Raw genomic sequence first — 57671 nt, 5'->3', positions numbered from 1 at the left:
CTTTTGGCTGCTTGAAAAGTGTCGCATGCGGATTTTTGCAGTCTATACTTTTGTACTGGCTGCCTTTATTCTATCCGACCAGATCTTTTTTCACCGATTTTTTCCGCCGCTTTTTATTCTCCACTAAAAAGAATTTTCGCAATCCAACACATTCTTGGTATCAAAAAACCTCCAAATCCACACATTGTGGAGATGGAGGTCTTTTAACGCTTCTTTATCCATAGCTATCAACCATTGATTTGACGCCGCTGCCAACCGAGGAATGCAAATGCTGCAAAAAGCATGATCACCAGTGATAAAACCCAGATATGCAAATTCTGCCATGCCAGAGACCAATAGGGCATAGTGCTGGATTCGCTGGTTGTTGAATGAGTCCACATAGCAAAAGCTGGTGAAATATTAGCTATTGCTGGACCAACTTCCTTCGCAAGACCTGCCTTAAAGAGAATAACAGTAATCAATGCTGCCAGAACAGCATGCAACAGACGAGCCAAAAAATAAGGTTTCATGCGGATATCCGTTTGTGTCAGAACACTGGCAACCTGGGCATGAACTGCTAAACCGCTCCAAGCAATAATACCACTGATAACGGCTAATTTTTGAATCATAGGGGCCGCCACGGCTGCAGCTTGAGCCGATCCGATATCTAGCTCCAACACACCGGCAAGCATTGGATGTACCAATCCAGTATTCAGTCCGAAGAAATGAAATACATACATCAAAGGCCAGCCAATGAGCGTCATCAATCCAGACAGATGCAAGATTTCAATAAGTACTGCAAAAAAAACAATAAATCCACAAATCATTAGGAGGGTTTGAATGGATTCAGTAACAGAATTGCCCAGCAGTTTCCCAAAAGGCCGACCATCTTCTTCGTGAGCCTCCAACATCGCTTGATAAGCTCTTTTGAGAATAAAGGGACGAGGGCTTGATGGATTCGTTTGCTCTTCAGTATGGACGCTTACAGATGCCTGTTGTTTGTTGAGTCTTTCTTCCTTACGTCCCCAGAATTTAAAGAAAACACCTACCAAAAAGGAAGAAATGTAGTGTGCCAGAGCAATAAGTCCGCCGAGTGCAGGGGATTTGAGCATGCCCACAGCAACTGCCCCAAACATGAAAAGCGGATCGGCCGTATTCGTAAAAGCCAGTAAACGTTCTCCCTCTATACGCGAACACTGACCTGTTTCTCGAAAACGGGCTGTAATGACTGCATCCATGGGATACCCAGCAGCAAGCCCCATGGAAAGTGCAAAAGCACCTACCCCTGGAACACTAAAGAGTGGACGCATCAGAGGTTCTAATAAAACACCAAATCCTCGTACAACACCAAGACCTAGCAATAATTCTGACAAAATAAAAAACGGCAAGAGTGAGGGAAATACCACATCCCAAAATACTTTCAGTCCTGACATACCTGCTTCAAATCCCTGTTTGGGATACACGCACAACGCAATGGTAAAAATGATGGCCATGGCAGCCAAAAGCAATGTCGACCCCCTGCCTCTGCTTACCCTGCTCAAAACAACCAACTCCTTCGATTATGGCGCTCTCTTTGTCCACAGTTATCCGTTAAATCTTATGAGGCAAGTCCGCAAATATGTGAAAGTTACTTTTTTGCCAGCTGATAAGAAGAACCAGTATAATTTCTCAATGGGGCCTCGAGATTCATACTAGCTCGTCAGTTCATTCGATGATCCTAAAAGGAGAAGGTCATACAATGGAACTTGCCGCTGTTGCCAAACGAGTAGACGACTATATTTCTCAATTCAAGGAAGGTTATTTTCAGCCGATGACGTTGGTTGTCAGGTTGACGGAAGAATTGGGGGAACTTGCTCGCGAGATAAACCATGTCTATGGAGAGAAACCCAAAAAATCGAGTGAACCTGAAGGTAGTATTGCTTTAGAGATAGGGGATATATTGTTTGTCTTAACTTGTCTCGCTAATCGACTGAATATCTCGCTGGAAGAGGCTTTTGTCGCCGTCATGGAGAAATTTGAAACTCGCGATGCCAATCGTTGGACGCGCAAAAATGGGAAAGAGGCATAGGGATAGACGTACAAGCGATGTTCATTTCCGTCGGCATATGTTGCTGGTGGAGGGGAGTCGCTGTGAACGGCGAGGACTATTTGCAAGAAGGATACGCCTATCTCTATGAACAAAATTTTTATCGGGCGGAACAATCTTTTCTTCAGGCAATTCTTTGCGATCCTAGTAATCCAGAATATTATTTTCACGCTTCTGTGACTATGCATCGCAATCAGGCCTATCAAAAGGCGTTGCAACTCGCGCAGATAAGCGTGGAATTAGCGCCGGATTGTGAATTGTATGCACAAAATCTGCAAGAAATTGTCGCATCCATTCTTGTACAAAATGCCTATCGGGCGCTTTCAAATGGAAACAAGCTACAAGCGGCAAAAGATTTTGCCGAAGCTTGTCTTCGCGATCCGTTTAATGTAGAAGCATTTCATGGCTATGAGTATTTGCAACATCTTTTACGCAGGGAGTCGTAGAACTAGACTTCCTGTGCTGGACAAGCTAAGAAAAGAAGAAAGGAGTTCTGATGGATGACAAAACCCATTCGTGTAGTGGTTGCGGGCGCTGCAGGAAAAATGGGACAAGCTGCCTTAACCGCTATTCAATCTGATGAGCGATTGCAATTGGTTGGTTGTCTCGTTCGACATACTCCTAAGAATTTGCCAATAGAAAAAGGTCGAGAAGTGGTAGTGGAGAGTCAGGTCCAATCGCTCTTAAAACAGACAGAGCCTGATGTATGGCTCGATTTGACAGACGCTGAAAGTGTCAAAAAGCATGTAGATATCGCTATTAGTGAGGGAGTTTCACCTGTTGTCGGAGCTACAGGTTACAATATGGAACAAGTGGAGGCTTGGGATCAAGCATGTCGCGAAAAAGATATTGGCGGTCTGGCTTGCCCGAATTTTTCAGTGGGAGCTTTGCTGATGATGCGATTTGCCAAAGAAGCCGCTCGCTTTTTCCAACATATCGAGATTGTGGAATACCATCATGCTGGTAAAAAAGACGCACCTTCTGGTACTGCGCGCAGAACAGCAGAAATGATTTCAGACGAAGCCCTTCCATCTGAACGGATTGAACCGCCATTACAAAGTCGTGGCATGATGGTCGCTGGTATACCTATACATAGTGTGCGCTTACCGGGCCTTGTCGCTCATCAGGAAGTACTGTGTGGCGGAGTAGGAGAGTTATTAACTATCCGTCACGACTCCCTGTCCAGGGATAGTTTTATGCCAGGTATTCTCGAGGCTTGTGTGGCTGTAAAAGAATTAAAAGGTATGGTTTATGGATTGGAACATGTACTTTTTTGACAGAGAAGCGTTTGAGAGAGTATGGCTCTACGACATTCACACAGAAAGGAGGCCACAGCCATGCGCATTGGTATCAGTTGTTATGCTACAGTTGGCGGGTCAGGAGCCGTGGCTACAGAACTGGGCAAAGCATTAGCCACCAGAGGCCATGAAGTTCATTTTATCGTATCTGACGTTCCTTTTCGTTTGGGTGAATTTCGTAACAACCTATATATTCACGAAGTAGAAACTGTATCGTACCCGGTTTTGCGGACACCCCCATATGATTTCTCATTGGCTGCCAAGATGGCCGATGTTGTTGCCGAATACCATCTCGATATTTTACACGCTCATTACGCCTTGCCTTTTGCTGTCTGCGCTTTTCTTGCCAAAGAGATGCTTGGAGAGAATAAAGTGCGCACAGTAACCACGCTCCATGGAACAGACGTGACCGTTCTCGCGCAAGATCGCAGTCTCAAAAATGTCATGCGTCTTGGTATTGAGCGCAGCGATGCTGTAACCGCCGTCTCTCACAGTTTAATTGAGGAAACGCGTAGTCTGTTTGGCACGGAAAAGGAAATCGAATGTATATATAATTTTGTCGATCCGGATATCTTCCGTCCGCAAAGTGAACGACAAACGCGCGCCTGTCTCGCCAGACCTGGAGAGCGTGTGCTCATGCACGTTTCTAACTTTCGTAAAATTAAGCGAGTACCGGATGTCATTCTCGTCTTTCAAAAGGTTCTTCAACAAGTCGATAGTCGACTTATTTTAGTTGGTGAAGGGCCAGAACTTACAGCAGCAAGAGATTTGGTTCGTCAACTTGGTCTACAGGAAAAAGTCAACTTTCTGGGCAAACAAGATGAAGTAGCCTCGCTTTTTGCTGCAGCTGACGTATTCCTGTTGCCATCAGAAAAAGAGAGTTTCGGACTGGTTGCTCTGGAGAGTATGGCTTGCGGAGTTCCGGTCGTCGGTTCCATCGCAGGGGGCATTCCTGAAGTGGTGAAACCCAATGAAACTGGATTTTTGTTTCCCATTGGCGATGTCGACGGAATGGCTAATGCTGTCTTGCGCCTCTTTTCAGACGAAAATTTATATCATCGGTTATCCGTTGGTGCCAGAAAAACTGCCGAAACACAGTTCAATGTTGCAGAGCAAGTAGCTCATTATGAACGAATTTACCAACGACTCATTGAGGATGCAAGCCGGTGATTGACGTTCATTCTTTTGTACCGCCATCGATTCTTTCCATTCTTAAACGTATAGAAGATGCTGGATACGAGGCAGTCATTGTTGGCGGTGCTATTCGCGATTATTTATTTGGCCGGAATATCAATGATTGGGACGTGGCAACTTCCGCACGTCCCGAACAAGTGCAGAAAATTTTTTCACATACAATTCCTACCGGATTGCGTCATGGAACCATTACAGTAATTGAAGCAGGTGAAATTTGCGAGGTTACGTCCTATCGGAAAGAAAAGCATTATAACAATGGAAGACATCCTGAACTAGTGGAATATACAAAATCGCTTTATGAAGACTTAAGCCGACGGGATTATACAATAAACTCCATTGCTTTATATCGCAACGGAAGGTTGTTTGACCCGTTCGATGGTAGAATAGACATTCAAAATAAGATCCTTCGTACGGTAGGCAATCCGCAACAACGTTTAGCAGAAGACGCCTTGCGTCATCTGCGAGCTTTTCGTCTAGCGGCTGATTATGACTTGGAAATAGAATCCATGACTTGGCAAGCTATGTGTCAAAACGCCCACATGACCTCGTGCTTATCACGAGAGCGGATGAACCAAGAGTTATTACGCTTTGCCAAATGTGATTGGACCGCCTGGGCTCCTAAGCTTGGTGCTGGACTCTGGTTACGTCATCCACTTTATCCAGGTTTGTCTATACTAGCAGATGGCATGATAGCAACAAGAGAGCATGATGAGCACAATTGGCTGCAAGTATTACAGTCTTTTACTGCAAAAGAATGTCAAGAAATTGCGATTGGACTTTGGCTCCTACGTGCTTATTCTGCAACGAAAACCAAACCAAGTTTGGAATCATTGCAAAATTTGCAAAGAAGCCTTGGAAAATCTAAACATTGGTTGACAAGTTGGATGGAACGATTGGAGTTATTGAAAGAACTGCTTCCGCTCTCCGTTGATCTCTTTATTCCTTTATTGGCTAAAAAACTGATCATCAAAGAAAAAAGCCATAAGGATGCCCATATGTTGCTAGCCCTTCTGGCTATGCAAAAAGACTTGCCGGTTCATCCATTATTCAAAAAATATCAAACCCATCTAAAGACGCTTCCCATAGAGCATATTCGAGATTTGGCTGTTCGAGGCAGCGACATAGCCTTACATCTAGCTCTATCAGGCCCACTTATTGGACAAGCTTTATTTATGGCTCAAAATGCTGTCATAGAAGGCCGTGTTGACAATAAAAAACCGATAATTCTTGATTGGCTTAAAAAGCAGATGGAGGAAAACAGTGACTTGGAGAAGTGATACTGAGAATATCCGCCTACATTTAGCCGAACTGTTTATTGAGCATCTAGGAGAACCCCTTTCTGGAGAACAACTCTCGCGAGAGATCGGTATCTCACGTACCGCTATATGGAAACACATGGAATATTTAACGGAAATAGGATTTCAATTTGATGCTGCTCCAAGACGTGGGTATACATTGAAAGAAATACCTGACTGTCCTTTGCAGCCTGTCGTCGTTCGCTATTTAAAAAATTCTACGACCTTAGGCCGTCAAGTGACGCACAGAAGCCGAGTCCATTCCACCAACACAATCGCTTCAGAATTACTAAGCCAAGGAGCTCCCCATGGTACTGCAGTTACTGCTGACGAACAAAGCGGTGGCCGGGGGAGAAGAGGAAGGTCCTGGATTTCTCCATTTGGCGGCCTCTGGATGTCACTTCTTTTAACGCGACCTTTGCCACTGCATAGAGCAGGCGAAATTACACTATTAGCAGGAGTTGCTACTGCGAGAGCGCTTGAACATACTTTTGGTTTACCGGCACGTATCAAATGGCCCAATGACATTCTGCTCCATCAGAAAAAAATTTGCGGTATCTTGGCTGAAATTCGAGCTGACGGAGAAAATGTGCATTCGGTTATTCTTGGTATAGGCATGAACGTCAATCTCACTGAAAATGATATTTTGCCAGAACTGAGAAACAAAGCATCATCCTTACAGATGGAAACTGGTCAACGTTTTTCACGGGCTGAAGTGATGGGGGCCATTCTGAACGAATTCAATCCAATGTATACTGAACTGGTGGAAAATGGAGGTGGTTTTGCCAAAGTTCAAGAAGAATGGTTAAGCCTTTGTGCACATCTGGGAGATTGGATTGAAGTGCAGCTGGGTACAGAACGCAAGCGCGGATTGTGTCTATCGATAGACAGAAATGGTGTTCTGTTGATGAAAATGGACAACGGTCAAGAAATTCGAGTTCCATCTGGAGAAATTGTTGCTTCAGAAACCATTTGTTACTAAGTCACAACCTCTGATGAGCCTTTTTGCCGCTCCCTATGCTATCTTACTGCATGGATTGCCTGCACTTGCCGGGCATAGGGAGAACGCTGTCGCACCATCCTGTGTTTAAACAAGAACGACGGAGGTGAGGAGCGTGTCACATCCAAGTTCTTCTTCAAAAAAGCTCTTTAGGACAGGCAAACAGCAAGTATACAGTAAACGCTTGTCTGAATTCGCGCAAACTCAATCCATATCCATTCAACATCCACAATTAACTAATCCTACTCATGATTTACTGCAAAAAGCTTGCGCTTATTATGAGTTACAACTCTATACATCGGCCAAGGAAATTTTTCAAAAAATCACGAACATCTATCCTCACCCTGACATCTATTGTCTATTGACATCTTGCTGTATTTATCTAAATGATTTGGACGAAGCGCAAATCTATTTAGAAGAAATAATTTCCTTTTCCAACCCAAAATATCGAGCTTCCATTTGGCAATTATCAGCAGAATTAGCTCTTCAACAAAATCATTACTTAGCTGCGATTGTGGCTTTGCGACAATATCTTAAATATAAACCTATGGATGGGGGAGTCTGGAAAGTATTAGGGCTCTGTTTGCTAACGGAAAAAAAATATCGCGAAGCACTGTTTGTGTTTTTCCGCTATGCTAGGCTCACGCCACCTGATGCTGATACACTATTACTCCTTGCCTATACTTTTTGCAAATGCGGCAATGATATACGAGCAATGGAAATTGTGCGTGCAGCACTTAAGCAATTTCCATACCATGAATATTTAGCTTTATTAGGGAGTTTTTTAGCATTCCGATTACAGCGTCCTTTAGAAGGTTTAAAATATTGCCATAGAGTGCTCTATCTTCAGCCAGAGCATCCAATCGCTCACATGCACGTTTATTTGCACAAATGGTACAATACTCAACATAGCGTCCATTAAGGAGGACAAACTTTTGGATTTGGTTGTCCTAGATATAGAAACAACTGGTTTTCGCCCGGATAAAGATGAAATTATTGAATTAGCTGGCGTACGCTTCCGAGAAGGTATTGCAGTTGATGAATTTTCTACACTGGTCAAACCGAATCAAGGTGTACCGCACCAAATTTCCGAATTGACCGGGATCGATAAAAGTATGTTAATAGACGCGCCTTCTGTGGAAAAAGCATTGCCAGATTTTTTGGATTTTATAGGCCAATCTCCAGTGGCAGGACACAATGTACGTTTTGATATTCAATTTTTAGAAGCAAATGCCAGAAGAATAGGCATATCTTCTCCCAAATTAGAGAACTCTCTAGATTCCTTGGCTATAGCTCGCATTATTTTACCTAAAAATAGTGAATACAGTTTGGCAGCTCTCGTCAAGCAGTTAGATATTACTCATGAAGAGCAACATCGGGCACTTGCAGATGCTAAGGCTACGGGTGAACTCTTGATAAAGCTTCAAGAAATAGCTTCCAGAAAATGGCCTACAAATTTGCTGTCGGAAATTTGCCAATTGGCTTCTTTTATTTCTCCTACTGTAGGTGCATATTTTGAAGAAATTCGGACTTTGGCTGAAAATGAGAAAAGTTTTCAAGCCATTCGCCCCTTAGATCAGATTCAGGGTCTTAGTTTTGCAGTAGTCACTGAAGATCACACAATCCAAGGTTCTAATTCGTTATTAGAGAACAATGAATTAACATTACCGGAAAAATCGGCCCATCTTCTTTCTTCAGAAGGACCCCTGCCACAGATGTTCTCACAATTTGCGGCTCGAGAAGCTCAAATGGACATGGCACGAATGGTGGCTGATGCCCTGGATAATGGTCAACATCTTATGATAGAAGCTGGAACAGGTACAGGGAAGTCGCTTGCTTATCTGGTTCCCTCTGCGTTATATGCCAAAAGCTCAGAAAAAAAAGTGGTTATTTCTACTCATACACTTGCTCTACAAGATCAGATTGAACATAGAGATTTTCCAATTCTGAAAAAAATGTTCCCTTTTCCAGTACACCTTGCAGTTTTAAAAGGACGCACCAATTATGCTTGTTTGCGTAAAATTCGCCAAGAATCAGCTTCGCTTATGATGACCTCCGATTCTTATGAGATTCAGTCATTCATGATGTTTATGAGCTGGTTGGTGGAGACAGAGAGAGGATTAAAAGATGAACTCAGTGTAGCAGCTGCAAGTTCTGGAACCTGGCAACGCATTCAAAGTGAGAGTGATTCATGTATTGGCAAACGGTGTGCTTTTTTTAAACGTTGCTACTATTTCCAAGCTAAGCAAAGCGCCCAGCAGGCAGACTTGGTGGTTACCAACCATTCACTGGTCTTCTCTGATTTAAAATCCGATCATCGCGTACTGCCAAGTTTCGATTATTTAATTATGGATGAAGCGCACCACGTGCGAGATGTGGCAACCAAACATCTAGGATCTGAGGTTCACTGGCTTCAATTTTTAGGTTTGAGTTATCGCTTGTCCAGAGAAGGCGTCCGCCACTCTTTACTTCAAGATTTACGACGTAAATATACCGATTCACCGCAAGCTGAAAGAATCATTCCATCAATTGAAAGAGCAGAAGAACACATTTTATCGTTGCGTCAAGTTATGGAAAGGATATTTTTACTATTTTCAAATTTGATTCCAAACGAAAGTAAGGAACTTCGTCTCTCAGATAAAATTTATCGGGCTCCAGAATGGGAAGAATTTCTTTCTTTACAAAAACAATTAGAAAATAGAATGGTGTCTTTGCAGGAAGAAAAAAATAGCTGGCAAAAGTGGGGGGAAGAAGACGAAGATACGGATCGCGGTGGCCGGATGCTGGACGCTCTAGGCTATCTTGAACAGCTCATGGCACAATGCGCTCTTCTTTTTAAATTACCTCTTCTCACTGAAACTGAAGTCTGCTGGCTAGAAAAGAATGGAACACGTGAAAAACCACTTCTTTCCTTACATTTTGCTCCTCTCGATGTATCGGATATTTTATGTCGAGAACTTTTTCAGAAGAAAGATTCCATTGTCCTGACATCAGCCACATTGACCGTCAATCAGTCGTTTGATTATGCGAAACGGCAACTGGGACTAGAAAAAGAAGAGGATTTGCTCACAGCGACACTGCCCTCTCCGTTTGATCTTGGTCAACAAGCGCGTCTTTGTGTTCCACGTAATATACCGGAGATGTCTAAACTTTCGCCGGAGGAAACTGCTCATTGGCTAGGTCAGGCATTAAGCCGTCTGGCAATGGCAAGCGGAGGGCGCATGCTTGCACTTTTTACGAGTCATGCTTTACTAAAAGCGACGGCTGCTCGTATGCGGAGTTCTTTAAAAGCGGCCAACATCAATATTTTGGCACAGGGAGTACACGGCAATCGCACTCAAGTACTGCGCGCTTTTAAAACACATCCAAGATCTGTTCTCTTAGGAGCGCAGTCTTTCTGGGAAGGGATCGATTTGCCAGGAGATGAGTTGACAACGGTGGCTATGATCCGATTGCCCTTTGCGCCGCCTAGTCATCCAATAACAGAAATGCGTCATGAGCAATTGAAGCAAGAAGGGATTAATCCCTTTTTAGAAGACAGCTTGCCGGAAGCCATTGTTCGTTTTCGCCAGGGATTCGGACGCTTAATTCGTACAAAGGACGATCGCGGTGTCGTTGTCATTTATGACAAACGTATCTTGACTGCACGCTATGGATCTTCATTTTTGCACGCTTTGCCGGGAGTTCACCCGCTCATTTCTGACGAGGAAACGATTTATCAAGAAGTACAACGTTTTTTACAACCAACTTCTGATGAAGAAACAGGTTGAATGTTCTCTCATTCCAAGTATGCGTCATATCAGGAAATTGGAGTTGAAAATGGATGCGTCCAACAGCAGACTATGCCGTGATCGGCGGAACAGGTGTTTATACAGCAGGACAGCTTGAACACTTACAAGTTTATGAAGAGATGACTGAATACGGACATGCTCAAGCTATGATTGGAGAAATCAGAGGCAAACGTGTCGCTTTCTTGCCGCGTCATGGCTTAAAGCATCAAACTCCTCCGCATCTTGTCAACTATCGGGCAAATATTAGGTTATTGCAATTGCTGGGAGTCCAAAAAGCGGTGGCCACGGCGGCTGTAGGCTCACTTCGTAAAACCCTTCGGCCAGGTCAACTCGTTTTGCTAACAGATTTTCTTGATTTTACACGCACGCGTCCAGCTACTTTTTATGAAGAGGGGCGGGTTGTACATATCGATATGAGCGATCCATACTGTCAAACAGTACGTTCTTCTCTCGATGTAACAGCCAAACAGGAGAATCTAGATGTAATACCTTCTTCCACTTATGTTTGTACAGAAGGACCCCGTTTTGAAACTCCTGCTGAAATTCGCTACTTTGCACAAATTGGCGGAGATGTTGTAGGAATGACCAGTGTACCTGAAGTGGTTTTGGCAAAAGAAGCTGGAATTTGCTATGCATCGATTGGTATTGTCACCAATTTTGCGGCAGGAATTTCTACACAACCACTGACCCATGAAGAAGTGGTCACAACCATGTCAGAAAATATCGAACGAGTTCGCAAACTTATGGAACGTTGGATAGAGGAGGATAATCTTCAACACCGTCCTTGCTCTTGTGCTCAAACTGTGCAAAGCATGAGTCATCTTTAATAAAAATAATCTCGGAAAATTTCCCCGGTGCCAAGAACAAATTTACAAAAGGAGACATAATTGAATGTCACTACGAGCTATTGAATGGGACGAGCATAAAGAAACATTGAAATTGCTCGATCAACGAGTTCTTCCGCATCAGTCGAATTGGATAGAATGTTTGAACGAAGAAGACGTTGCAGCAGCGATTGCCGCCATGGTTGTACGCGGAGCTCCAGCCATTGGACTGACTGCAGCGTACGGCATCCTTTTGGCTGCCATTCAGGCTGTCAAAAATCACGAAGCTTTATGGCCCCGACTCAAACGAGCTGAAAAAATGCTCATTGCAGCACGTCCCACAGCTGTTCATCTGCAGTTCACGCTGGAGGAAATGCTCAAAGGTGCTGAACAACTGGAGGATAGCGATAAAACGATAAGTTATTTACTCTCTAAAGTCAGGAAAATAGAACAGGAAGATTCACTCAGTAACCGAAATATCGGTGCTCATGGAGCCAATTGGTTACAGAAAAGAAGAGGAAAACAACCACTGGTTTTGTTGACTCATTGTAATACAGGCGCATTGGCAACTGCAGATTTTGGAACTGCGCTCGGCATTATCCGTACTCTGCAGGAACGAGGAAGCATATCGAACGTATTTGTAGACGAAACTCGTCCCTATCTTCAGGGTGCTCGTTTGACTGCCTATGAATTGGAAGCTGAAAACATACCCTATACGCTGATTACCGATAGTATGGCAGCTGCAGCAATGCGTTTGAAAAAAGTTGATGCAGTTATTGTTGGAGCTGACCGAATTGCCAGCAACGGTGATACAGCGAATAAAATTGGAACATACAGTCTGGCCGTTCTGGCCAAAGCTCACCAGATTCCTTTTTGCGTGGCAGCGCCACTCGCCACATTTGATTGGTCACTTCCTTCTGGTGAAAAAATTCCGATTGAGGAACGACCTGCTGAGGAAATGGTAATTTGGAATAAAACACCAATTGCTCCTCAGAATGCTCGCGTATGGAATCCAGCTTTTGATGTAACGCCTTTTGAATGGATCTCAGCAATTTTTACAGAAGAAGGAGTCATTGAATCTATAGCAGACTTGGAGCGCTTACATCAACGAAACACTCCTTCCATTACCATGTAATTTCAGGAGGACGCTATGACGAAAACCATTTTAGAAGTCGGAGCACTCGTAAAAAATGCACAGGAATGGATCTCTGGTCCTGCATACCTTGTTTTTGACGGTCAACAAATTGAGGAGATCGGTGAAGGAACCTACAAGAAACCTTTATTAGGCGCTCGTAAAATTGTACGTCCCCATTCATTGGCTATACCTGGGCTCATCAATACGCATGGACACGCTGCCATGACACTACTGCGTGGCGCAGGCGATGATATGCCTTTAATGGACTGGCTCAATCAACGTATATTCCCTTTGGAAGAACAATTAACAGAGCGGGCAATCTATATTGGAACGCTGCTCGCCTGTTATGAAATGCTTAAGTCAGGTACCACGACCTTTACAGATATGTACATGATGATGCATCATGCTGCCGAGGCAGTGGCCAATTCGGGAATGCGCGCAATGCTTTCATGGGGAACTGTCGGATTCACGGATGAAAATCGTAAACGTGGAATTGAAAATACTCGCAGTTTGGCAAAAGCCTGGCACAACGCTGAAAATGGCAGACTGCAAATTTCTGTGGGACCTCACGCACCTTATACATGCCCAGCTGACTACTTGCGAGAACTGGCTAAATTGGCTGAAGAATTGCAATTGCCCATGCAGATTCACCTTAGTGAGAGCCAAACAGAAGTTGAACAGGCACTCCAAACATGGGGAAAGACGCCGATTGCTCAAGTGCGCGACTGCGGTCTATTTTCTGTACCAGTACTTGCGGCACACTGCGTACATCTAACAGATGAAGACATAAGCATATTGGCAGAGAATTCTGTTTGTGTAGCGCACAATCCTCAAAGCAACTTAAAGTTGGCTTCTGGCATTGCACCATTGCCAAAAATGCTCGATGCTGGAATTACTGTGGGCTTAGGTACCGATGGGGCAGCAAGTAACAATAATCTCGATATGTTTGAAGAAATGCGTTTGGCCGCTACTTTGCATAAAGGCATCTCCTATGAAGCAACCACCATTCCTGCCGCAACAGCGTTTGCTATGGCTACGGAATATGGAGCACGCTGTCTGTTTCAAGAAAACAAACTCGGAATACTGGAAGTGGGGAGAGCGGCAGATATTACCTTGCTCAATCTCGATAGTCCTCATTTGACTCCCATTTATGATTTGATTTCCAATCTGGTCTATGCTTGCGGGGCAGACGATGTCACCGATGTTTTTGTGGCAGGTGAGCATGTATTGGCCGATGGAAAACCGACGCGTTTTGATATAGAATCTGTTCTTCATGAAGCTCGCCAAATTGCTTCTAATCTGTCACGCAAGTGAAACGATGTCAAAACACTGTCCGTTCGATTGAAATAGAGAAGATAGGACATTAGTATTAAATTTAAATCATGCTAAAGCGGCAAGCGGACATACGAGCCACTAGACAAGTTTTAAACACCGTGTAGTCCTGAGAGAGTGAGGAGACACCATGCGCATTCTTGTTACGAATGATGACGGTATTCAAGCTGAAGGCATACAGATATTGGCTGAGCTTGCTGCAGAATTAGGAGAAGTGGTTGTGGTAGCGCCAGACAGTCAACGCAGTGCAGCTAGCCACTCCATAACAATTCGAAACAGGCTGTATCTCCAGGAGCACCATTTGCATCATTCTCAAATAACCGCCTTCTCTCTCTCCGGTACTCCAGTTGACTGTGTAAAATGGGCTGTAACTGAGATGGGATCGTTTCAACTTGCACTTTCTGGAATTAATGAAGGAGCCAATTTGGCGACAGATGTCCTGTATTCCGGAACAGTAGCAGCAGCTGGTGAAGCTGCTCTACAAGGTATTCCTTCCGTTGCATTGTCGCTTTGTGGACCGCCTTTTACATTTTCTTCAGTGGTCGATCCGGTTCGAAAACTCCTTAAACAAGTCGTTCATTTGACTTTTCCGTCGGATACTTTTCTCAACGTCAATATTCCACCTCATATCCTGCTAGACAACGATGCACCTGCTTGGCAAGTTACAGAACTAGGCGCACGTACCTTTCGCGATCAATTTTTCAAAAAAACAGATGAGCAAGGGCGCGTCTATTACCGATATGCTGGTGAAGCTGTAGAGGAACCCGAAGGAGAACGTAAAGACGTTCTGACAGTGCAAAACGGTTTAATTTCAGTAACGCCTTTGCGCTATAGATTCAGCGAATTATCATGGATGCATGATTTAATTCAGCAATTGGAAGAGTCAGACATAACTGAACTTCCGTTTAATAGAAAGGAAGTCCGTAAGACTTATGGAAAATAAAATGCCCATCATTGCAACACATGAATGTACAGCGGTAGATGATTTATATTTACTGGTAGATTTTTTGAATCGCAATCTCAAGAACAAAGACGTGATATTTGGGTTGTCAAAGTCAACTGCCAATGAAGGAAAAATGTTAATTACTCTGTATAAGGCTTCTGAGGAGTCATGAAAAGAAAAGTTTTTTTTATCAGTCTGAGCGTTTTTTTTCTTCTTTTATTGCTCGCCGCAGCTTTGACAACCTATTTTGAGCAAACTTTGCAAAGTCACTGGTCGGAAGAAACGCAAGCGGCAGAATACGTTTTGAATCACTCACCGATTGAAAAAATAGAAACATCGACAATGTTTACCGCATCAGGCTTGGAAAATGTATTTACTGGCAAGGATATTTTTGGCCAATCTTGGATTGTTTTTTATTTTCCAGACCAACAAAAACTACATGCTGTACTCGCTAAAAATATCATTAATACGACACAGATTGAGACCATTTGCCGCAAATTCTCTTTACAGCCTTCACAACTGAGTTTAGGCTGGTTGAATCAAGAGCATGCAGCAAACATGAATACCAATCCTGGACCTGTTTGGGAAGTTTACGGGAAAAAACAAGGTGAAAATACTTATTATTACTTTAATGCTGCAAACGGTGACCTGATTTGCCAATATGTGCTCCAACACCATACTTTATAGCGTGCTATACTAAATGCAGATGAATCATTGGAGGGAGCGTGATGAATTGTCACGAGTTCGCATTGTCCCCGTTCTGGTCATCGCAATTGTCACGCTTGGGATTTTGTTTGGAGCCTGGCAAGGATATCAACAATACCGTTTGATTGCTCCTCTACAGGCGGAATTAAGTAAGATACCTGGAGTAGAGTCGGTTACCATTAACCGCTCACCATCAGATACAGTCGTTATTCAATTAGGTCCCGTTCAAACGCTGGTCAATCATGATTTGCAGTCCACATACAATGAAATCCAGAATGATGTTATTGGAACGCTGGGCAGTGGGGAATCCATTATTCTCAAGGATAAAAGCGACCAAACGCTTACACTGGATTATGAGTCTTTGCAACCTATCATATTTGAAGGACTCAACCACGGAACTTACACGCAAATGATTGCCAATGTTGAAAAAGCAGCGGCCAAAGAAGGTATACAGGCACGTGTCACAATGGATTACCATAATATTTATATCCAACTGCAACAGGGAAGCCACTACTTGTACGACTTCCATGCGTATCGGCTTGGTCAAGGGGGGGCTGTGCAGTGATGAAAGAATGGCTGATAGGCATTGGTTTAGCCGTCGTCATTTTTGCAGGATTATTTCTTAACGTCAACGTTCTGCCCATTCTCTTTTTAGCTGGGCTAGCTTTCGTAGCCTGGTTCATGATGGAGAGACGTACAGCTGTTGCTGGCGCTGGTAGAGAGACTCCTGTCAAACATCAAGTATCGTTTGATCAAATTGGCGGTCAAGAGAACGCAAAACGGGAACTTCGAGAAGCGCTGGATTTCCTTAAATATCGAGAGCGTATTAAAACTTTAGGCATTCGACCTTTGAAAGGCATTTTGCTGACAGGACCACCGGGTACAGGTAAAACTCTGATGGCTAAAGCAGCGGCAACTTATACGGATTCGGTATTTTTAGCAGCTTCAGGCAGCGAGTTTGTAGAAATGTACGTGGGCGTTGGAGCGCAGAGAATCAGAGAATTATTTCGAAAAGCTCGTCAATTAGCCAAAAAGGAAAACAAAGACAGTGCGATTATCTTTATAGATGAAATTGACGTTGTAGGTGGTCGAAGAGGACAGCATAGCCACCAAGAATATGACCAGACTTTAAACCAATTGCTCACGGAAATGGATGGTATGAGTACAACTCAATCTCCACTGGTCTTGGTCATAGCTGCTACCAACCGAGTGGATATCCTGGATCCGGCATTGCTTCGTCCGGGACGTTTCGATCGTCAAATTAAAGTGGATTTGCCCGATAAAGAAGGACGTTTGCATATTTTGCAAATTCTTACGGCAGGAAAACCACTTTCAGAGAATCTTAATCTCGAACACATTGCCAGAGAAACATTTGGTTTTTCTGGCGCTCAATTAGAATCTTTAGTCAATGAGGCGGCCATTGCTGCGTTGCGTGCCGGTTCGAATCAAATTACTCAAGAAATGTTTCGTGATTCAGTGGATAAAGTACTAATGGGCGAGCGTACGGGCCGGAGACCCACGGATGATGAACTGCAACGGGTAGCCGTGCATGAACTTGGTCACGCTATTGTCAGCGAATTAATGCGGCCAGGTACAGTTTCACATATTACCATCGCTCCACGTGGCAATGCTCTTGGTTTTGTTCGCCAGATTCCAGAAGCGGATCGTTATCTGTATACTCTTGAACAATTGCAAGAACAAATTAATGTTGCGCTAGGTGGATGTTTGGCGGAAGAACATCACTACGGTAACCGCAGTACAGGTGCCCAAAATGATTTTGTGCAGGCATCCTCGCTGGCCAGAACCATTGTTACTTGTGGTTTATCCCGAATTGGCATTGTCGACGAGGAACATCTTCCAGAAAATGTTTTAGATACAGAAGTTCGCCATATTTTGGCTGAACAAGAACGTATCACAAGAGAAATTTTGCGACCTTATCGCGAAGATATTGCACAGTTTGCCTTTGATATTGTGCGCGAAGAAAGCGTTGATGGTTCTGTGTTCCGAGATTGGCTGAGCAGTATTCAGGATAAAAAAGAACAAGGTGAGATGAAATCTTCGGAAGCACATCGGACGCCAGAAACAGTATTACTGGCTTAAGTCACAAATTACCAAAACCCCATATGCCGGGAGGCATGATTGTAAGGAAAAATAAAAACTATTCAAGGGCATCTCCAATGAAGATGCCCTTTTCATTTTCCACTTACGAAAAAGGAGGAAAAATGTCATACTATTGTTTATAGAAACAAGCGTCCATAGGAGGAGACATTTTGCCAACCAAAACATCCATACAAAATATCGGTCAATTTCTCGGTCAGTCAGTAACCTTGCAAGGATGGCTCTATAACAAGCGTTCCAGTGGCAAAATCGTATTTTTGCAACTGCGTGACGGCACAGGTACGATTCAATGTGTAGCAGTGAAAGCTGAACTTCCAGAAGAAGTCTTTCAAATATGCCAATCTTTAAAGCAAGAAGCTTCTTTGCGTGTAACTGGTGAAGTCAAAGAGGACGAACGTGCTCAAAATGGTTATGAGCTAACGGTTCAATCCGTTGAATTGTTGCACCAATCCGATGACTATCCCATCAGTTTAAAAGAACATGGTGTGGATTTTTTGCTCGATCATCGGCATCTTTGGATTCGCACTCCCAGACAGCGTGCTATTTTAAAAATTCGTTCAGAAGTTCTTCAGGCTATGACGCTTTTTTTCTCAGAAAACGGATTTACACGAGTTGATCCGCCCATTCTTACGCCAACTTCTTGCGAAGGAACGTCTGAACTATTTCATACGCAATACTTTGATGAAGACGCCTACTTGACTCAAAGTGGCCAGATGTATATGGAAGCAGCCGCCATGGCTCTTGGAAAAGTCTATTCCATGGGACCTACTTTTCGCGCAGAAAAATCTAAAACTCGCCGTCATTTGATTGAATTCTGGATGATTGAACCTGAGATGGCATTTGTCGATCACGATGAAAATATGCGCATTCAAGAGCAATTTGTCTCTTATATTGTTCAACATGTACTCAAGCACTGCGCAATCGAGCTCAAAACGGTGGGACGAGATATCAGCATACTTCAAAACGTTCAACCACCGTTTCCACGAATGACTTATGACGAGGCTATCAAGTGGCTCAATGACAATAACTATGAAATCGCATGGGGTGAAGATTTTGGAGCACCTCACGAAACAGCTTTGGCGGCTCAATTCGATCGACCTGTTTTCATTGAACGATACCCTACAGCCATAAAAGCTTTCTATATGCAACCTGATCCGGATCGCCCTGAGGTGGCACTTTGCGCAGATTTATTAGCTCCAGAAGGATACGGAGAAATTATTGGCGGAAGTGAGCGTATTCATGATTTCGCCTTGCTTGAAAAACGTTTTGAAGAACATCAACTTCCCAAAGAAGATTACGACTGGTATCTGGATTTGCGTCGTTACGGCAGTGTCGTACATTCCGGCTTTGGCATTGGATTAGAGCGGACTGTAGCTTGGATTTGTGGTCTTGAACATGTTCGTGAGGCTGCCGCTTTCCCGCGCATGCTCTATCGATTGAAACCTTAATGGAAGTTCTGTTTCTCCTCAAAGTAAAGAAAACTGTCCTTCGCATCTGACCATGTTATACTTTGAGGAGAATAGGGGGAAACGAGATGAAGCCATCTTCTCGAACACTGCATGATGCAGATTTTTTAAGTCAACCTTTTGTTGCCGTGCCAACCTTGTTACTCTCGTCCTATTCAGAATTGGATGTAAGTGCATCTGAATTTATGGTTCTCCTTCATATCTTAGCCGCATCACAAATTGAAGGTACCACAGATATTTCTGGTGCTGAATTGGCCAATCGTTGCAAAATGACGTCCATTGAAGTGATGCGTTGTTTAGACCGCCTTGTACAAAGTAACTACTTGGCGGTGGGCGAGCGAATTGACGAACAAGGAGCACATTGTACTTATTTTGATTTGGCTCCCTTATGGCGCAAAATTCGTGGTCAAAAAGATACCCCTTATCGGGAGTGGAGAAAAGATCCAGTCACTCTTTTTGAGGAAGAATTTGGACGGCCGCTCTCTGGGCTAGAATTAGAACAGCTTAGACAGTGGCTTGAAGTTGACAAATTACCTGAATGGATGATTATTGAGGCATTGCGCGAAGCGGTTTATGCCAATAAATTCGCATTTAAATATATCGACAGGGTACTTTATCAATGGCAAAAAAACCGTATCCGCACCAGACAAGAATTAGAAAATTACAGAGAGAACTTTCGGGCTGTTCAACAACAGCCAAAGACATCTGCACCATCGTCTCGTCGGCCTACTTCAGGTATACAAAATTATGGAAAGTCAACGCAAAACGGAAGTACGTCTCAACGAGATCAGCGATATAGCGCTTTTTATGAGTTATTTCCGGACGCCTGAAGAAGTAAAGATCAATTTTGCGAACAAGCCAAAAGGAGAGCCAAACGAATGCGTGTACTTGTCACTGGAGGTACAGGTTATGTAGGATATCCCATCGTTCGCAAACTGTTGCAGGAAGGATATAAAGTTCGCGTTTTTCAACGTGGTCAGCGACCGCTAGAAACACTGAAAGACGTGGAAAATACTCAAGTAGAAGTTATAAAGGGAAATATTTTAGATGCAAAAGCGGTGGAGCAGGCAGCACAAGAATGCCAAGCCATTCTTCACTTGGTTGGAATTATCAGAGAAGATCCACGACAAAATATTCTTATGGACAATATCCATCGAGTGGGCACTCACCATATCGTAGAAGCTGCTAAACGAGCTGGAGTGACGAGAATTGTTCACATGAGCGCTCTGGGTGCCCGTCGCGATGCAATTTCTAAATATCACCAATCGAAGTGGGAAGCTGAGGAAGTTGTTCGTAACTCACAACTGGAATACACAATTTTTCGACCTTCCGTCATTTTTGGTAAAGGTGGGGAAGGTCCTAATTTCCTCCGCCAACTGGGTGATCTCGTTCAGAAATCTCCCGTTGTACCCATTCCAGGAAATGGTCTACAGCGTTTACAACCTGTCTCAATCGACACAGTAGCATCCGTTTTTTGCGCGGCTCTGAAGGAAGCAAACAGCATCGGGAAGACGTATGATCTTGCCGGATCGCAAACATTAACCTATTTAGAAATCTTGCGCGCAGTTGCCAAGACCTTGAAACGTCCTTTTTATCCTCTGTTTTTACCGTTTTCACCTCTGTTGGCCACAGCCAAAAAATTAGAGGTTTTTTCTTGGTTCCCTATTACTTCTGATCAATTACAAATGCTGAAAGAGGGAAACGTATCTCCACGTTGGAAAGAGGTGTACAGTGACTTTCATCTGACACCTCTTTCGTTCCAAGCGGAATGGTCTTGACTCTAAAGCTTTCTAGTTCTCTGCTGAGGTTGACACAGACTGACCAGGCAGCGCAAAATCAGTCAGTTTGCGTTTTTGCTCTTCAAAGCGTTCAAGCGCCAATTGAATCAAACGGTCCACCAGTTCTGCGTAACCCATTCCGGTAGCTTCCCAAAGCTTAGGATACATACTGTATTGAGTAAATCCTGGCATGGTGTTGATTTCGTTTAAATAAACTTTACCCGTGTTTTTCTCAATAAAGAAATCTATACGTGCCAGTCCTGCACAATCTGCTGCCCGATAAGCCGCAATTGCGATTTCCTGCACTTCTTGTCTCTGAGCGTCACTCATAGGCGCAGGAATTAATAATTCCGACTCTCCGCTTATATATTTGGCGTTATAATCATAAAATTCTCCAGCGGGTATAACCTCGCCTGGTACAGAGGTTTGAGGATTATCATTGCCTAACACAGCGATTTCAATTTCACGAACTTGAAGCCCTTGTTCTATAATTAAGCGTCGATCATACCGAGCTGCCAACTGCATAGCTTCATGGAGACGGTTTCGTTCTGTTACCTTACTGATGCCAACACTCGATCCAAGATTTGCCGGTTTGACAAAACAGGGATATCCAAGTGTTTCCTCAATGCGTCGCTCTACTACTTGTGAATCGTTTTCCCATTCTGATCGCAATACAGACATATATTTGACTTGCGGAAAGCCATGAGCTGAAAAAAGCTGTTTCATAGCAATTTTATCCATACAGAGCGCAGAAGCGAGGACTCCCGAGCCTACATAAGGTATACCTAACATTTCTAACATACCTTGCATTGTCCCATCTTCACCATAGGAACCATGTAAGACAGGGATAATAACATCCACTTTCGGCGTATCATGGTTTTCCGTTGTATACTTGACATGGTGAGCAGGGGTTACGTTGGGGGACAGGTGAGACCACGCTTCTCCCATTTCTTCGCCAAGACCAGGGTGGACAGTATGACTCGGTAAAGACTCTACCAAACCGCGCTGTAAAGCAGTCTGCGCAGCTTCACCTAGTACAAATTTACCTTCTTTGCTGATTCCAATGGGAATCGCTTCGTATTTGCAGGGGTCTAATGATTGAATCATAGAGCGCCCGGACATTACAGATACTTCATGTTCGCCTGACTTTCCACCAAAGAGTACGCCAACCCGCAATCGTTTCAAATCGCTCTCTCCTTTAAATAAATCCTTTTATTATTCAAACACAGGGGGATGCTCATGCTACCAACCACAATTTCACGCTTACTCCAGGCCTATCCTTTTACACTGCTGCAAGGAAATCCTCAACAACCTGTTACCGGTATCTCCATTGATACTCGAACCTTACAACCCGGAGACGTGTTTGTAGCTTTTACCGGCACTCGGGTTGACGGCCACGAGCGGATTGAAGAGGCATTCAGTAAACAAGCTGCTGCTGTCATCATAAGCCGTCCTGAGGCACAATACGCTCTACAAAACTTCGCACATTTTCCTGTTTTGCTGGCTCAAGACACTTTACAAGCTGTTCAAGCCATTGCTCGACAAGAAAGAGATTCGTTTGATGGTCCTGTATTTGGTATTACAGGCAGCAACGGAAAAACCACCAGCAAAGAGATGCTATTAGCTTCTCTCTCAACTGTCACACAACCTCTTGGTACAAAAGGAAATTTCAACAATGAACTCGGCATGCCTCTTACTATACTACAACGTTCGCCTAAAGATGGTGCTATGGTACTGGAAATGGGGATGAGGGGAAGAGGACAAATTGCGGAACTTTGCCAAATTGCACGTCCAACCTGTGGACTCATTACCAATATTGGACACAGTCACATTGAATTGCTCGGCAGTCAAGAGGCTATAGCCGATGCAAAAACCGAATTATTTGCAGCGTTGCCAGCTGACGGCTTTGCGATTGTCAATATGGACGATCCATTTTTAAAAAAACGTATTCATCGAACGAAAGCACAGATAGTGGATGTTAGTTTGCATGACCAAACATGTTCCGTATACGCAAATGATATTCAACTTGGGGATGAAGAGACCTCTTTCACATTCGTGATGAACGGCCATCGACACTCTGTCCGTTTGTTGGCAAGTGGGTTACACAATGTGCAGAATGCATTGCTTGTGCTCGCTGCCGCATCTGCCTGTGGTTATGAAATTGAGGGCTTAATTCAAGGAATGGCCACTTATCGACCGACACAAGGAAGACTTTACCCTAGAAAAGGCGCTTATGGACGCACGATTCTTGACGATTCTTACAACGCCTCGCCTCTGTCAGCTCGAGCAAGTCTAGACGTGTTAAAAATAACTGGCGATGTCAAAAAGAAGTGGGCCATTCTTGGAGATATGTATGAACTAGGAAACTATACGGAAGAAGGACATCGCACTGTAGGTGAATATGCCGCTCACCTAGGAATTCCTGTTATATGTATTGGACAATTTGCAAAGATTATGGCTGATGCGATTGCCCAAGCTGGTGGAAAATGCGAATACTTTCCCAGCATAGAGGAAGCACTTCCACATTTACCATCTTTGCTTCCTGTGGATTCAGTCGTACTCGTCAAAGCTTCTCGAGGCATGCAATTTGAAAAGATTGTTGAGCATTTGGTGAACGGTTAAAAATTCGCCAAAAAAATCACAGTCTCACCCCGTGTCTGCCATTGACACAAAAGATGCATTTGATAAATAATACAGTGTCTAAACTAAAAGAGAGACTTGGTTATCTGAGTCAACCAAGTTCACTAAGCGAGGAGGCAACACCTCTCTATGAACGCCCGTAGATTGTTAATTATTAACGTCATTATCTTATTAGTCATCGTCATTGCCGGGTTTGTAGGGTACTACTTTTATAATCAATCTACCCTTTATCTGACAACTGATGATGCATCCGTAACTGGTAAACAAATTGTAATTGCCGCGCCTGCTTCAGGCAAAGTTGTGGATTGGAATGGAACATTTGGACGTACCTTCACAAGTGGGGATACCGTAGGGGATGTTCAAATGCAACAGGGTACTAAAACAGTGGACGTCGCTATTCCAATGCCTCAAGATGGTACCGTCGTGCAAAATGAAGCGGTAGATAACGAATTTGTAGCGGCTGGCACACCGCTTGCCTATGCCTACAATATGCAGCAACTTTATGTGACAGCCAATATTAAAGAAACTCAAATCAGTCAAATTAAGATTGGACAAAATGTGAATGTTTATGTGGACGCATTTCCAGGAATCACAATCAAAGGTACGGTAGAAGACATCGGAATGGCTACGGCTAGTACATTTTCGCTTCTTCCTACACAAAGTACCACAGCTGATTTCACAAAAGTAACGCAGGTTATTCCTGTGCGTATCGCTTTACAAGGTTACCAGGGAATCGGCTTGGTACCTGGCATGAGTGCTACAGTCAAAATCCACAAATAATCTTAGCTGGAATAAAACATACGCCATGTATCTCGTTCTATCAAGATCGGGCTAAGGCTAAGAAAAAAGTCAACTGAATTCGGACATAAGAAAGCTCTTAACTTCGTGTTGCTTAAAAAAGCACCTGTTAAGAGCTATTTTTCGTAAAATAGATAGAAAAATCTATATAAAGGATGACTGATCCACTATGAATAAGCCGAGAATCGAGGCAGAACAGTTTTTTTCGGTTGACATGCGAGTTGGGACCATATTGTCAGCAGAGAGGTTTGCAAAAGCAAAAAAACCAGCTTATCAATTAACCATCGATTTTGGACCTCTAGGTATTCGTCATTCCAGCGCTCAAATTACTCAAAGATATCAACCAAACGATTTAATTGGCCGTCAAGTAGTGGCTGTAGTCAATTTACCTCCGCGAAATATTGCAGGTTTTTCATCTGAAGTGTTGGTTTTAGGTTCGATGGGGGAAGATGGAGATGTTATTTTGTTAAGACCAGATGAAAGAGCCGAAAACGGATCGCCAATAGGATAAGCATATTTAACTGTATTTTTGTTGACCAAATTGATAGGTGGTAATTTCAGAATGGATTGTATCAGTTCGAATCTTTTTGATATTCCACCGATTCGGTTGCTGATCTAAAATCCTGGCTGGAGCAAGAACAAAAATTGATGAATGAAATTCAAGAAGCAATTTCTGGACACCGAATTGATTTTTATAGAGACACAATGAATCTTCACCAGCGTGACAAATACATGTATGACCAGTTGATAATCCAACCCATTCTGAGGGAGACTGTCTGTCGATTGGGAGGGAGTAGAAATACCGTACGCTCAAGTACGAGCTATGTTTGTTTATTGTAAAAAATCATGAATATAGCGTACAGGATTGTTACAAACTGCACGAATCTATTGAACGTTACATTGTACCGTTATGGAATCAACTGGCTAGTTTGATTCAGTCTGATTGGTGCTTTTACCGACCCTCTTCCAGCGATGAAAAATGTATTTATCTTTTCTAACTTTAACCCGTCTTTTTTTACAGCCTCCAATTTAACATAATATATATTATCGGACGTTATCCCAAAGAAGCAATCACACTCTCCTAAAGTATAACATTGCGAAAAATATAAGACAAGCAAATTAAGCCACAGTAACCAATAAATTAGACAAAATTCGACTTTCATCCAAAGACTTAGCTAATATAAAATGTTTAGATTTCATACGTTTAATACCAATACGAGCAACAGAATCAATCCAATGATGTAAGCTCTCAAAATCTCCAAAACCTGACAAAATAGAACCAAGCAAAGGAGCGTACTGATGTGAGAAATGAGAAAGAATATCGTCTATAGATTTATCAGATTTAGGAATGGTCAATTTCAATCGACTAACACCAAGTAAAAAACCATCCCACCAAGAAACGACAGAACGACGAGAAAAGTTACTATCAGAAGATTTATCATCAACAAAAGCGATATATGAAGCCAGAACACCACGAACGACTGAACCAAGCTCTAAACCATTACAAAAGAGGTTAACTAAAGCTTGAGAACGAGAATCACGTGTTTGCAATTCACAACGATTCCAGACAGTATCTAAAGATTGTTCAGCCGCTTTGTCGTAGAAGCGAACACGAATTTTACTTTGAGGAGAGCCAAAATAAACAGTAACACCATCAGAAGAAGCAACACCATTACCAACAGATATTCCCTCTTGAATCATCGGCTTACGAAAACGAGTACGAACCAAACCAGAACGGACAAAATCAGCAACACGATGAACATTGAGAACACCAGAAAATTCGTCAATCGCAATATCACAACGAGTAAATTTAGCACCAAGAGATAAAACGGAAGATAGCCAGTCTCGCCAGTTTAAGCCATTCGGCAGAAGAACAGATGATTCTAAAAGACGACAACCCGAACCAGAGAGAATGACATGAGTACCCATACCCTGCTTGCCATCCGTTAAAATGACCATGTTATCAAGTCGATACTGTGTCTGATAACCAAGCATACCCCTCTCACATAGTAAAAATTCGTCGAGTGTCGTATGGAATAAAGATGATGCAATTTCAATAGGATTGATAGTATCAGGTAGAGTGAAAGCTACCCAGTCAATCAGTATTTGCGTCTCTGTATTTTGTGCCCCCCTGTTAGTTGATGGGGGCACTCGCAATTCTGGTTGTCCAATGTTCATCTTGTTGTCCTCCTTGGTAGTTAGGAGCAATGCCCAAGTATGGGCATTGCCCACAGAGAAAAGGATAATTTTTACTTTTCCTTATCAATGGGCTTTCGCGGCATAATCGCTTCGCTTTTATTCCACGACCCATTGACAAGGGCAGACCGAACCGCAGATAAGAAGTCTGGAACATCCGAGAGAGACGAATGCTGTTTAAGGACTTCATCTGGAATAGAAACCTGCAAATCAAACTCAACAAACAATTGGAAAAGAAGATTTTCCAATAACTCAGAAGCAATAATAGGCGACCAATGGGCGTTAATACGATTCACAAGCCAATTGATATAAGCTTCACCGTGAAGCTCAAAAGGATATTTCATGATGCCAACGACAGGCGAGCGGAGCCACCATCAAATGAACCACGAAGCAACAAACCCAATTGAGACGCATAAGCAACAGCGATAATCGCTTCTTTGAGCGGTAGAGAAACAGAAGAACATACACCCATTTCTAAATCTTGAATTGCACGACAAGCGGAATGAGGAACAATCAATAGAGCTTCCCCTCCCCGCCGCTTGACGCAGCTACGCTTTTGCGTCAAATCGGCGGGAAGTGGAACCTTTTGTTGATTTATCAAGATACTCCTGTTTAACAACGTCGAAGTGAGTGTCATACTTTTTAGCCACCTCCATATCAAATAAAGTGATTCCACCACCGTACTTTTCTTTCCATTTAGGCCCCCCCATCGTTCGCCATTTGATAATCGGGCCGAACTTAGATACATAGTTAGCAAACTGTGTAACCCGACGCAGAGGAGCGGCAACGTCTAAAGCATCTTGGGCCGTGTACCAAAGAGATACACCATGATGCCTATGTTGGCGCCAATGAGACATAACCTCAAAGGGTATCGATTGCCACATTGAAGCAGGAGCCACTAAGCCTGCTTCATCCAAAAGAATCACAGCATCCCGAACGTCGAATACTTCATGCAACTGCTCAAAACGGTTAGCACCTTGTAAAGCGTAATTGGCATAGATGACTTTACCTTTTTTTTGAAGTTTGATAGCAAGTCGAGTCATAAGATAGGTTTTACCCATGCCAGGCATTCCAAAAAATCCCTCAATCATACATACCCCGCCTCTCCATTTCGGAATAAATAGAATCTCGTAAGCGAGTAAAAATAAGACGTTCGTTACGCTTCAATCCAGTAGAATATAAAAGCTGATTGAAATAATGAAAAACATTCAACAAATCCTGATTAGAAGAATTAGAGAAATTGGGTTTTTGACGAGCCAACACCATATAGGCGTATTTACGCATGATCGGAGTAACCGTTGATTTCTCTTTCCCACTGTTCACGTTCAGCATTTAGATTTCTCCTCTGCTCAATAAGTCTGGAAACACGACGAGCCATCATCAATTCACGGAAGTCTGAATAACGCTGTCCCAACCAAAAACCAAGAACGGCAAAGAGCAACCAACCAAACCACATTAGCCAGCACCCCGAATCAAGTTAATTAGACGATCAATCCAATAAAGAGCAATCAACATTAACTGCAAGCCAATCCAAAGTCCGAAAAGAGTCAGCATAGTATTGATAGGCAAAAGAGTATTCGCAAGATTCAAATAAGGTTGAATCGTAGTAACATCAGAAGCAATGTTGTGTGTAAATGACCACTGCGGTAAATGACTCGCTATCGAATTGATAAAAGAAGCAAGTCCAGAAATGAGAAAGTCCATGAAATCACCTACACCTTGAAAATCGGTGAGAAACGAGCCAAAAGATAGACCACAAAAGTAATCCACATGACAGCTTCAATACCTAGACGAGCAGTAGAAAGCCATTTCATTTGCTCAAGTTGTTGAGCAGAAAAAAGTGTAGCCGTCACATTGCCATACTTGCTCTGAATAATCGGTACAGAAAAAGCTAAACTACCACCACCGGCTGAATCTAAACCGCCAGATTGAACACTAGAAAAAGCAGATTGTAAAGCTTGACCAGATTGAATAACACCCCCCACCCCAGTTGCTTGCTCAAAGTTAGACCAAGCAGATTGAAGCTGTTCGAGAACAGAAGGTGTAATACCGTCAATAAAGACAGCAACATCCATCTGAAGAATAAAAAAGTAATCAGGTAAAGATTGCTGGACACCATTTACAGTAGGAGCCATTTTTATATAAGTAACATAGCCGCCACCCTGCATGTTGTAGACAAAAAAAGTAACTTCATTATTCGAGTCAGGAGTAACGCCAATTGTGTTTTCGTAATAAGGACTAGAAGCGTATGTACTAGAGTAAAGGGCGTACTCAATAGAAGTCGTACCCGAAGGGACAATGCAAGTGAACTGAACATCATCGGGACCACGTGTATAAGACTGAATCAAAATAGACCAGCCCTCTGGACTCAAATCAGATGCCCAAACCGTACCAACGGAAACCCAAAGGGCGCAGATAAAGGACACTACGCCCAAGAGAAACCGACGAATCATCATTGCGATTTAGCCAGCCATTTCTTGAGAAGACGCCATACATAAAGAGCAAGAATCACAATCAAGCCGAGTGCAACCGCCGCACCGATAACAGAGATGGCATCAGTGCCAGCATTACCAAACATATTAACCATCGATTGAAATAAGCTAGTAGGATCAGGCATAGTCGGCGCAGTTAAAGTAGAATTCACTCCGTAAACACTCCCCGTTGTAGTGGACATATGAAAACCCCTTTCGTCCACAGAATTTTTTTATGCTATCGGCACAAGCCGGATTAGCTAGACCTAGAGAACCAACGTTTCAACAAACGCCACAAGTAAATAGAGAGAACAACAATCAAACCTAAAGCAACAGCCGAACCAATAATGACAAGAGCAATAGTAGCAACGCGACCAAAAGCATTGACCATTGTTTGAAAAAGGTTTCCAGATGGTGGCATAGGTGGTGGCAAAATTTTAGTAACAGTACCCGTGTTAAGGGAACTAGTAAGAGAAGCACCTAAAGAGTCAGTAACGGAAATGTTATAAGAAGTAGATTTTTGCAAACCAGTGAATAGAGCAGACTGACTCGTTACAGTCTCAGTTTGAGAACCAAGCGTAACCGTAAAAGGAGCTTTACCACCGACCCATGAAACTAATGCTTCTGTCCCTCCTGCTTCACCAGAAAGTTGTGACAAAGGCACAAGCTGATTCTTAGGAGTAACAGAGATAGAAGCAGACTGTTTCGAAGAACCATAAGAATTAGAAGCAGAAACAGTAAAAGAATAGGCTTGTCCATTGGTGAGACCTGTCACTACATACTGTGCATCAGTGGTTGTAGCAATTTGAATACCGTTCTGGTAAATGGTGTAAAGAATATTACCAGAATCAGCAGACCAAGTGAGCGTTACGCTACCATTAGCAGGCGTACCCTGAAGACCAGTCGGAACCGCAGGAATCGACCCCGTATCAAAAGAAGTAGAAGCAGGATTAGATTGTCCCCCACTATTCACCGCAACAACAGAAACGGTATAAGATGAACCAGAAGTAAGACCCGTCATATCATAGCTCGTTGAAGTAGTAGAAGATTCAACGACACTTCCATTGACAGAAACCTGATACGAAGTAGCACCAGAAACAGCATTCCAGCTAACTATTGCGGAATCCATAGTAATATTAGATACGTTTAACGATGGCGACTCTGGCGGCGGCACGGTCACAAAGGTACCAGTCGAAGCACTAGAGCTAGCAGAACCATCGACAGCGACAATAGAAACTGAATAAGACTGATTCGGTGTCAAACCCGTAAAGGTATAGGAAGTAGAAGTAGTCGAAACAGGACTACCACCATTCAAAGAAACCTGATAAGACGTGGCTCCACTGGAAGCAGACCATGAAACCGTTTCAGAAGTTGAAGAATCTTGAGTGAAAACTATACTGCTAACAGCAGAAGGAGGTAACGGAGGTTGACTACTGCTGTTCGAATAGAGCTCAGAACCAGAAGCAGAATAGATAGCAATATTGGCAGGACTAGGCGTACTATTGCCATAATCAAAACCACCAGAAGAAGCAGTAGGAACAAAATCTGACCAACCATTGAAATTAGTTTGAAAATAAACGGTATCACCAATGTAAGAGCCAAAACCGCTATAGCTTAGCCAACCACTAGACCAAGAAACAACGGGCGTACTCGTACCACTCGTAGAAGCAAGTGCAGTAGGAACAAAAATCAGTAAAGCAAGACAAAAAGAAGCAAATGCTTTCAAGAGTCGAGTACGCAACACATCACCTCCCTACCGTTTGAAACCCAAAATAAGAAGAAAAGCACCAGCCGCAACACCACAGACAGCGGCAATCCATCCAAAATAAGCAAAAGCGAACAGAATTTGATAGGAGCTATTCGTCATAGTCCACTCCCCCACTCACAAACAGCCAACGAAAAACCAGTCGAACCATTGATGACAAAAAAGAAACCCAAACTAACGAATATAAGAGAACATGCACTACTCACCACCTCGCATCATGAAATAGAAGCAAAGAAAGATAAATAATAAAGTATTGACCATGCCGACAATCGCAATGACAGGCATCCATTGTCCGATATATGGAAGCCAGGTCGCTTCTTGCCATGTCATGACTATTGCAAAGGTGATTCAATGTCCGACAATCGGACTCTTATAAAAGCGCCCGAACGACCATTAAAGGAGCGGACATCAACCCACCAACGAAGGTTAGACATATGAGCATATTGAGCTACTTCTGTTAATTGATGGGGTTCAATAGACACTCTGACAGTCTCCATACCATCCACAAGTACGACAGCATCGGTATAGACGGTCTTTTGACCATCCTTAATAATCTCGTTTGACTGCATCCCAAGATACTGCCCCTCTAACACAAATTTCACGAAACCTCTCCCCTTTCAAGCCCCACAAAAAAAGGCCGCCATTTGGCGACCTAGACAAGGTAGGACAACAAGATTATAATACAAGAGAACACGCTTTGCGTGAGAGACTTACTAAGGTGGTCGCGGTCGCCAAACTCACAACACACCTAGTAAGTCTTTTCTCTTGTATTACATTTCCATATGATTACAGGTTTGGAATAATATATATTATCGGACGTTATATTTGCGAAACGAGATCGCCATTCTCCCAAAAATACATAAATGGATTTGTGTATGGAAACTATATCCACATATTCAATATTTTCAATTTCAAAATGAGGTGTTACTTTGGATCACGTTCACCTTGCAAGAGCTCTATTTGGCATGTCTCTGGGTTTTCACATCATTTATGCAACACTCGGAGTTGGTATTCCTTTTATGGTTACAGTGGCTGAAGTAAGCTATGCGCTTACAGGCGATCACGATTATGCTGTCATGGCAAAGCGCTGGACACGCGGATTTACCGTATTATTAGCTGTCAGTATCACAACTGGTACCACTGTCGCATTACAACTGAGCCTTTTATGGCCCAAATTCATGCAGTTGGTCGGCCAGGTCATTGCATTACCATTTCTTATTGAAGTTTTTGCTTTCTTTTTAGAAGCGTTGTTTATGTCTATCTATGTGTATGCAGCCGATCGTATTCCTCGCCGCTGGCGCATTCTGAGCGTTTTATTAGTTGCCATTGGAGCAGCCGCTTCTGCGCTCTTGATTACTGATGCCAATGCATTTATGAATGCTCCCCAAGGATTCCGGTTAGTCAACGGTCGTGCTGTAGACATCCATCCTTGGCAAGCTGTATTTAATCGCGCTCTGCCAACCTCTGATTTTCACGTGATGATGACTGCTTATATGGCGGTTGGATTTGTAACGGCGGCTATTGCTGCTTATGGATTGCTTAAAAAATCTCATACTGAAAGAGAAAGGAAACATCAATACAAAGCTCTCATGCTATCGCTCGCTCTGGGCGGGCTATTTGGTCTTGTTGCTGCTATCAGCGGTGACTCTGCGGGTAAATATTTAGCCAAATATCAGCCAGAAAAATTAGCCGTAGCAGAAGGATTGTTTCAAACACAAGCACATGCGCCTCTTGTCATTGGTGGTTGGGTAAGCGGTACCCGACAGGATGTCATTGGCGGTATAAAAATTCCTGATTTTCTTAGTTGGTTAGCTACAGAGCGACTGGATGGCGTGGTATTAGGTTTAAATTCCTTCCCTCGCGACACTTGGCCGCCCCTTTTTCTGCACCTGTTTTTTGATGGTATGGTGGGTATTGGAACTTTGTTAATTTTTTTCGCCATCTTTGCCTGGTTAGTGAAAACCTTACGCAAGCAACATGAATATCCATTTCCCAATTGGATGCTGGGCGTAACTGTGTTGACCGGCCCTCTTGCCATGCTCGCTATTGAACTTGGCTGGATTTATGCTTGTATAGGACGTCAACCATGGATTATTTACCATGTCATGCGCACTGCCGACGCTGTTACCTCAGCACCGTATGTAGGATGGATGTTTGTGCTTTTTATGCTGCTTTATTTATTACTCGCCATTGGATCTATTACCGTACTTCGTTTTTATTTTTCACGTCACCCACTTTCGGACGATATAGACCCTAGCGCACCAAAACCAAGAAGGGTGGTTTGGCTTCCATGACTGCAGCTATTTGGGGAATCTCCCTCCTCTGGGCCATCGTTTTTATCTATGGTATCGCAGGTTCAATTGACTTTGGAGCCGGTTTTTGGGCGATGGTTTTCTTTAAAGAAGAACACGCCAGTGCAGCTACCATCGCCAACCGCTATCTATCTCCTCTTTGGGAAGTCACCAATGTCTTTCTCGTCCTTTTTTCTGTGTCCTTAGTAGGGCTATTCCCAACAGCTGCTTTTGTGTTTGGCAATATTCTTTTGGTACCCGGTTGCTTGATTCTCATCTTTTTAACCTTGCGAACAGTATTTATGGTCTACGCACATTCGATTGATCGATACCAACAACCTCTGCGAGTTATCTCCGGAATCACTGGCGTTATCATCCCTGCTCTACTCATGAGTGTGTTCCCAATTGCTCAAGGTAACTTTCTCATACAAAACCATGGGCGGTTGACACTTTCATTAACACAACTGTTCAGTAGTCCCACCACTTATGTGTACATCTTGTTAGGTCTAACCAGCGAGTTGTTTTTATCAGCCATGTTGTTAGCAGACTACTCGCGAATTGCAAACGATTCAACCGCTTTTTATTTATATCGCAAACAAGCAATCTGGTTAGGTCCTATAAACATGGTATGGGCTTTTATTGCTTTTTTTTGGATTGCTCAGTCAGCTCCTTGGTTGGAAAAAGACATGCTCTCCCAATGGCCTTGGTTTTTGGTCTCCGGAGGCTTCTTTGTACTCGGTTACCTCCTTACCGTATCCACCAGAGAAAATTTACATCTGCGTTTTCGCTTGGCTGTCGTTTCTCATGTTGTCCAGTACGGCTGCGCGATGATTGGCTATGGTCGGGCTCATTTACCGTATCTTATCTATCCATATGTAACCATCCAGGACAGCTTTACCAACTCAGAAATGTTTCGAGCCTTGATTGTCGTTCTTATTCTCGGAATTGCTATACTCTTTCCAGGATTTATATGGTTTTGGAGACTTTTCTTAGAGAACCGAGCTTACGTATCAAAAGAGGACTAAATAGATAAAAATCTTTCTCCTATCCGTGTTTCATGGTCAACATAAAAAAACAGACACCGGCATATCAAAATCGGTGTCTGTTTGACTTGGTATCTGTAAAGCTTATAACGAATCTTTCTAATCAAAATCATATGTTTGATTCAACGTCTCCCTGCCAGCCTAACATACCACCTGCTAAATTGTAAATTTTTTCATAACCAAGACTGGCCAATAATTCACAAGCTTTACTGCTCCTACCACCACTACGACACACGATAACAGCTTCCACATTGGGTTCAATTTCTTGGTAACGTTCATTCAATTCACCAAGAGGGATAAGTTTCGCTCCTGGAATATGACCGGATTGAAATTCTTCTGGCTGACGAACATCAATAATTTGTAAATTCTTGTTAGATTGTAAGTGCTCCAATACATCATTGGTTTGCCACTGTGTAATTTCCATAGCATAGAACCTCCTTAGCTTTGCCATATGACAGACTTTCGCATATAGGTCTCCGTATTTTACTCATATAACATAGTCAGAGACATACAAGCAGTTGCAGAAAAGAACAGATTGTTTTATTCTGAACATAACATATAGCGGAAGGGCGAGGCTGACAATTCAGCCCTTCCGCCGGGGTACTAGGAGCGAGGCTTAGCTTGGTCGGCAGCCTCGTTTTCGTCTGTTTTCCTCAGTTCTGCAGCAGTTTTGCGATACTCCATAAAAGCTTTTAAAACTCCGAGTAAAGCAACACACAGGCCGCAGAAAGCTTCCAACCAACGAAAGATGCTCATTCACCCCTCACCTCCCTCCGTCTATGACGTCAGGAGGAAAGGCGGAAGGTGCCCTTCCTAGTATCTATTCTATCAAAATCAACTCTTTACGGGTAATTCATTTTCACAAACAAAGGAGAGTCGCCCATGACTCATGTTGTGCGATTAGAACAAGTCACTGTCAAACGTCAGAATAACCTGTTAATAGACCAAATAGATTGGACGGTCGATCGCGATCAGAATTGGGCAATTGTAGGTAGAAATGGCGCGGGAAAAACAACACTTCTTAAGCTGTTAACAGGCTATATCTGGCCAAGTAAAGGAAGTGTTACTGTACTGGGAGAAACTCTGGGCAAGGTAGAACTTAGTGAATTGCGAAAAAAAATTGGTTGGATCAGTGCTGCGCTGCTGAGCGAACTTGAACAATCCAGTGCTTCCTCGAATGTTCTTGATGTGGTTTGCAGTGGTTATTTTGCTTCGTTTGGCTTATGGAAAGAGGTACCGACTCACATCCGTATCCAAGCATTTGATTTATTAGAACAGATGGGAATTTCGTCTTTAGCTCAAAGAAATTTTTCCGTTCTTTCACAAGGTCAAAAGCAAGGTGTCATGCTTGCTCGTGCATGGCTATCGAACCCAGAACTACTTATCTTGGATGAACCATGTGCAGGGCTTGACGTGCCTGCTCGAGAAGCTTTACTTCAATCTTTATCTGCCATATCTCAACAAAAAGACGCTCCTACAATGCTTTATGTAACCCATCATATTGAAGAAATTCTCCCTTCTTTTCAGTATATAGCTCTGTTGGATCAAGGAAAATTGGTTGCACAAGGACTGCTTGCAGAGATTTTAACGGGAGCTACACTCTCAAAATTATGGCATCTATCTGTGGATGTCCTGTGGCGTGAAAACCGCCCCTTTTTAATCCCCGTGCCAACAGGTCAGAAAATATGACTATTTTTAAAATACGTTATCCATCCGACTCTTACTGTGTCATGGGTTACCTCTCCCTCCCCGCAGAATATGAATGGAACGAAATGAGACTAGAACACCATCTGTTGCAGGCATTACCAGAAAAAGATAGACCTTGTTTGAAAGTAAACAAAGTAGCAGAAAATTTTCCTAAACGCTTCCAACTAAAAGCAGATCACATGCTAGCAGATTTCTTTCCAGCAATAGTCTATTGCAGAGGCGGAATTGGACGTGTAGGTCAGGTTCGTCTGGAATGGATGCATGATTTCTCTCAATTGGGTTTTGTCGTGTTTGCTCCATGCTATCGTGGCAGTGAAGAAAGCGATGGAAACGACGAATTTGGCGGAGCAGAAACAATGGATGTATCCGTCGCTATTTCTATGCTTCAATCACTTCCCTTTGTTCAGAAGAATAGAATTTCATTATTAGGTTTCTCTCGCGGTTCTATTAACGCTGCACAAGCGGCATATTTCAATCCTTCTATACACAAACTTATTCTATGGGGTGGTATCTCCCATTTGGCCAACATATACGAAGAACGAATAGATTTGAGACGAATGCTGAAGAGAGTCGTTGGCGGAACACCTAAACGTTATCCGGAGCGATATGCATCGAGATCACCCGAGATCATCGTTACAAAGTTGAATTCACCAATACTCTTGGTACATGGCACGAATGACCAACAGGTTGATTTTTCTCATGCTATACGAATGGAAAAAGTTTTGCGGGAAAAGGGTAAAAATCCAGTGACACATTTTTACTATGGACTTGGACATCATATGCCGCGTCCGATTCATGAGGCTGCTGTAAATCGAATGTGCGATTGGCTCTGTCAGAAATAGAATGATGAAAAGATTGTATATTCTTTTCAATTCGGAAAACACTTTCTTCGTACAGAAGATGGATTCGTAGCGAAGAGGGGTTGACGAAAATGAATGAAAAGAAATTTGTACATTGGAGGAAATTTTCTAAACTGACGTTGTGGAGTAGTGCACCGCTTTTATTGGCATGTCTACTCAGTGGCTGTGGCCATATGCGAGTTGGCGCTAGCAGTACTCCCATTCAACCCATACAACTTGGCGTCAATACCCCCTCCTCCATTACTCCAAGTGTGGGAGACGTATCGAATATTTACGCACAAGCAGTGCCGAGTATTTGCACCATTACCAGCGTTCATCAAAACCATACCAGCGATAATGAACCCACAGAAGATATAGGCACTGGTTTTATCATTGACAACCAGGGAGATATAGCCACTAACGATCATGTCATTGCAGGCAGCGAAACTGTGTTAGTAGCGATTGGCTCACAGACTTATCAAGGCAGAGTTCTTGGCACAGATAAGTTGGATGATTTAGCCATAGTACGTATTCCCACCCATATCTATCGACCACTTTCCTTAGGAACAGCCACAGATCTTCGCCCCGGACAAAACGTCATTGCTATTGGTAACCCTTTTCAATTGACAGATACGGTCACAAGCGGAATTATTAGTGGACTTCACCGTAGCATGCCATCTATTGGCCAGCGTGAAATGAACAATTTAATACAAACGGACGCTCCCATTAATCCTGGTAATTCGGGTGGTCCTTTGCTTAATGCGAATGGTCAAGTGATTGGTATCAATACTATGATTGTTTCACCTGTCAAGGGATCCATTGGTATAGGATTTGCTATCCCTATCGATCGACTAAAAAAAGTGATGCCCGATTTGCTTTCAGGTAAGCAAGTTAAATACCCGTGGATAGGGATTACTGGCTACACCGTCACTCCCATTCTCGCTCAGCACTATCATCTACCTGCTCCGTACGGCGTTTTAGTCATACAGGTTTTGAAAAACGGTCCAGCTGCTCAAGCTGGCCTTCGTGGCATCCATAAAACGGATAGTGCCAACTTGTCCAACGCTGAACTGATAACAGCCGTCAACGGCAAGGCAGTCCACTCCGTATCTGAATTGACATCAACCATTAGTGAGTATCGGATCGGACAAAAAATTTATCTGACTGTATTCGAAAACAAGCGAGCACAAAATATCCCTTTGATACTGGGAACCTTTCCAGAAGATGAATAACCTGCGAACATTTTCTCAAGATGATGATTTTAGTGCAGTAGGTAATGGAAAAGATCGAATCGCGACTCGCATTTTTCCTGATGCGGCTGGGTGAATTTCTGCCAGCCGTTCTACGCTGATTTGTATATCGCCCATTTTATCTTTAATTTGTTGGCAGAAAGCTGAAATGTCCTGTTGATTCAGTTGCCCATTATCCTTCAGACGCAAAATCATTTGCTCAACAGACACTTGTTCAATTTGAAATTGCTGAATACTTGGCAATAGACGAGCAATATTGGTGAAGTACTGACCATTGACCAGTAAGCCGTCGCCTCTAAGAAACGTATCATCTTCTCGCCCATCGACTGAACGGATTAAAGGCAGCGTTCGGCCGCAGGAACAAAATTCACTGCTCAGTTGTACCATATCGCCCAAACGGTAACGCAATCGCGGCATCACATAATTGTGCAGATCTGTCACGATCAAAAAACCTGTTTTCCCTTCTGGTAACATCTCACCTGTTTGCGGGTCGACCACTTCCATAAGAGTGTTGTCTACACTTGCGTGCATGTTACCCTGGGGACACTCATATCCCATAATGCCGCCTTCGCGAGCTCCATATTCATTGATAACTGGAGCACCAAACACTTCTTGCAGCAGTTTTCGCTGGGCATCTGTCAACACTTCAGCGGTGGATACAATACCTTTGATACGATGCAGGCGAAGCGGTTGCCCAGTAGCTTGAATACCTCTGGCCAAAATTTCCATTGATGATGGCCAACCATAAAGATAGACAGGTTGGAACGACTCAATAAGCGACCGATATTCCAGCATTCTCTCCGGTTGCAATGCAAATGCGGGAATGAGGACACGATTTTTTAGCCAACGCTCTTTCAGACGCCAAGACATCATAGCAGATTGCTTCAATTCAATTGGCGAGCCCCAAACCATCAAACACGGATCCCAGGGACGGATGCCCCACCACGACAAACCTCGCCATCTAGCAGCTTCCGAATATTCTACCGCATGACGATTCATATAAAATGTAACAGGTTCCCCTGTCGATCCTCCTGAACGATTGAGGAAAATGGAAGACGTGTCAGCCGTATCAGAAAGGAAGTCATCTCTTCTTGGACGAAAAGACTGTTTTGTAAGAAGTGGAATTTCCCGTAAAACATAAAATGGGTTATCCAATTCATTAAGCAGATATTGAAACTCTTTGTACGCTGGGACATGCGTTAAAGCATGTTTCAATAGCGACTGCAATTGCGATTTTTGCAACTCTCGCAGTTCACTGCGATTCATGGTTTCATGGTGTTGCAGTTCAGAAATTCTGTCCATTACACGGTTACCCCGCCAGCGTTTCATAGCGGGGTAAACAGCATATTGAATAAAGCGACTGGTCATATTCATAAAAATCCTCACTACTTCTTTCTTGGCGATCTCGTTTATACTGGTGGCCAAGCTTCTTTTAGCTGTACTAGCGCTTCAGCTAACAGCGGACGTGGGGTACCAATATTCATACGCTGAAATCCAGCACCACCAGTACCAAACATGCTACCAGCATTCAACCCCACTCTTGCCTGATCCACCAACCATTTCTGAAGTTCGTCATCGGAGAGATGCGTCTCGCGAAAATCAACCCAAGTCAAATAAGTACCTTCAAGCGGCGATATTTTTAAACTTGGCAATTCTCGTTGGAAAAACCCTTCCATGAAACGATAGTTCTCCTGCAAATAAATTAGCAATTCATCAAGCCAACTGGCGCCATAACGATATGCAGCTTCGCAGGCAATCGGTCCAAAAATATCTGCATCTTGCACAAACGCTTCTTCGAGAACTATCGAATATCGTTGTCGCAAATTCTCGTCAGGAATTACGATAAACGCCGTATACATCCCTGCAAGATTAAACGTTTTACTAGGCGCGATACAGATGGCTAAACGATGAATGAAAGGTTCATATACATTCAGCATAGGCAGATGTTGATGAGGTTTATACACAAAATCACAATGAATCTCATCTGCAAGTACATGAACGTCGTATTCATCACAAAGCTTGGCAAGTGTCAACAATTCATCTTTCGACCAAACACGACCTACTGGATTATGTGGATTACACAAAATCAGCCACTTAGGACGCTCTTTGGAGAACAAGCTTCGCAAATGGTCGAAATCCATGGTGTATTTGCCCTGATGCTCTATCAAAGGATTTTCCAACAATTTGCGCCCCTGCCGCTCGATCACAAACTGAAACGGATAGTAAACGGGTGGCTGAATAACAATTCCATCCCCAGGTTCGGTCCAGGCCCGAATGCCCATGGCCAAACCATGGACAACGCCTCGTGAAGGAAGAATCCAATCTTGTTGATAGTGAACCTGATGCCTTTTGGCAAACCAATTTTGAATGCTCTCATAGAGCGAATCTGGACGAATGGCATATCCATAAACCCCGTGCTTCACTCGTTCCATGAGCGCCTGCTGCACTTCTGGAGGTGATAAAAAATCCATATCCGCTACCCACAGGGGCAGGATATCATCCCTGCCAAACCTTTTTTGCAACGTATCCCATTTGGAAGACGCAGTATACCGGCGAGGGATGATTTCGTCAAATGAGTAAGTCATATTTGCTATTCCTCTCCTGCTGCGGCTCTTTCAAGGAAGACCATTTACGCCTGCCGTCCGCCACCATGTACATAAATGACCTGTCCACTCACGTAACTGGCGTCATCACTGGCTAAAAACGCGGTGACATTGGCTACATCCTCTGGGCGGCCCACACGGCGCAAAGGGATAATTTCTGCCGCACGACGTTGATTTTCTTCAAAGTCAATGCCGATTCTATCTGCCGTTTGTTTGGTCATATCTGTCACAATAAAACCAGGTGCTACAGCGTTAACATTGATGTTGAAGGGACCAAGTTCAATAGCCAATGTTTTAGTAAATCCTTGTAAGCCTGCCTTTGCTGCTGCATAGTTGGCTTGACCCCGATTTCCAAGCGCAGAAGTAGAACTGGTATTGATAATTTTTCCGTAACGTTGGGCAACCATCAGTTTTTGGGCCTCCTGGCTGCATAAAAAACTGCCGCGCAAATGCACATTCATGACCGTATCCCAGTCTTCTTCTGTCATCTTGAATAATAGGTTGTCACGAATGACTCCCGCATTGTTGACAAGAATATGTACCGTTCCAAAACGATCAACAACTTTTTGAAACGCCTGCTCAACGCTTTGCTTATCAGAAACCTGACAGCTAACAGCCAATGCCTCGCCACCAGCTTCTTGGATTTTTTGAACAGTTTCTGAGCAAAACTCCTCTTTCAAATCAAACACTGCCACTTTGGCTCCGTCTCGCGCTAAAACCATGGCTGTGGCTTGCCCAATACCTCGAGCCGCTCCTGTTACAACTGCAACTTTGCCCGTAAATCGACCCATTTGCATCCTCTCCTTGCAGCAAATATCAGACTATAATTCTATGCAAGTACTCCTCTATCTCCTTTTGATTCTATCGTGTTTCAAACGGAAATGCTACGATGATTCAGGGATTTTGCGTAACGCGTCAATTCCGCTGTGAGAGAATAGCGAAGGAAGGGAGTCACTAAATAAATTCCACGAAAATGTTCTAATACTGAATTCACTAATTCGCGCGCTATATCCATCCCGACGTGCAACGCTTGGCTTGGTTCAGCTTCGTCCATCAAGCGTAAAATAGTCTCAGGAATTTGTATACCTGGAACTTGATGATGCAAATATTGAGCGTTGCGCGCGCTGACTAAAGGCATAACTCCTACAAACATCGGTACGGTTAAATCTTTGGCTACTTCTGCCAACCTTTTGATCAATTTCACATCGTATACAGGCTGGGTCATAATGTAATCCGCGCCTGCCTCGATTTTTCGTCGCAATCTTTCTACCGCCTTGTCAAAATTGCGTACATGCGGATTAAACGATGTACCGATGACAAAGCGACTTGCAGGTTCAAGCGACATTCCTGAAAAACCAATACCGCCATTAAGGCGCTTGACCATACGCGTCAATTCTGTCGATGAAACATCAAAGACAGAGGTTGCGCCCGGCAAGTCGCCGAAACGAGACGGATCGCCCGTAACCAACAAAATATGATGAATATCTAATACGTATAGCCCCATTAAATGCGACTGTTGTCCAATCAGATTTCTATCCCGACATGCTATATGCACCAGAGGTTCAATTCCTCGTTGCTTGAGCAGGGCTGCTAAGGCAAGATTGGAGACACGAATTGAACCTAGTGAATTATCGGCAAGAGTGAGAAAATCGGCACCTGATTCGGCCAGAATCGACGCACCGCGAAGAAACTTAGAGCAATCCAGCGTTTTAGGTGGATCGAGTTCGACAATGACGGTTCGTTTTTGAGCGACTTTTTCAACGAGAGATTGATTTCTATTGGAAAGCAATTCTATTTTCGCTTCAATCTTGGGTGTTTCGGATAAATCAGATACGCTAGTCTCACCAGATTTTTCCCCTTTGCCAGCAGACAGAGCGGATTGTGTTGAAGATTCGTTGAAAACGGTCTCCTCCAATACTTTCCGCAAACGCTGAATATGTTCAGGAGTTGTTCCACAACAACCGCCTAGAATCCGTACCCCATGCTGCGCTAAATCAAGCATAGTTTTGGAAAAATATTCCGCGTTGCCCGTATAGGCGTACTTACCCTCTTCAAAATGCAGCAAACCAGCATTGGGAATAGCTGCGTACATACCATTTTTTTCTAAATGAAGAGATTCGTAAGAGCGTAAAATACCATACGGTCCTAACCGACAATTCAGTCCAACCGCATCGGCACCAGCTTGCTGAAGCCACTGAAAGGCATGCCCAATTTCCATACCATCGCGGGTTACCCCTATTTCATCTGGCGAAAGGTTAACAATAATGGGTAAATTTGTTAAAGAACGTACTGCTGAAAGAGCCCAATAAGCCCACTCACTCTCCGCAAACGTTTCTAAAACAAATCCATCCACTCCAGCTTGCAAAAGCGCTTCCGCTTGCTCTGCAATTTGACGGCGATATTCACGCTCCATGCGCTCCGGTGACAATGCGTTCTCGTGAATAAATTCAACAGGTAGTGCGCCAATACTACCAAAAACAGCCGCTTGTGATGCAGCCGCCTGTCTAGCAGAATTCACTGCTGACAAGTGAATTTGAAAGAATTGGTTTTCTATACCGACGCGGGAAAGTGCAAAGCGACTTGCTGAAAAAGTATTGGTTTGAATCAAAGTAGCACCTGCGTTGACATAAGCTTCATGGACAGAACGAACCTGTTCAGGATTTTCCAAATTTAACTGCTCTGGCAAAACGCCAAGTGGTAGACCAATTTGATGCAAAAAGGTGCTCATGGCACCATCCGTCACAATAAACGCCTGTCCGTCTTTGCCTATGACGTTAGGAACCGCCTTCCAAACGTTGCTCTCCATGTTGATCTCCCCTCACCCAGCTTTTATTCTCTCTGGATTTATTCTGCATCTGCATTAAAATATCTCGCTTCCGGATGTGAGAAAACGAGCGCAGTGACACTAGCTTCCGGCTCCATCATGTAACCGTCTGTCAATTGAATGCCTATCCGTTGCGGTTTGAGCAGCGCAAATAGAGTTTCCTGCTGCTCCAAATCCGGACAGGCAGGATAACCAAACGATACACGAATGCCTTGATAACGAGCTATAAAGCGTTCTCTCATCGTCATTTCCAATGGATCGGGAAAACCCCATATATCGCGGATCATATGGTGCACCCGCTCAGCAAAAGCTTCCGCAAGTTCCAGGGCAGATGCTGCTAGTGCGTGAGAACGCAGATAGTCTCCTTTTTCTTTTAGCCGATCCGCTTTTTCACGTATACCCGCCCCAGTTGTGACGGCAAACATTGCGATATAATCAATGCTTCCCGAACCTTTTTCGCGCAAAAAATCTGCCAAGCAAAGATGAGAACCTCCACGTTGACGAGGAAATTGCAGCACATGAAGAACATCAGCAGAAGAATGCGGCACGGAAAGAATGGAAATCTCCCCTGTTAAACGATTACCTACGGCTGGGAAAAATTGATATACGGCATGAGCTTGCAAGCTTCCATCTGCAATCGACTCACGAATCACATCTTCTACGAGTTCTTTCAGTTGCGTAGCCTTTTCATCACCATCGGCGAGCCGTTTTTCCACATTCCCCGACAAGCCAAGATGCTTACCCAGCAACATTTGCCAGTTAAGATAAGGCATAATTTGTTCTATCGGATAATGCCGCAAAAGATGATCTCTCAAGTCAGGAGGCTGAAATACTGGCGCCTCGCTGGATATATCGGATAAACGTATGGAATCCGCTGGTTCCTCTTTAGGTACTGGATGGGATTGACTGCGAAACATTTCCTGTTCTTTCGATAACTGTTCCGTCAACGTTTCTCGAGTTCCCTCATCTTGCCATGCATTCGCCAAAGCCAATCCATCCATGGCATCTTTGGCATACATGACGGTTCCACTATAGGCGGGCGCGATTTTGGTCATTGTGAATTTTTTGGTCAGTGCCGCACCACCTACAAGCAGCGGAATCGTAATGCCTGCTCGCGATAATTCCTCAGCTGTAATCACCATCTGTTGGGCAGATTTCACAAGTAAACCAGAGAGGCCAATAAAATCAGAATGATATTCGCGAGCTGCAGCGATTAGAGTCTCCGGAAGAACTTTAATACCCAAATTGTGTACATAGTAACCATTGTTGGAAAGAATAATTTCTACCAAGTTTTTTCCAATATCGTGAACATCACCTTTGACAGTGGCTAAAATCACCGTCCCTTTGTTAGCTGAATCCAACTTGTCCATTCTCGGTTCCAGAAAAGCCACTGCTGCCTTCATCACTTCCGCGCTTTGTAAAACTTCCGCTACAATCAATTCATTATTGTTAAAAAGTCTTCCTACTTCGTTCATCCCATCCATCAGTGGTCCATTAATAATTTCCAGTGGCGTCATTGTCTGCAATGCCTCTTCTAAATCAGGCAGTAATCCATCTTTACTGCCCTCTACCACATAATGAGCAATACGTTCCAGAAGCGACAATTGAGAACGTTCTACAGCCACATGCTGTTTTTTTTCTCGATAAAAAGCGGTAAACTCCGCTACCACTGCATCAGACGTTTCAAATAACAATTTTTCCGCAAGTTGACGCTCCTCGTCCGAGAGGCTTGAAAAACGTTGTAGACTTTGTGTATTGACAATGGCGTAACCCAGTCCCGCCTTCGTACAGTGATAGAGGAAGACAGAGTTGAGTACTTCTCGTCCAGCTGGAGGTAAACCAAACGAAACATTGCTGATACCAAGAATTTGCGGACACTCTGGAAGCTCTTGATGAATGAGTCGAATCCCCTCAATCGTCTCTTTAGCCGATCCGATATATTTCTCATCACCTGTACCCACCGGAAAAGTGAGTGGATCGATTAAAATGTCTTCGGCAGCAAGTCCGTAATTTTCGGTTAAAATTTGCACTGAACGTTTCGCAATAGCCAACTTGCGCTCCCGGCTGACAGCCATTCCTTCTTCATCAATCGTTCCTACTACAAGTGCTGCCCCATAACGTTTGGCTAGTTCAGCAAACTTCGCCAGACGTGGTTCTCCATCTTCCAAATTGGTAGAGTTGATAATCGCCTTGCCTTGAACATGTTGCAACGCTAATTCCACTACTGCCGCATCGGTGGAATCAATCATCAACGGTACTCGAACTTTACGCACCACTTTAGGCAAGAAAGCCTCCATATCAGCCAGTTCGTCACGATCGGGATCGGCCAGGCAAACGTCAATAATTTGTGCTCCAGCCCGCACCTGTGCGCGAGCAATATCAGAAGCAACGTCCATTTCGCCTTCAGCAATCAATTTGCGAAACTTTCGCGAACCAATGACATTCGTTCGCTCGCCAACAAGAATGGGTCGATTTTCTGGTTCCAGAAGAACAGATTCGAGACCCGCCACCGCATGAGGATGGTGCTTAGGAACACGTCGGGGAGCATAGCCTGCAATGCGTGAAGCTAAAGCCCGAATATGATCGGGAGTGGTTCCACAGCAACCACCCGCTATATTCAGCCAACCCTCTTTTGCAAAATCCTCCATCTTGCGTGAGAAACTCTCTGGTGTTTCATGATAATGACCCGATTCATCAGGTAAACCCGCGTTTGGGTAGCAGGAAATAGAACAGGTGGCCAGTTCTGCCAATGTACGAACGTGATCGCGCATAAATTCTGGACCGGTCGCACAATTGAGTCCTACCGCCAACGGTTTCAGGTGTTCGACTGAGAGATAAAATGCGTCAATGGTTTGTCCACCCAGTGTGGTTCCCATCGCTTCAATCGTTCCGCTAATGACTACAGGCACACGCCTGCCAAATTTTTTCCATGCTGACTGAATAGCCAAGCCTGCTGCTTTCACGTTCAGCATATCCTGAGAAGTTTCCAGCAACAGTAAATCGACACCACCCTCAAGCAAGGCCAGTGCTTGTTCTTCATAAGCAGCCAATAATTCGGCAAAAGTGGCACCACCTGTCAAAGACAAACTTTTCGTGGTAGGTCCCATAGAGCCCGCTACATATCTTGGCTGTTGAGGTGATGAAAAATGATGGGCAGCTTCTCGGGCAAGCTTGGCCGAACACAAATTTAATTCCCGGGCATACGCTGATAGTCCATACTCGGCAAGGACGATAGACGTGGAGCCAAATGTATTGGTAGAGACAATGTCTGCTCCTGCTGCTAAATATTCCTCATGAATCGAACGAATAAGATCGGGACGTGTTTTCGACAGCCACTCGTTGCAACCTTCATACGCTTCTCCACCAAACGCTTCGGCTGTCAGATTTTTTTGCTGGATCATGGTTCCCATGGCCCCATCCAAAATAAGGATCCGCTGTTCAAGAAGTTCCTGCAAAGAAGCAGTATGGACTAAATTCATGTAATTTCTGCACCACTCTTTCTCTATCTTCCATGACTATCAAAAAACACTCCCGAAAACGGGAGCGTTGATACATGCTACGAACCTTTATCTTTCGAGTCCGCACCCGCGACTCGCTGGAATTAGCACCTTGCACTGCTGCGCGGTTGCCGGGCTTCATTGGGCCAGTCCCTCTGCCACTCTTGATAAAGGTGTGATGTATGTAATTTTAGCGTCTTTTTTCAGTTGACTGCGACGCTAACTGCTGCTTGGAGATCAATAGACAACACAATTTTCTAAAAGCATAGCATAAAGCTTACGGATTGTCATTAGAGAGACGTTACCAGTCCGCCATCAATCAACAAAGATTGTCCAGTGGTATATCCATTGGCGTTCGAAACCAAGAAAGCGACTACAGCAGCTAATTCTTCTGGCGTTCCATAGCGACCGAAAGGAATCTTCGCCTGTGCTTCTTTTTGATAGGTTTCCATAGATTGGCCTAAACGTTGAGCCGCGATTTGATCGAGATAGTCAATACGGGCGGTATGAATTCTCCCTGGTCCAACAGCATTGATTAAAATGTGTTCAGGAGCTAAATCCGCGGCCAGTGTCTTACAAAGACTCACCACTCCTGTCCGAAAGACATTGGATAGTACAAGATTGGAAATGGGCTGTTTGACACTGGACGATGTAATAGCAACAATTCTTCCCCACTGCTTACGTTTCATATGAGGCAACGCCAGTCGAACGGATCGGACAAAGCTCATAAGCGTTAATTCGAATGCTTTTTCCCAGAGCGAATCTTCTGTCATCGATTGAAAATCACCCGCTGGTGGGCCGCCAGCATTTTGTACCAAAATATCTGCTCCGCCAGTTTTCTCTTCTACAAACGCAAACAACTGCTGCAAGGATTCAGCTCGAGAAACGTCGCAAGCGAAAGTAAGAATCTCGGCGCCGGAAAATTCATTGCGAATGTTTGCAGCAGCGGACTCAATTTTTTCTGACGATCGCGATGTCATGACAACACGCGCACCTTCCGCAACCAGTTGCCTTGCCACTGCATAACCCAGACCTTCACTTGAAGCCATAACAAGCGCCGTTTTTCCCTGTATACCAAGATCCATTTCATAACCTCCTTGGGATGTCTCATTTGAATCATTCAGTAGTGGCGATAGAATCAGTTTGAAGAAAAGGCCATTCAGGGAGGACAACTCCCCGAATGGCACTCATGGGCAGGGCTCAGGTAGAACGACGTGCCAGATGACGCAAATTGGCGCGATGAATCGCTTTCCAGGGAATAGGCGTCACTTGGGCGTTATCCATTTCCTGATTGCTGTGGCTAACCACATTCTCGAACCGATGATTCATTCGCAAAGCCCCTGGCATTGAGAATGCTTGATTATGGTTCTCGGTGTGTTGATTGGCCATGACTACACCCCCCAAATGTAAGTTAACCACGGTTAACAAAAGCTATCCGAAAAAGTCTATGAGTCTTAGACCCCAGGCAGATTTTTTTGTTCATTAAGCACAGGAAAGCGTACACGTTCATTCAACCATTTTGCCACATGCCCAATTTCGATTCGCTCCTGATTCATGGTATCTCTATTGCGAATAGTCACTTTACCGTCTTCCTCAGTTTGAAAATCGACAGTAATACAATAGGGTGTACCGATTTCGTCATGCCTTCGATATCTTTTGCCAATAGAACCTGAATCGTCAAAATCGCAAGAGAAATCATTTCTCAATTCATGAAAAATGGTCTCTGCCTGACTGGAAAGTTTCTTTGATAAGGGAAGTACCGCACATTGAAATGGTGCAATGGCAGGATGAAGATGGAGAACAACCCGTGTATCATTTTCCGCGACTTGTTCTTCTTCATAGCTATCAGCAAAAATGGCCAAAAACAACCGATCTACTCCTAATGAAGGTTCAATACAATAAGGAATATACGGCTCTTCACCTTCTTCTTTCACTAAAAAATCTTCGTGAGAATATTCGGCGTGTTGACGCAAGTCGTAGTTGGTACGGTCGGCAATCCCCATCAGTTCTCCCCAACCAAATGGAAATTGATATTCAATATCCGTTGTTGCAGCGCTATAGTGGGACAACTGCTCCTTTGCGTGGTTACGAAGACGCAAATTGTCTTTTTGTAAACCTACAGCAAGCAACCATTCATAACAAAAATCTCGCCAATATTCAAACCAACTTAAATCCGTTCCTGGTTTGCAAAAAAATTCTATCTCCATTTGCTCAAATTCTCTGGTTCTAAAAGTGAAATTGCCGGGAGTAATTTCATTTCGAAAACTCTTTCCTATCTGGCCAATGCCAAAGGGAATTTTTTTCCTCATAGTTCTTTGGACATTCATAAAATTCACGAAGATACCCTGCGCTGTTTCTGGTCTTAAAAAAATTTCATTGGAACTTTCTTCTGTCACACCTTGAAATGTTTTGAACATCATATTAAACTGCCGCACGGGCGTAAAATCTTGCGCTCCACAATCAGGGCATTTTACATTCCATTCTTGAATGAGTCGCTCCATTTCTTGAAACGGCAAACCATCTGCCGATATTTCTTGACCTTGTGCTTCAGCTGCTGATTCAATCAACTTATCCGCTCGATGACGTGATTTGCACTGTTTACAGTCAATCATGGGGTCGTTAAAGTTGCCCACATGTCCGGAAGCAACCCAAACTTGTCGATTCATGAGAATAGCCGAATCCAGTCCAACATTATAGGTGTGATTCTGAATAAACGTTTTCCACCATACTTGCTTAATACGATTTTTCATTTCGACTCCAAGCGGCCCGTAATCCCAGGTATTCGCTAAACCACCATAAATTTCTGAGCCAGGGAAAATAAAACCTCTACGTTTGGCAAGAGAGACTAACTGTTCCATGGTAACGGGCATGCTGGTTTCCTCCAATTTCTCTGCTTTCTTTATTGTGGATATGATACAGAAGAGCAGCAACTCGTGCAATTCAATACCGGTAAAAAGTTTAGAATAAAGAACATTCAATGTATAATAGAGCCCGATCGCGTCTAAAGGAGTCGATGAAGGTTTTGGATATTCGCATGGTATTTCTCGACATTGATGGAACTTTGTACACTGAGGGACAGTTAATTGATAGTGCTGTTCAAGCTGTACAGCAATTACACAGAAAAAACATCCCTGTTTCACTCTGCACCGGGCGTTCCTATATTCATGCGAAAAACATCCAATCTGCTTTACAGATTCAAAACGGTGTATATTTTAATGGCAGTTTGGCTGTAGCCCAGCAAAAAACCGTCTACTCGACGCCTTTTTCCACTGAAACGACCCAATCGCTGATCGACCTGTTACAACAGTACGGCCATCCTTTTATCATGCATACAGACTCTCGCGTGCTTTCTTTTAATCAAAATTATCTTCCGTACAAAGAGATTTTAGATGCGTTCCATTTTCCCGAAATCGAAATTTTATTAGAAGATCAATGGGATATTCATTCATATCCGATTTATCAGTTTAACGGATTTTTTGAAAAAGATTGGGATTCACTGATTGAACAATCCGCCACTGACTGTTTCGTCTACCGTTGGGATAATCAGGCTGTAGATTTGCAAATTCTCCATAGTGACAAACATTTAGGTGCTCTTAGTATTCTGCATGAATATAAGATTGATCCACAGCATGCCCTGCACATTGGTGATGGTGGAAATGATATTGGTATGTTTCATGCTCTCGGATATTCAGTAGCTATGGGAAATGCCTCCGTGGACATACAAAATGAAGCAAAAATGGTCACTCTTCCCGCTGAAGAAGATGGTGTCTATCATGCGCTGCGCAACTTGAAACTCATTGAGTAAATCCATTCGTCACACGTTTATAAAGCTATTTTTTCTTCCATTCCTCGTCTACAGCAAAAATCTGCTCAATCATTGGCTCTTGCTGTAATGAAAATTTCACAGGATGAACCTAAAAATTATTTCAAAGGGAAGCTGAACTCTCTTTCAATTGGCGCAAAATTTCACGTAAGGCAACCGTACGATGAGAATGTTGATTTTTGAATTCAGGAGGCAACTCTGCAAATGTGTGATGCAAAGGAGGGTAATAAAAAAGCGAATCGTACCCGAATCCTCCATTACCTTGCTCTTTGCGAAGAATCATACCTTGCACCTTCCCCTCACTTGCAGCCATCACGTTGCCATTTGCATCGACTACAACAAGTGCAGCCACAAAATAGGCTTGACGCCTTTCATCTGGAATAGCTTCCATCTCCATGAGAAGCTTTTGACGATTAGCCGCATCATCGCCATGTTTCCCTGCAAAACGGGCAGAATAGATACCCGGTTTGCCTCCAAGTGCTGGTACCACCAATCCTGAATCATCCGCCAACACAGCCATCTGGGTATGTAAAGCATAGAAACGCGCTTTTTGAAGAGCAATTTCCTGGAACGAATGACCTGTTTCCGGCGCCTCCTCCACATGTACCGGAAGTGGTAACAAGTCATATGAGTTACCCATCATAGCTTGGAATTCTTCAAATTTGTGCTTATTTTTTGTAGCCACGCAAATTTGCAGAAAAAAAACCTCCATGCAGATATTTGAATTTTATAAAATACCACAAGATTAAAGGTTAGAAATGGATTGTAAGGATTCGTGAATATCTAGATGAGCCACAGTTGCTCCACTCAAACCAAACCACGATTGTAATACAGTATTCATAAAAGATTCCTGACCTGTCGTATAAAACATATGCCGAGACTCAGAAGTTCCGTTGGCGAGCATCTCTCTTTCACTCAGAAACGAATGGACTAACTGAGTGACAGAACGCGCAGAGGAAATAGTTTGGATGCTAGGACCGATTACTTTTTGAATACTTTTTTCTAATAATGGGTAATGCGTGCATCCTAAAATGAGCGTATCAATTTTTTTTTCCAAAAGAGGTTCAAGTGATTGACGAACTATAGATTCTACTTCTGCTCCATCCCACTTCCCCGCTTCCACCAGCGGAACGAAAGCAGGACAAGCTTGAGAATGGACAATCGCTTCTGGCAACAGTTGGTGCACAGCCTGTGTGTAAATACATGATTCTATTGTTAACGGCGTACCAATGACGCCTATTCTCTTCGAAATGGAATGGGATACAGCCGCTTCAGCACCCGGTTTGACAACACCTAATACAGGGATGGGGAGATGCATTTGCAAATAACGCAACGCAACCGCAGTGGCAGTATTACAAGCAATAACAATTAACTTAACACCTAAAGCACAAAAATAATTACAGATTTCAACGGCATAGCGCCGAACTTCATCAGCGTGTTTTTCACCGTAAGGACAACGAGCGTGATCGCCCACATAGATGATAGATTCATTCGGCAGAGCACGAATGATTTCTGTAGCCACAGTGAGACCGCCAATGCCAGAATCGAACACTCCGATAGGCGCGTTGCTGTTCAACATATTTTCCTCATTTCTCTTGTGGATGTTATCCTTTAAACTGCACCTCTTCCGACATGCGCCTGTTCAGGAGTTCGAGGACTTCCAATATGCGAGATTTTTCCTCTGCAGAGACAGCTTGCAAAACAGATCCAAGGTAAGCCCTCCGAGCATCGAGGACGCGCTCAATTAATTCTGCACCGTGAGCCTTCAATTGAACTCGTACTACCCGGCGATCTTCCGAATCGCGCATACGAACAACAAAATCTGCTCTCTCCAAGCGATCAACAAGGTCAGTTGTTGTACTGTATGCTAAATAAAGACGATTGCTCAAATCACCAATCGTCAATTCGCCGTCTCGATTTAGAATCACCAACGCATCGAATTGCGGAGGCGTAATGCCATACTGTTCTAAAAGAGACCGCCCGCGCCGTTTGACAATGCTATAAATCTGACGCAGGCAAAATTCTATTTCTACCACGTCATCCGGAAAGTTAGGCATGGGGTTCTAGCACCTCAATTTCATTCTTGACAGGGTGACAGATTGAAGTGAATTGTATCATCTGCGCTTGACGAGATCAACGAAACACCACCTCTGCCCGCCTCAATATTCCCTCTAAGGAACAAGCAGTGTAATGCCTCCATCCATGCGAATGGTTTGACCTCGTATCATTTCTGCTTCTTTTGATGTCAAAAACAGTGCCAAATGAGCCACATCTTCGGAAGTGACCATCCGATGATATGGAAGTCGCTCTTTCACTTGCTCCCAAGTACGTTCAATTTCCGGAAAATGTTCCAAAGCGCCTGTTTCTACCGCTCCTGCCGAAATTGCATTCGCGTTAATGCGCTGCGGCGCCAATTCGATGGCCAGATAGCGAATCAGAGATTCAATGGCTGCCTTTGAAGCTCCAACAGATGTATAAAAGGGAAAAACGTGATCGGACCCAAACGAAGATATGGCCAATAAACTACTTCCTTCAGCCATCAAGGGCACTGCACGCTGTGCAGCTATGAGCAGTGACCGAGCATTGACATTTTGCGTCCAATCCCAACCTTTGACATCCACGTCTAACGCCTTACGATTTCGTCCAGAAGCCGCATTATGCACATAGACATCCAATTTGCCGTAATATTTTTCAATCTCGTCAAACATGGAATGAATTTTATGTTCTTCAGCAAGGTTAGCTTTGACCATCAGCGCCCGTCTGCCCATTTTCTCCACTTCAGCTACCACTTCGCGTGCTGCTTCGCCGTTGCGAAAGTAGTGAATGACTACGTCAGCACCTTCCTGTGCATAAGCAAGTGCCAGCTGTTTCCCAATCCCTCTTGAACTCCCGCTCACGCAGACTACTTTATCTTTATACCGCCGTTGTTGGCTATGGCTGCTCATGCCAATCGTTTCCCCCTCGCTTTGTAAGCCGCGCATGCACAACTCATTCAGTGGGTTTTACCACTATTCTGCCGGCACTACGGGTGTCTGTTTCAAACACCTGTGGCAATTCATGAAGTGTTGTTACACGCTCAATCATTGCGTGACTATTGAGAATCCCTTGTTCCGCCATAGAAATGAGTTCTACAATTTCAACCTTTTCTGAAGCATAACTGCCCGTAACCGTAATTCCTTTGCGAACAAACTGTTGCATCTGAGCAATCTGGACGTCCCCATCGTGCATGCCCAGAACCATCACTGAACCGCCAGGACGAACAAAATCAAGCGCTGTTTGTAACGAGCGAGAATTTCCGTAGGTATCCAACACCACATCAACTCCACCGCCCGACCAACGTCGAATCTGTCTACCCAGTGCGCGCGCATCCGTTTCCAGACTTTCCACCTGTTCGGCTCCAGCCCGTTCAAACAAAGCTAAACCTTCTGTGCGACTCGAAAGTCCCATGGCCCGCACACCCAGTACGTGCAAAAGCATCACAGCCGCTACACCCAGTCCTCCGGCACCAAGCACTAACGCCGTCATGCCCGCTTCAAGATGAGATTGACGAATTGCGTGATAGGGTGTTGCAAAAGCATCCACCAATAGAGCAGCAACTTCTGGAGTCAATCGGACACCATCATAAGGAATCAATTGTGATTTCGGCACTTTGACCAATTCAGCATAGCCGCCCCACATCTGATAACCAATTACCTTTTGCTGAAGACAGAGATGATGGTATCCTGTTTGACAAAGTCGACATTGCCCACAAGGTACAAATGGGTAGACCAGCACGGATGAATGGACTGAAGAAGCGTTAGCGTCGCAAATCCTGCCCGCAATCTCATGACCTAACACTGCCGGAACAGGAGAACCAAATGGCAAGGGCATCCGACCCTCAACCACTTGACGATCGGATCCACAAACTCCACACGCTTCAACTTGAACAAGCACTTCCTCGGAAGTTAAAACCGGATCGTCCACCGTATCCACATACAGACCCTTTTCTTGAGAAAAAAGGACAGCCAGCATGGTTTAAGACTCCCGTTTTTGCCGATCACGTTGACGAGCCGCAGTCAACATAGATTCGACAATGGTCATTTTCTGCATCTCAGCCGTGCCCTCTTCAAACCAGAGTGAACGAGCATCGCGATAAAGTCGTTCTACCGGACTGCCTACCATATACCCTACGCCGCCATAGAGAGCAAGTGCCGCGTCAGTAACTTCGCCTACCATTTTAATGGCGTGCGCCTTGGCCATGGAAGCTTCAACAGAAATCGTTTCACCGCGATCGTACTTATGAGCCGCATCCAAACAAAGCAGTCGTCCAGCCTGAATGGAGATGGCCATCTCGGCCAGGCGCATCTGTACCGCTTGACGGCTAGCCAAAGCTTTGCCAAATGTGGTTCTGCGTCGAACGTGCAAGAGCGCTTGCTGTAACGATTCTTCTGCTACCCCAACTGCACTCTGGGCAATACAGGCACGGCTCTGATCGAGAAAACCACGCAACGCCAAGTCAAATCCTTGTCCAATTTCACCCAATACATTTTCCTCAGGAATTCTACAGTTACTAAAAGTTAGAATGCCGTGCGTGCTGCCTTTGTCACCCATCATTTGTGGTTGCATTTCTATATGTAAACCGACCTGATGCCGCGGCACAATAAACGCTGTTAATCCCTGACGGCCAGCATTGGCATCTGTTTTAGCAATCACGACAAAAATAGTCGCTTCGTCAGCAAAGGTGATTAAATGCTTGCGGCCATTCAAAACAAACTCGCCTTTTTCGTAAGTTGCAGTGGTGCGTAAATCAATCCCTGTGCCGTTGTCTGGCTCAGTTAACGCAAACGCCACCAAACATTGTCCGGATGCTACTTGTGGCACCCATTCTTTTTGCTGTTCTGGGCGACCGTTACCAACAGTTCTCCAGATACTGTTGTAGGCATGCACCACCATGCGAATGGAACCGTGACAGCGAGCTACCTCTTCTAAAATCGGAAAATACATGGCCAGAGGCAAACCTTCTCCTCCAGCCCACGTCGGTTGTGTCAAACGGTGAAAACCAAGCTGGCGAATACGCTGCCACAACTCTGGAGGAATTTTCTCATCACGCTCAATCTGCTTAGCCCATTCCACAGCCTCTTCAGTACGAAACTGAATAACTCGTTGACGGATAGCTTCCGCTCTCTCCTGAAGCAAAGTGCTTGTCTCCTCAACCAAAATGGATTCTCCTCTCCATCAACATTCTCACTTAACGATGCTAGATTTCTTTTACTTAAGTAGACTTGGCTATTTATTAAAGAGCTAACATCTGGCGCAACTCTTTCTTTTTGATTTTTCCGGAATGCGTCATCGGCAATTGTTCCATAATTTTCAATCGATCTGGAAGTTGAAACTTGGCTAATCCAGCCTCAGATAAAAACTGGCGTAACTCGTCCAATTGCAGAGTGGTTCCTTCATGAAGAACTACACAAGCTACTGTATGTTGGCCCAGCGTTTCGTCAGGCGCACCAACTATAGCCACTGTTTGAATGGAGGGATGGGCGGCGCACACATCCTCTACACTCTTTGGATCAATCTTTGTACCGCCACGATTGATAATATCGTCAGCACGTCCCATAAATATATAGCGGCCTTTTTCATCTTGGCGAAACAAATCCCCAGAGTGAAACCAACCTTCACTATCCCATTGGCGCGCCGAAGCCTCAGGATTATCGTAGTAACCTGCACTGAAATTAGGTCCTCTTGCCCACATCTCCCCAGGTTCTCCTGGTTGAACAGGCTGGTATTCTTCGTCCATTAGCACAATCTCGATACCGGGTACCGCTTGACCAACGGTTTTACTGATGGCTTCAATACCATCATCAGGCCGCGTGCAACAAGCCACAAAACCTTCTGTCCAACCAAACATGCCGCCGACTACAATGCCAGTTTCCTCTTGCAACCGTTGCAAAATGGCACTTGGTACAGGTGCGCCAGCATAAATGAAAAGTTTTACAGACGAAGTATCAGCATCCCGCAATTTAGGCGCACTGGCTACATGAATCAGATGGGGCGGCGCACCACAAAGAAAAGTGGGCTTTTCTTTGGCAATCCATTGCAGAACTCGACTCACGGCAAAACGCTCCATCAATACCATTCGGCCACAGGTGGCAATAGGCATCATCACGCCAACCAACATCCCTGTTTGGTGACAAATCGGCGCCATATTCAGCGTTGCTAAACCCCTTTGAAAACCATAAATTTGCGCATAAGCTCGACAAGACCATAAGTAATTGGCGTGTAACTGCACAACTCCTTTCGGCGATCCGGTTGTGCCTGATGTAAACACCATGACAAACGGATCGAGCGGATCTGGACGAAATTCATCAAGTAAGGAACGATTTTCCGGCGTAGCGCTGCAAAGTTGTTCAAAAGAACGAACCGGCAAGGATGGGGAGGATTGTGAACCTTGGAGAATGACGTGCTCTAAGCTAGGCAACTGTTCTTTGACAGCGAGCGCTGTTTCAATCAACGACTCGCCGCGGAAACTTTCTGCCACAATCCAAATCTTAGCTGCTGACTTACGCAAGCTATACACTAATGCCTCGCGACCTAAATCGGTTTGCAAAAGAACCGCAACGGCTCCAATTCGAGCGGCGCCAAAAAGAGCTACAACATAGTCCAAACTGTTTGGCATCTGAATAGCTACCGCATCACCTTTACGAACTCCAAGTTGGAGGAGAGAGGAAGCAACAGATTCCACCTCCCGCCATAACTCAGCATAAGTCAATTGCCTTTTTTCATCACGATGCAAAAGGTCAGGCGCAAGTCGGGCATTTTGTTCTAAAACATCAACAAATGATTCTTTGGACCATATATTTTGCTGCAGATAATGTTCTGCCCGTTCTTCTGTCAAGACCATGCCTGGAAATCGCTTCATAGCCCTGTCTCCTTTTTATTTCGCAATAACCTGCCATCAATGATCAGATATGGACAGTCTCCCTTTGAGGTACTCCACTACA

General features: G+C 44.0%; 60 protein-coding genes and 1 riboswitch (2 of these 61 cut by a window edge). Of the genes, 29 read left to right on the top strand and 31 right to left on the bottom strand.

Annotated features, from left to right (window positions below):
* Positions 1-127, top strand: partial view of an undecaprenyl-diphosphate phosphatase gene (locus BUA75_RS03510; RefSeq protein ID WP_072873203.1) — the 3' portion only. Its footprint begins 692 nt before the window's first position; only the last 127 of its 819 coding nucleotides appear in the window; the start codon falls outside the window, past its left edge; its stop codon occupies positions 125-127.
* A gap of 100 nt (positions 128-227) precedes the next feature.
* Here the strand turns inward: BUA75_RS03510 and spoVV are convergent, their stop codons facing one another.
* Positions 228-1487: a dipicolinic acid transporter SpoVV gene (gene spoVV / locus BUA75_RS03505; protein ID WP_242650240.1), complete on the bottom strand. Its 1260-nt coding sequence runs from the start codon at positions 1485-1487 to the stop codon at positions 228-230.
* A 230-nt stretch (positions 1488-1717) separates the two neighbouring features.
* Between spoVV and BUA75_RS03500 the strand changes: the two genes are divergently transcribed.
* The 19 genes from BUA75_RS03500 (at position 1718) to BUA75_RS03410 (ending at position 20944) form a co-directional block, all read left to right on the top strand.
* Positions 1718-2047 carry a nucleotide pyrophosphohydrolase gene (locus BUA75_RS03500; protein WP_072873202.1) on the top strand — a complete coding sequence of 110 codons (330 nt, stop codon included), beginning with the start codon at positions 1718-1720 and terminating at the stop codon, positions 2045-2047.
* A 62-nt stretch (positions 2048-2109) separates the two neighbouring features.
* Entirely contained in the window at positions 2110-2511 is a 402-nt protein-coding gene (locus tag BUA75_RS03495; protein ID WP_072873201.1) for a hypothetical protein, read from the top strand.
* Positions 2512-2565: 54 nt separating this feature from the next.
* Positions 2566-3342 carry a 4-hydroxy-tetrahydrodipicolinate reductase gene (gene dapB, locus BUA75_RS03490; protein ID WP_072873200.1) on the top strand — a complete coding sequence of 259 codons (777 nt, stop codon included), beginning with the start codon at positions 2566-2568 and terminating at the stop codon, positions 3340-3342.
* Between the two features lie 60 nt (positions 3343-3402).
* Complete coding sequence (gene bshA, locus BUA75_RS03485; protein WP_072873199.1) at positions 3403-4533, top strand: N-acetyl-alpha-D-glucosaminyl L-malate synthase BshA; 1131 nt, start codon at positions 3403-3405, stop codon at positions 4531-4533.
* Entirely contained in the window at positions 4530-5834 is a 1305-nt protein-coding gene (locus tag BUA75_RS03480) for a hypothetical protein (RefSeq protein ID WP_072873198.1), read from the top strand. Before bshA ends, BUA75_RS03480 begins: the two co-directional genes overlap by 4 nt.
* Positions 5818-6834 (top strand): biotin--[acetyl-CoA-carboxylase] ligase, encoded by a 1017-nt coding sequence (locus BUA75_RS03475; RefSeq protein WP_165611936.1) that lies wholly within the window; start codon positions 5818-5820, stop codon positions 6832-6834. Before BUA75_RS03480 ends, BUA75_RS03475 begins: the two co-directional genes overlap by 17 nt.
* A gap of 133 nt (positions 6835-6967) precedes the next feature.
* Positions 6968-7774 carry a tetratricopeptide repeat protein gene (locus BUA75_RS03470; RefSeq protein ID WP_072873197.1) on the top strand — a complete coding sequence of 269 codons (807 nt, stop codon included), beginning with the start codon at positions 6968-6970 and terminating at the stop codon, positions 7772-7774.
* Positions 7775-7787: 13 nt separating this feature from the next.
* Positions 7788-10622 (top strand): helicase C-terminal domain-containing protein, encoded by a 2835-nt coding sequence (locus BUA75_RS03465; protein ID WP_072873196.1) that lies wholly within the window; start codon positions 7788-7790, stop codon positions 10620-10622.
* Positions 10623-10675: 53 nt separating this feature from the next.
* Positions 10676-11470, top strand: coding sequence for an S-methyl-5'-thioadenosine phosphorylase (gene mtnP / locus BUA75_RS03460; RefSeq protein WP_072873195.1), 795 nt, complete (start codon positions 10676-10678; stop codon positions 11468-11470).
* Positions 11471-11534: 64 nt separating this feature from the next.
* Positions 11535-12602: an S-methyl-5-thioribose-1-phosphate isomerase gene (gene mtnA / locus BUA75_RS03455; protein WP_072873194.1), complete on the top strand. Its 1068-nt coding sequence runs from the start codon at positions 11535-11537 to the stop codon at positions 12600-12602.
* Between the two features lie 15 nt (positions 12603-12617).
* On the top strand, positions 12618-13916 hold the full coding sequence (locus BUA75_RS03450) for an amidohydrolase (RefSeq protein ID WP_072873193.1): 1299 nt from the start codon (positions 12618-12620) through the stop codon (positions 13914-13916).
* Positions 13917-14064: 148 nt separating this feature from the next.
* A complete protein-coding gene (gene surE / locus BUA75_RS03445) occupies positions 14065-14877 on the top strand; it encodes a 5'/3'-nucleotidase SurE (protein WP_072873192.1) in 813 nt (270 codons plus the stop codon).
* The gene (locus BUA75_RS03440; RefSeq protein ID WP_072873191.1) at positions 14867-15049 is read left to right on the top strand and encodes a YpmA family protein; all 183 of its coding nucleotides are present in this window, start codon (positions 14867-14869) and stop codon (positions 15047-15049) included. Before surE ends, BUA75_RS03440 begins: the two co-directional genes overlap by 11 nt.
* Positions 15046-15564, top strand: coding sequence for a hypothetical protein (locus BUA75_RS03435; RefSeq protein ID WP_072873190.1), 519 nt, complete (start codon positions 15046-15048; stop codon positions 15562-15564). Before BUA75_RS03440 ends, BUA75_RS03435 begins: the two co-directional genes overlap by 4 nt.
* A 46-nt stretch (positions 15565-15610) precedes the next feature.
* Entirely contained in the window at positions 15611-16147 is a 537-nt protein-coding gene (locus tag BUA75_RS03430; protein WP_072873189.1) for a hypothetical protein, read from the top strand.
* Positions 16147-17682, top strand: a complete 1536-nt coding sequence (locus BUA75_RS03425; protein ID WP_083574048.1) for an AAA family ATPase — start codon at positions 16147-16149, stop codon at positions 17680-17682. The genes BUA75_RS03430 and BUA75_RS03425 overlap by 1 nt, the downstream gene beginning before the upstream one ends.
* A 170-nt stretch (positions 17683-17852) precedes the next feature.
* Entirely contained in the window at positions 17853-19148 is a 1296-nt protein-coding gene (gene asnS / locus BUA75_RS03420; RefSeq protein WP_072873187.1) for an asparagine--tRNA ligase, read from the top strand.
* Positions 19149-19234: 86 nt separating this feature from the next.
* A complete protein-coding gene (locus BUA75_RS03415; RefSeq protein WP_072873186.1) occupies positions 19235-19996 on the top strand; it encodes a DnaD domain-containing protein in 762 nt (253 codons plus the stop codon).
* A 48-nt stretch (positions 19997-20044) separates the two neighbouring features.
* Complete coding sequence (locus tag BUA75_RS03410; protein ID WP_072873185.1) at positions 20045-20944, top strand: complex I NDUFA9 subunit family protein; 900 nt, start codon at positions 20045-20047, stop codon at positions 20942-20944.
* A 12-nt stretch (positions 20945-20956) separates the two neighbouring features.
* Here the strand turns inward: BUA75_RS03410 and BUA75_RS03405 are convergent, their stop codons facing one another.
* Positions 20957-22066 (bottom strand): D-alanine--D-alanine ligase family protein, encoded by a 1110-nt coding sequence (locus BUA75_RS03405; RefSeq protein ID WP_444861022.1) that lies wholly within the window; start codon positions 22064-22066, stop codon positions 20957-20959.
* Between the two features lie 117 nt (positions 22067-22183).
* On the opposite strand from BUA75_RS03405, the gene BUA75_RS03400 reads away from it, so the two are divergent.
* From BUA75_RS03400 to BUA75_RS03390, 3 genes are all read left to right on the top strand, one after another.
* Complete coding sequence (locus BUA75_RS03400; protein ID WP_072873183.1) at positions 22184-23566, top strand: UDP-N-acetylmuramoyl-tripeptide--D-alanyl-D-alanine ligase; 1383 nt, start codon at positions 22184-22186, stop codon at positions 23564-23566.
* A 147-nt stretch (positions 23567-23713) separates the two neighbouring features.
* Positions 23714-24364 (top strand): HlyD family secretion protein, encoded by a 651-nt coding sequence (locus BUA75_RS03395; RefSeq protein WP_072873182.1) that lies wholly within the window; start codon positions 23714-23716, stop codon positions 24362-24364.
* Positions 24365-24551: 187 nt separating this feature from the next.
* The gene (locus tag BUA75_RS03390) at positions 24552-24893 is read left to right on the top strand and encodes a tRNA-binding protein (protein WP_072873181.1); all 342 of its coding nucleotides are present in this window, start codon (positions 24552-24554) and stop codon (positions 24891-24893) included.
* 608 nt (positions 24894-25501) lie between these two features.
* Here BUA75_RS03390 and BUA75_RS03380 read toward each other — a convergent pair.
* From BUA75_RS03380 to BUA75_RS03335, 11 genes are all read right to left on the bottom strand, one after another.
* Positions 25502-26560 carry a replication initiation factor domain-containing protein gene (locus BUA75_RS03380; RefSeq protein WP_072873179.1) on the bottom strand — a complete coding sequence of 353 codons (1059 nt, stop codon included), beginning with the start codon at positions 26558-26560 and terminating at the stop codon, positions 25502-25504.
* Between the two features lie 71 nt (positions 26561-26631).
* Positions 26632-26922, bottom strand: coding sequence for a hypothetical protein (locus BUA75_RS03375; protein ID WP_072873178.1), 291 nt, complete (start codon positions 26920-26922; stop codon positions 26632-26634).
* Positions 26919-27095 (bottom strand): hypothetical protein, encoded by a 177-nt coding sequence (locus tag BUA75_RS15830; RefSeq protein ID WP_165611935.1) that lies wholly within the window; start codon positions 27093-27095, stop codon positions 26919-26921. The genes BUA75_RS03375 and BUA75_RS15830 overlap by 4 nt, the downstream gene beginning before the upstream one ends.
* Positions 27096-27126: 31 nt before the next feature.
* Positions 27127-27669, bottom strand: a complete 543-nt coding sequence (locus BUA75_RS03370; RefSeq protein WP_072873177.1) for a zonular occludens toxin domain-containing protein — start codon at positions 27667-27669, stop codon at positions 27127-27129.
* Positions 27662-27862, bottom strand: a complete 201-nt coding sequence (locus BUA75_RS03365) for a hypothetical protein (RefSeq protein WP_072873176.1) — start codon at positions 27860-27862, stop codon at positions 27662-27664. The genes BUA75_RS03370 and BUA75_RS03365 overlap by 8 nt, the downstream gene beginning before the upstream one ends.
* A complete protein-coding gene (locus tag BUA75_RS03360) occupies positions 27855-28034 on the bottom strand; it encodes a hypothetical protein (protein WP_072873175.1) in 180 nt (59 codons plus the stop codon). The genes BUA75_RS03365 and BUA75_RS03360 overlap by 8 nt, the downstream gene beginning before the upstream one ends.
* Positions 28034-28282: a hypothetical protein gene (locus BUA75_RS03355; protein ID WP_072873174.1), complete on the bottom strand. Its 249-nt coding sequence runs from the start codon at positions 28280-28282 to the stop codon at positions 28034-28036. The genes BUA75_RS03360 and BUA75_RS03355 overlap by 1 nt, the downstream gene beginning before the upstream one ends.
* Before the next feature lie 8 nt (positions 28283-28290).
* Complete coding sequence (locus BUA75_RS03350) at positions 28291-29034, bottom strand: hypothetical protein (protein ID WP_072873173.1); 744 nt, start codon at positions 29032-29034, stop codon at positions 28291-28293.
* Entirely contained in the window at positions 29031-29252 is a 222-nt protein-coding gene (locus BUA75_RS03345; protein WP_129583503.1) for a hypothetical protein, read from the bottom strand. The genes BUA75_RS03350 and BUA75_RS03345 overlap by 4 nt, the downstream gene beginning before the upstream one ends.
* Before the next feature lie 53 nt (positions 29253-29305).
* On the bottom strand, positions 29306-30790 hold the full coding sequence (locus BUA75_RS03340) for a fibronectin type III domain-containing protein (RefSeq protein WP_072873171.1): 1485 nt from the start codon (positions 30788-30790) through the stop codon (positions 29306-29308).
* A 356-nt stretch (positions 30791-31146) separates the two neighbouring features.
* Positions 31147-31416, bottom strand: coding sequence for a hypothetical protein (locus tag BUA75_RS03335; RefSeq protein ID WP_072873170.1), 270 nt, complete (start codon positions 31414-31416; stop codon positions 31147-31149).
* Positions 31417-31743: 327 nt separating this feature from the next.
* On the opposite strand from BUA75_RS03335, the gene BUA75_RS03330 reads away from it, so the two are divergent.
* Both BUA75_RS03330 and BUA75_RS03325 read left to right on the top strand, forming a co-directional pair.
* Complete coding sequence (locus BUA75_RS03330; RefSeq protein ID WP_072873169.1) at positions 31744-33108, top strand: cytochrome ubiquinol oxidase subunit I; 1365 nt, start codon at positions 31744-31746, stop codon at positions 33106-33108.
* Positions 33105-34130 carry a cytochrome d ubiquinol oxidase subunit II gene (locus BUA75_RS03325; RefSeq protein WP_072873168.1) on the top strand — a complete coding sequence of 342 codons (1026 nt, stop codon included), beginning with the start codon at positions 33105-33107 and terminating at the stop codon, positions 34128-34130. The genes BUA75_RS03330 and BUA75_RS03325 overlap by 4 nt, the downstream gene beginning before the upstream one ends.
* A gap of 127 nt (positions 34131-34257) precedes the next feature.
* Here the strand turns inward: BUA75_RS03325 and BUA75_RS03320 are convergent, their stop codons facing one another.
* Positions 34258-34572, bottom strand: a complete 315-nt coding sequence (locus BUA75_RS03320) for a rhodanese-like domain-containing protein (protein ID WP_072873167.1) — start codon at positions 34570-34572, stop codon at positions 34258-34260.
* A gap of 179 nt (positions 34573-34751) precedes the next feature.
* Complete coding sequence (locus BUA75_RS15825) at positions 34752-34904, bottom strand: hypothetical protein (protein WP_165611934.1); 153 nt, start codon at positions 34902-34904, stop codon at positions 34752-34754.
* Between the two features lie 126 nt (positions 34905-35030).
* Here BUA75_RS15825 and BUA75_RS03315 point away from each other — a divergent pair, with 126 nt between their 5' ends.
* From BUA75_RS03315 to BUA75_RS03305, 3 genes are all read left to right on the top strand, one after another.
* Positions 35031-35837 (top strand): ABC transporter ATP-binding protein, encoded by an 807-nt coding sequence (locus BUA75_RS03315; RefSeq protein WP_072873166.1) that lies wholly within the window; start codon positions 35031-35033, stop codon positions 35835-35837.
* Positions 35834-36697, top strand: a complete 864-nt coding sequence (locus tag BUA75_RS03310; RefSeq protein ID WP_072873165.1) for an alpha/beta hydrolase family protein — start codon at positions 35834-35836, stop codon at positions 36695-36697. The genes BUA75_RS03315 and BUA75_RS03310 overlap by 4 nt, the downstream gene beginning before the upstream one ends.
* An 89-nt stretch (positions 36698-36786) precedes the next feature.
* Positions 36787-37926: a S1C family serine protease gene (locus tag BUA75_RS03305; protein WP_072873164.1), complete on the top strand. Its 1140-nt coding sequence runs from the start codon at positions 36787-36789 to the stop codon at positions 37924-37926.
* Positions 37927-37941: 15 nt separating this feature from the next.
* Here BUA75_RS03305 and BUA75_RS03300 read toward each other — a convergent pair whose 3' ends face one another.
* From BUA75_RS03300 to BUA75_RS03265, 8 genes are all read right to left on the bottom strand, one after another.
* A complete protein-coding gene (locus tag BUA75_RS03300) occupies positions 37942-39318 on the bottom strand; it encodes a phenylacetate--CoA ligase family protein (RefSeq protein WP_072873163.1) in 1377 nt (458 codons plus the stop codon).
* 35 nt (positions 39319-39353) lie between these two features.
* Positions 39354-40529 (bottom strand): MalY/PatB family protein, encoded by a 1176-nt coding sequence (locus BUA75_RS03295; protein WP_072873162.1) that lies wholly within the window; start codon positions 40527-40529, stop codon positions 39354-39356.
* Positions 40530-40573: 44 nt separating this feature from the next.
* Entirely contained in the window at positions 40574-41338 is a 765-nt protein-coding gene (locus BUA75_RS03290) for a beta-ketoacyl-ACP reductase (RefSeq protein WP_072873161.1), read from the bottom strand.
* Positions 41339-41418: 80 nt separating this feature from the next.
* Positions 41419-43353, bottom strand: coding sequence for a bifunctional homocysteine S-methyltransferase/methylenetetrahydrofolate reductase (locus tag BUA75_RS03285; RefSeq protein WP_072873160.1), 1935 nt, complete (start codon positions 43351-43353; stop codon positions 41419-41421).
* Positions 43354-43391: 38 nt separating this feature from the next.
* The gene (gene metH / locus BUA75_RS03280; RefSeq protein WP_072873159.1) at positions 43392-46850 is read right to left on the bottom strand and encodes a methionine synthase; all 3459 of its coding nucleotides are present in this window, start codon (positions 46848-46850) and stop codon (positions 43392-43394) included.
* Between the two features lie 84 nt (positions 46851-46934).
* Positions 46935-47042: riboswitch (SAM riboswitch) on the bottom strand.
* A 116-nt stretch (positions 47043-47158) separates the two neighbouring features.
* The gene (locus tag BUA75_RS03275; RefSeq protein ID WP_072873158.1) at positions 47159-47953 is read right to left on the bottom strand and encodes an SDR family oxidoreductase; all 795 of its coding nucleotides are present in this window, start codon (positions 47951-47953) and stop codon (positions 47159-47161) included.
* Positions 47954-48068: 115 nt separating this feature from the next.
* A complete protein-coding gene (locus BUA75_RS03270; RefSeq protein WP_072873157.1) occupies positions 48069-48257 on the bottom strand; it encodes a hypothetical protein in 189 nt (62 codons plus the stop codon).
* 65 nt (positions 48258-48322) lie between these two features.
* Positions 48323-49738, bottom strand: coding sequence for a glycine--tRNA ligase (locus tag BUA75_RS03265; RefSeq protein WP_072873156.1), 1416 nt, complete (start codon positions 49736-49738; stop codon positions 48323-48325).
* 143 nt (positions 49739-49881) lie between these two features.
* Between BUA75_RS03265 and BUA75_RS03260 the strand changes: the two genes are divergently transcribed.
* Positions 49882-50673, top strand: a complete 792-nt coding sequence (locus tag BUA75_RS03260; protein WP_072873155.1) for a Cof-type HAD-IIB family hydrolase — start codon at positions 49882-49884, stop codon at positions 50671-50673.
* Between the two features lie 121 nt (positions 50674-50794).
* Here the strand turns inward: BUA75_RS03260 and rdgB are convergent, their stop codons facing one another.
* From rdgB to acpP, 8 genes are all read right to left on the bottom strand, one after another.
* Positions 50795-51376 carry an RdgB/HAM1 family non-canonical purine NTP pyrophosphatase gene (rdgB, locus tag BUA75_RS03255; protein ID WP_165611933.1) on the bottom strand — a complete coding sequence of 194 codons (582 nt, stop codon included), beginning with the start codon at positions 51374-51376 and terminating at the stop codon, positions 50795-50797.
* 60 nt (positions 51377-51436) lie between these two features.
* Positions 51437-52270: a glutamate racemase gene (gene murI / locus BUA75_RS03250; protein WP_072873153.1), complete on the bottom strand. Its 834-nt coding sequence runs from the start codon at positions 52268-52270 to the stop codon at positions 51437-51439.
* A 25-nt stretch (positions 52271-52295) separates the two neighbouring features.
* Positions 52296-52748: a MarR family winged helix-turn-helix transcriptional regulator gene (locus BUA75_RS03245; protein WP_072873152.1), complete on the bottom strand. Its 453-nt coding sequence runs from the start codon at positions 52746-52748 to the stop codon at positions 52296-52298.
* A 114-nt stretch (positions 52749-52862) separates the two neighbouring features.
* A complete protein-coding gene (gene fabL, locus BUA75_RS03240; RefSeq protein WP_072873151.1) occupies positions 52863-53636 on the bottom strand; it encodes an enoyl-[acyl-carrier-protein] reductase FabL in 774 nt (257 codons plus the stop codon).
* Positions 53637-53679: 43 nt separating this feature from the next.
* Positions 53680-54702 carry a zinc-dependent alcohol dehydrogenase gene (locus tag BUA75_RS03235; RefSeq protein WP_072873150.1) on the bottom strand — a complete coding sequence of 341 codons (1023 nt, stop codon included), beginning with the start codon at positions 54700-54702 and terminating at the stop codon, positions 53680-53682.
* A gap of 3 nt (positions 54703-54705) precedes the next feature.
* Positions 54706-55887, bottom strand: a complete 1182-nt coding sequence (locus BUA75_RS03230; RefSeq protein ID WP_242650239.1) for an acyl-CoA dehydrogenase family protein — start codon at positions 55885-55887, stop codon at positions 54706-54708.
* 76 nt (positions 55888-55963) lie between these two features.
* Entirely contained in the window at positions 55964-57589 is a 1626-nt protein-coding gene (locus BUA75_RS03225) for a class I adenylate-forming enzyme family protein (RefSeq protein ID WP_072873148.1), read from the bottom strand.
* Between the two features lie 36 nt (positions 57590-57625).
* Positions 57626-57671: the 3' portion of an acyl carrier protein gene (gene acpP / locus BUA75_RS03220; RefSeq protein WP_072873147.1), read on the bottom strand. It continues 221 nt past the right edge of the window; the window shows 46 of its 267 coding nt (coding positions 222-267); the start codon falls outside the window, past its right edge — the gene reads right to left on this strand; it ends in the stop codon at positions 57626-57628.

This window comes from Alicyclobacillus tolerans, from assembly GCF_900142255.1.
GTDB classification, from domain to species: domain Bacteria; phylum Bacillota; class Bacilli; order Alicyclobacillales; family Alicyclobacillaceae; genus Alicyclobacillus_I; species Alicyclobacillus_I tolerans.
This window is presented reverse-complemented; position numbering and strand designations above follow the sequence as displayed.

Excerpts from the sequence above, each read along its gene's own strand:
- BUA75_RS03500 (WP_072873202.1), top strand. The coding sequence starts at position 1,718 with ATGGAACTTGCCGCTGTTGCCAAACGAGTAGACGACTATATTTCTCAA.
- dapB (WP_072873200.1), top strand. The coding sequence starts at position 2,566 with ATGACAAAACCCATTCGTGTAGTGGTTGCGGGCGCTGCAGGAAAAATG.
- bshA (WP_072873199.1), top strand. The coding sequence starts at position 3,403 with ATGCGCATTGGTATCAGTTGTTATGCTACAGTTGGCGGGTCAGGAGCC.
- mtnP (WP_072873195.1), top strand. The coding sequence starts at position 10,676 with ATGCGTCCAACAGCAGACTATGCCGTGATCGGCGGAACAGGTGTTTAT.
- mtnA (WP_072873194.1), top strand. The coding sequence starts at position 11,535 with ATGTCACTACGAGCTATTGAATGGGACGAGCATAAAGAAACATTGAAA.
- BUA75_RS03450 (WP_072873193.1), top strand. The coding sequence starts at position 12,618 with ATGACGAAAACCATTTTAGAAGTCGGAGCACTCGTAAAAAATGCACAG.
- surE (WP_072873192.1), top strand. The coding sequence starts at position 14,065 with ATGCGCATTCTTGTTACGAATGATGACGGTATTCAAGCTGAAGGCATA.
- BUA75_RS03440 (WP_072873191.1), top strand. The coding sequence starts at position 14,867 with ATGGAAAATAAAATGCCCATCATTGCAACACATGAATGTACAGCGGTA.
- BUA75_RS03435 (WP_072873190.1), top strand. The coding sequence starts at position 15,046 with ATGAAAAGAAAAGTTTTTTTTATCAGTCTGAGCGTTTTTTTTCTTCTT.
- BUA75_RS03425 (WP_083574048.1), top strand. The coding sequence starts at position 16,147 with ATGAAAGAATGGCTGATAGGCATTGGTTTAGCCGTCGTCATTTTTGCA.
- BUA75_RS03415 (WP_072873186.1), top strand. The coding sequence starts at position 19,235 with ATGAAGCCATCTTCTCGAACACTGCATGATGCAGATTTTTTAAGTCAA.
- BUA75_RS03410 (WP_072873185.1), top strand. The coding sequence starts at position 20,045 with ATGCGTGTACTTGTCACTGGAGGTACAGGTTATGTAGGATATCCCATC.
- BUA75_RS03405 (WP_444861022.1), bottom strand. The coding sequence starts at position 22,066 with ATGTCCGGGCGCTCTATGATTCAATCATTAGACCCCTGCAAATACGAA.
- BUA75_RS03400 (WP_072873183.1), top strand. The coding sequence starts at position 22,184 with ATGCTACCAACCACAATTTCACGCTTACTCCAGGCCTATCCTTTTACA.
- BUA75_RS03395 (WP_072873182.1), top strand. The coding sequence starts at position 23,714 with ATGAACGCCCGTAGATTGTTAATTATTAACGTCATTATCTTATTAGTC.
- BUA75_RS03390 (WP_072873181.1), top strand. The coding sequence starts at position 24,552 with ATGAATAAGCCGAGAATCGAGGCAGAACAGTTTTTTTCGGTTGACATG.
- BUA75_RS03380 (WP_072873179.1), bottom strand. The coding sequence starts at position 26,560 with ATGAACATTGGACAACCAGAATTGCGAGTGCCCCCATCAACTAACAGG.
- BUA75_RS03375 (WP_072873178.1), bottom strand. The coding sequence starts at position 26,922 with ATGAAATATCCTTTTGAGCTTCACGGTGAAGCTTATATCAATTGGCTT.
- BUA75_RS03370 (WP_072873177.1), bottom strand. The coding sequence starts at position 27,669 with ATGATTGAGGGATTTTTTGGAATGCCTGGCATGGGTAAAACCTATCTT.
- BUA75_RS03365 (WP_072873176.1), bottom strand. The coding sequence starts at position 27,862 with ATGCGTAAATACGCCTATATGGTGTTGGCTCGTCAAAAACCCAATTTC.
- BUA75_RS03360 (WP_072873175.1), bottom strand. The coding sequence starts at position 28,034 with ATGTGGTTTGGTTGGTTGCTCTTTGCCGTTCTTGGTTTTTGGTTGGGA.
- BUA75_RS03355 (WP_072873174.1), bottom strand. The coding sequence starts at position 28,282 with ATGGACTTTCTCATTTCTGGACTTGCTTCTTTTATCAATTCGATAGCG.
- BUA75_RS03350 (WP_072873173.1), bottom strand. The coding sequence starts at position 29,034 with ATGATGATTCGTCGGTTTCTCTTGGGCGTAGTGTCCTTTATCTGCGCC.
- BUA75_RS03345 (WP_129583503.1), bottom strand. The coding sequence starts at position 29,252 with ATGTCCACTACAACGGGGAGTGTTTACGGAGTGAATTCTACTTTAACT.
- BUA75_RS03325 (WP_072873168.1), top strand. The coding sequence starts at position 33,105 with ATGACTGCAGCTATTTGGGGAATCTCCCTCCTCTGGGCCATCGTTTTT.
- BUA75_RS03320 (WP_072873167.1), bottom strand. The coding sequence starts at position 34,572 with ATGGAAATTACACAGTGGCAAACCAATGATGTATTGGAGCACTTACAA.
- BUA75_RS15825 (WP_165611934.1), bottom strand. The coding sequence starts at position 34,904 with ATGAGCATCTTTCGTTGGTTGGAAGCTTTCTGCGGCCTGTGTGTTGCT.
- BUA75_RS03315 (WP_072873166.1), top strand. The coding sequence starts at position 35,031 with ATGACTCATGTTGTGCGATTAGAACAAGTCACTGTCAAACGTCAGAAT.
- BUA75_RS03310 (WP_072873165.1), top strand. The coding sequence starts at position 35,834 with ATGACTATTTTTAAAATACGTTATCCATCCGACTCTTACTGTGTCATG.
- BUA75_RS03305 (WP_072873164.1), top strand. The coding sequence starts at position 36,787 with ATGAATGAAAAGAAATTTGTACATTGGAGGAAATTTTCTAAACTGACG.
- BUA75_RS03300 (WP_072873163.1), bottom strand. The coding sequence starts at position 39,318 with ATGAATATGACCAGTCGCTTTATTCAATATGCTGTTTACCCCGCTATG.
- BUA75_RS03295 (WP_072873162.1), bottom strand. The coding sequence starts at position 40,529 with ATGACTTACTCATTTGACGAAATCATCCCTCGCCGGTATACTGCGTCT.
- BUA75_RS03290 (WP_072873161.1), bottom strand. The coding sequence starts at position 41,338 with ATGGGTCGATTTACGGGCAAAGTTGCAGTTGTAACAGGAGCGGCTCGA.
- BUA75_RS03285 (WP_072873160.1), bottom strand. The coding sequence starts at position 43,353 with ATGGAGAGCAACGTTTGGAAGGCGGTTCCTAACGTCATAGGCAAAGAC.
- metH (WP_072873159.1), bottom strand. The coding sequence starts at position 46,850 with ATGAATTTAGTCCATACTGCTTCTTTGCAGGAACTTCTTGAACAGCGG.
- BUA75_RS03275 (WP_072873158.1), bottom strand. The coding sequence starts at position 47,953 with ATGGATCTTGGTATACAGGGAAAAACGGCGCTTGTTATGGCTTCAAGT.
- BUA75_RS03270 (WP_072873157.1), bottom strand. The coding sequence starts at position 48,257 with ATGGCCAATCAACACACCGAGAACCATAATCAAGCATTCTCAATGCCA.
- BUA75_RS03265 (WP_072873156.1), bottom strand. The coding sequence starts at position 49,738 with ATGCCCGTTACCATGGAACAGTTAGTCTCTCTTGCCAAACGTAGAGGT.
- BUA75_RS03260 (WP_072873155.1), top strand. The coding sequence starts at position 49,882 with ATGAAGGTTTTGGATATTCGCATGGTATTTCTCGACATTGATGGAACT.
- murI (WP_072873153.1), bottom strand. The coding sequence starts at position 52,270 with ATGTTGAACAGCAACGCGCCTATCGGAGTGTTCGATTCTGGCATTGGC.
- BUA75_RS03245 (WP_072873152.1), bottom strand. The coding sequence starts at position 52,748 with ATGCCTAACTTTCCGGATGACGTGGTAGAAATAGAATTTTGCCTGCGT.
- fabL (WP_072873151.1), bottom strand. The coding sequence starts at position 53,636 with ATGAGCAGCCATAGCCAACAACGGCGGTATAAAGATAAAGTAGTCTGC.
- BUA75_RS03235 (WP_072873150.1), bottom strand. The coding sequence starts at position 54,702 with ATGCTGGCTGTCCTTTTTTCTCAAGAAAAGGGTCTGTATGTGGATACG.
- BUA75_RS03225 (WP_072873148.1), bottom strand. The coding sequence starts at position 57,589 with ATGAAGCGATTTCCAGGCATGGTCTTGACAGAAGAACGGGCAGAACAT.